47 protein-coding genes (2 of these 47 running past the window's edge) are annotated in these 57,671 nt (G+C 71.1%); 20 read left to right on the forward strand and 27 right to left on the reverse strand.

The annotated features are described in order from the left end of the window. The 4 genes in view from der to AB0K67_RS07585 are tightly spaced (at most 53 nt apart) and all read right to left on the reverse strand, a layout consistent with a single transcriptional unit that may run on beyond the window. Nucleotides 1–427, reverse strand: the start of a protein-coding gene (der, locus tag AB0K67_RS07570) for a ribosome biogenesis GTPase Der (protein WP_364054490.1). 962 nt of this gene lie to the left of the window's left edge; 427 of the gene's 1,389 nt are visible here — the first part of the coding sequence; the start codon lies at nucleotides 425–427; its stop codon lies beyond the left edge, outside the window. A gap of 39 nt (nucleotides 428–466) precedes the next feature. Next, the gene (cmk, locus tag AB0K67_RS07575; RefSeq protein ID WP_364054493.1) at nucleotides 467–1,123 is read right to left on the reverse strand and encodes a (d)CMP kinase; all 657 of its coding nucleotides are present in this window, start codon (nucleotides 1,121–1,123) and stop codon (nucleotides 467–469) included. A 53-nt stretch (nucleotides 1,124–1,176) separates the two neighbouring features. Next, nucleotides 1,177–2,550, reverse strand: coding sequence for a carotenoid oxygenase family protein (locus AB0K67_RS07580; protein ID WP_364054496.1), 1,374 nt, complete (start codon nucleotides 2,548–2,550; stop codon nucleotides 1,177–1,179). 21 nt (nucleotides 2,551–2,571) lie between these two features. Next, nucleotides 2,572–3,192 carry a WHG domain-containing protein gene (locus tag AB0K67_RS07585; protein ID WP_364054499.1) on the reverse strand — a complete coding sequence of 207 codons (621 nt, stop codon included), beginning with the start codon at nucleotides 3,190–3,192 and terminating at the stop codon, nucleotides 2,572–2,574. Nucleotides 3,193–3,385: 193 nt separating this feature from the next. On the opposite strand from AB0K67_RS07585, the gene AB0K67_RS07590 reads away from it, so the two are divergent. Next, complete coding sequence (locus AB0K67_RS07590; protein ID WP_364054502.1) at nucleotides 3,386–3,580, forward strand: DUF2795 domain-containing protein; 195 nt, start codon at nucleotides 3,386–3,388, stop codon at nucleotides 3,578–3,580. Nucleotides 3,581–3,883: 303 nt separating this feature from the next. Here AB0K67_RS07590 and AB0K67_RS07595 read toward each other — a convergent pair whose 3' ends face one another. From AB0K67_RS07595 to AB0K67_RS07635, 9 genes are all read right to left on the reverse strand, one after another. Further along, nucleotides 3,884–4,972 (reverse strand): prephenate dehydrogenase, encoded by a 1,089-nt coding sequence (locus tag AB0K67_RS07595; protein ID WP_364054505.1) that lies wholly within the window; start codon nucleotides 4,970–4,972, stop codon nucleotides 3,884–3,886. A gap of 126 nt (nucleotides 4,973–5,098) precedes the next feature. Beyond that, complete coding sequence (gene aroH, locus AB0K67_RS07600; RefSeq protein WP_364054508.1) at nucleotides 5,099–5,458, reverse strand: chorismate mutase; 360 nt, start codon at nucleotides 5,456–5,458, stop codon at nucleotides 5,099–5,101. Nucleotides 5,459–5,528: 70 nt separating this feature from the next. Further along, nucleotides 5,529–7,130, reverse strand: coding sequence for a pseudouridine synthase (locus AB0K67_RS07605; RefSeq protein WP_364054511.1), 1,602 nt, complete (start codon nucleotides 7,128–7,130; stop codon nucleotides 5,529–5,531). Beyond that, the gene (gene scpB / locus AB0K67_RS07610; RefSeq protein WP_364057479.1) at nucleotides 7,127–7,633 is read right to left on the reverse strand and encodes an SMC-Scp complex subunit ScpB; all 507 of its coding nucleotides are present in this window, start codon (nucleotides 7,631–7,633) and stop codon (nucleotides 7,127–7,129) included. Before scpB ends, AB0K67_RS07605 begins: the two co-directional genes overlap by 4 nt. Before the next feature lie 1,126 nt (nucleotides 7,634–8,759). Beyond that, the gene (locus tag AB0K67_RS07615) at nucleotides 8,760–9,578 is read right to left on the reverse strand and encodes a segregation/condensation protein A (protein ID WP_364054514.1); all 819 of its coding nucleotides are present in this window, start codon (nucleotides 9,576–9,578) and stop codon (nucleotides 8,760–8,762) included. Continuing rightward, on the reverse strand, nucleotides 9,575–10,516 hold the full coding sequence (locus AB0K67_RS07620) for a ParA family protein (RefSeq protein WP_364054517.1): 942 nt from the start codon (nucleotides 10,514–10,516) through the stop codon (nucleotides 9,575–9,577). The genes AB0K67_RS07615 and AB0K67_RS07620 overlap by 4 nt, the downstream gene beginning before the upstream one ends. A 117-nt stretch (nucleotides 10,517–10,633) precedes the next feature. Continuing rightward, the gene (gene xerD, locus AB0K67_RS07625) at nucleotides 10,634–11,539 is read right to left on the reverse strand and encodes a site-specific tyrosine recombinase XerD (protein ID WP_364054520.1); all 906 of its coding nucleotides are present in this window, start codon (nucleotides 11,537–11,539) and stop codon (nucleotides 10,634–10,636) included. 15 nt (nucleotides 11,540–11,554) lie between these two features. Beyond that, a complete protein-coding gene (locus AB0K67_RS07630) occupies nucleotides 11,555–12,187 on the reverse strand; it encodes an NUDIX hydrolase (RefSeq protein ID WP_364054523.1) in 633 nt (210 codons plus the stop codon). Then, the gene (locus AB0K67_RS07635) at nucleotides 12,184–13,851 is read right to left on the reverse strand and encodes a CTP synthase (protein WP_364054526.1); all 1,668 of its coding nucleotides are present in this window, start codon (nucleotides 13,849–13,851) and stop codon (nucleotides 12,184–12,186) included. The genes AB0K67_RS07630 and AB0K67_RS07635 overlap by 4 nt, the downstream gene beginning before the upstream one ends. A gap of 110 nt (nucleotides 13,852–13,961) precedes the next feature. On the opposite strand from AB0K67_RS07635, the gene AB0K67_RS07640 reads away from it, so the two are divergent. The 3 genes from AB0K67_RS07640 to AB0K67_RS07650 all read left to right on the forward strand — a co-directional run bounded on the left by AB0K67_RS07640 (nucleotide 13,962) and on the right by AB0K67_RS07650 (nucleotide 16,717). Next, nucleotides 13,962–14,609, forward strand: a complete 648-nt coding sequence (locus AB0K67_RS07640) for an acyltransferase (protein WP_364054529.1) — start codon at nucleotides 13,962–13,964, stop codon at nucleotides 14,607–14,609. A gap of 163 nt (nucleotides 14,610–14,772) precedes the next feature. Then, nucleotides 14,773–15,900 carry a nitronate monooxygenase family protein gene (locus tag AB0K67_RS07645; protein WP_364054532.1) on the forward strand — a complete coding sequence of 376 codons (1,128 nt, stop codon included), beginning with the start codon at nucleotides 14,773–14,775 and terminating at the stop codon, nucleotides 15,898–15,900. Between the two features lie 211 nt (nucleotides 15,901–16,111). Then, nucleotides 16,112–16,717, forward strand: coding sequence for a DUF4126 domain-containing protein (locus tag AB0K67_RS07650; RefSeq protein WP_364054535.1), 606 nt, complete (start codon nucleotides 16,112–16,114; stop codon nucleotides 16,715–16,717). A gap of 72 nt (nucleotides 16,718–16,789) precedes the next feature. On the opposite strand, the gene AB0K67_RS07655 is transcribed toward AB0K67_RS07650, so the two are convergent. Beyond that, nucleotides 16,790–17,590 carry an alpha/beta hydrolase gene (locus tag AB0K67_RS07655; protein WP_364054538.1) on the reverse strand — a complete coding sequence of 267 codons (801 nt, stop codon included), beginning with the start codon at nucleotides 17,588–17,590 and terminating at the stop codon, nucleotides 16,790–16,792. 195 nt (nucleotides 17,591–17,785) lie between these two features. Here AB0K67_RS07655 and AB0K67_RS07660 point away from each other — a divergent pair, with 195 nt between their 5' ends. Continuing rightward, nucleotides 17,786–18,391 carry a hypothetical protein gene (locus AB0K67_RS07660; protein ID WP_364054541.1) on the forward strand — a complete coding sequence of 202 codons (606 nt, stop codon included), beginning with the start codon at nucleotides 17,786–17,788 and terminating at the stop codon, nucleotides 18,389–18,391. A gap of 89 nt (nucleotides 18,392–18,480) precedes the next feature. Here AB0K67_RS07660 and AB0K67_RS07665 read toward each other — a convergent pair whose 3' ends face one another. After that, on the reverse strand, nucleotides 18,481–19,248 hold the full coding sequence (locus AB0K67_RS07665; protein WP_364054544.1) for an alpha/beta hydrolase: 768 nt from the start codon (nucleotides 19,246–19,248) through the stop codon (nucleotides 18,481–18,483). Between the two features lie 58 nt (nucleotides 19,249–19,306). Here AB0K67_RS07665 and AB0K67_RS07670 point away from each other — a divergent pair, with 58 nt between their 5' ends. Next, nucleotides 19,307–19,852: a PadR family transcriptional regulator gene (locus AB0K67_RS07670; protein WP_364054547.1), complete on the forward strand. Its 546-nt coding sequence runs from the start codon at nucleotides 19,307–19,309 to the stop codon at nucleotides 19,850–19,852. Between the two features lie 750 nt (nucleotides 19,853–20,602). Here AB0K67_RS07670 and AB0K67_RS07675 read toward each other — a convergent pair. Together AB0K67_RS07675 and uvrB are read right to left on the reverse strand one after the other, a co-directional pair. Beyond that, nucleotides 20,603–21,238, reverse strand: coding sequence for a PepSY domain-containing protein (locus AB0K67_RS07675; protein WP_364054549.1), 636 nt, complete (start codon nucleotides 21,236–21,238; stop codon nucleotides 20,603–20,605). Between the two features lie 812 nt (nucleotides 21,239–22,050). After that, entirely contained in the window at nucleotides 22,051–24,159 is a 2,109-nt protein-coding gene (gene uvrB / locus AB0K67_RS07680; protein ID WP_364054552.1) for an excinuclease ABC subunit UvrB, read from the reverse strand. 245 nt (nucleotides 24,160–24,404) lie between these two features. Here uvrB and AB0K67_RS07685 point away from each other — a divergent pair, with 245 nt between their 5' ends. Genes AB0K67_RS07685 through AB0K67_RS07695 form a run of 3 tightly spaced genes read left to right on the forward strand, consistent with a single transcriptional unit; the run spans nucleotide 24,405 to nucleotide 28,088 of the window. Then, nucleotides 24,405–26,057 carry an SPFH domain-containing protein gene (locus tag AB0K67_RS07685; protein WP_364054555.1) on the forward strand — a complete coding sequence of 551 codons (1,653 nt, stop codon included), beginning with the start codon at nucleotides 24,405–24,407 and terminating at the stop codon, nucleotides 26,055–26,057. Continuing rightward, the gene (locus tag AB0K67_RS07690) at nucleotides 26,057–27,304 is read left to right on the forward strand and encodes an SPFH domain-containing protein (RefSeq protein WP_364054557.1); all 1,248 of its coding nucleotides are present in this window, start codon (nucleotides 26,057–26,059) and stop codon (nucleotides 27,302–27,304) included. Before AB0K67_RS07685 ends, AB0K67_RS07690 begins: the two co-directional genes overlap by 1 nt. A gap of 10 nt (nucleotides 27,305–27,314) precedes the next feature. Next, nucleotides 27,315–28,088 (forward strand): sporulation protein, encoded by a 774-nt coding sequence (locus AB0K67_RS07695; protein WP_364054560.1) that lies wholly within the window; start codon nucleotides 27,315–27,317, stop codon nucleotides 28,086–28,088. A 6-nt stretch (nucleotides 28,089–28,094) separates the two neighbouring features. On the opposite strand, the gene AB0K67_RS07700 is transcribed toward AB0K67_RS07695, so the two are convergent. Further along, nucleotides 28,095–28,877 carry a methyltransferase domain-containing protein gene (locus AB0K67_RS07700; RefSeq protein WP_364054563.1) on the reverse strand — a complete coding sequence of 261 codons (783 nt, stop codon included), beginning with the start codon at nucleotides 28,875–28,877 and terminating at the stop codon, nucleotides 28,095–28,097. Between the two features lie 199 nt (nucleotides 28,878–29,076). Between AB0K67_RS07700 and AB0K67_RS07705 the strand changes: the two genes are divergently transcribed. Genes AB0K67_RS07705 through AB0K67_RS07715 form a run of 3 tightly spaced genes read left to right on the forward strand, consistent with a single transcriptional unit; the run spans nucleotide 29,077 to nucleotide 31,542 of the window. Beyond that, nucleotides 29,077–30,114, forward strand: a complete 1,038-nt coding sequence (locus AB0K67_RS07705; protein WP_364054566.1) for a hypothetical protein — start codon at nucleotides 29,077–29,079, stop codon at nucleotides 30,112–30,114. Then, nucleotides 30,111–30,728, forward strand: a complete 618-nt coding sequence (locus AB0K67_RS07710; RefSeq protein WP_364054569.1) for a hypothetical protein — start codon at nucleotides 30,111–30,113, stop codon at nucleotides 30,726–30,728. Before AB0K67_RS07705 ends, AB0K67_RS07710 begins: the two co-directional genes overlap by 4 nt. Before the next feature lie 13 nt (nucleotides 30,729–30,741). After that, on the forward strand, nucleotides 30,742–31,542 hold the full coding sequence (locus AB0K67_RS07715) for an inositol monophosphatase family protein (RefSeq protein ID WP_364054572.1): 801 nt from the start codon (nucleotides 30,742–30,744) through the stop codon (nucleotides 31,540–31,542). A 12-nt stretch (nucleotides 31,543–31,554) separates the two neighbouring features. Here AB0K67_RS07715 and AB0K67_RS07720 read toward each other — a convergent pair whose 3' ends face one another. After that, nucleotides 31,555–32,727 carry an SLC13 family permease gene (locus AB0K67_RS07720; RefSeq protein WP_364054575.1) on the reverse strand — a complete coding sequence of 391 codons (1,173 nt, stop codon included), beginning with the start codon at nucleotides 32,725–32,727 and terminating at the stop codon, nucleotides 31,555–31,557. 57 nt (nucleotides 32,728–32,784) lie between these two features. On the opposite strand from AB0K67_RS07720, the gene AB0K67_RS07725 reads away from it, so the two are divergent. Continuing rightward, nucleotides 32,785–38,373 carry a TIR domain-containing protein gene (locus AB0K67_RS07725; protein ID WP_364054578.1) on the forward strand — a complete coding sequence of 1,863 codons (5,589 nt, stop codon included), beginning with the start codon at nucleotides 32,785–32,787 and terminating at the stop codon, nucleotides 38,371–38,373. Here the strand turns inward: AB0K67_RS07725 and AB0K67_RS07730 are convergent. The 4 genes from AB0K67_RS07730 to AB0K67_RS07745 all read right to left on the reverse strand — a co-directional run bounded on the left by AB0K67_RS07730 (nucleotide 38,370) and on the right by AB0K67_RS07745 (nucleotide 44,216). Next, entirely contained in the window at nucleotides 38,370–39,959 is a 1,590-nt protein-coding gene (locus AB0K67_RS07730) for a glycoside hydrolase family 43 protein (RefSeq protein ID WP_364054581.1), read from the reverse strand. The genes AB0K67_RS07725 and AB0K67_RS07730 overlap by 4 nt on opposite strands. 241 nt (nucleotides 39,960–40,200) lie before the next feature. Then, complete coding sequence (gene coaE / locus AB0K67_RS07735) at nucleotides 40,201–40,803, reverse strand: dephospho-CoA kinase (RefSeq protein ID WP_364054584.1); 603 nt, start codon at nucleotides 40,801–40,803, stop codon at nucleotides 40,201–40,203. Between the two features lie 37 nt (nucleotides 40,804–40,840). After that, a complete protein-coding gene (locus AB0K67_RS07740; RefSeq protein ID WP_364057482.1) occupies nucleotides 40,841–41,302 on the reverse strand; it encodes a GNAT family N-acetyltransferase in 462 nt (153 codons plus the stop codon). Nucleotides 41,303–41,321: 19 nt separating this feature from the next. Next, a complete protein-coding gene (locus tag AB0K67_RS07745; RefSeq protein ID WP_364057485.1) occupies nucleotides 41,322–44,216 on the reverse strand; it encodes an alpha/beta hydrolase in 2,895 nt (964 codons plus the stop codon). On the opposite strand from AB0K67_RS07745, the gene AB0K67_RS07750 reads away from it, so the two are divergent. After that, nucleotides 44,215–44,661: a hypothetical protein gene (locus AB0K67_RS07750; protein ID WP_364057593.1), complete on the forward strand. Its 447-nt coding sequence runs from the start codon at nucleotides 44,215–44,217 to the stop codon at nucleotides 44,659–44,661. The genes AB0K67_RS07745 and AB0K67_RS07750 overlap by 2 nt on opposite strands. A 514-nt stretch (nucleotides 44,662–45,175) precedes the next feature. On the opposite strand, the gene rpsA is transcribed toward AB0K67_RS07750, so the two are convergent. From rpsA to polA, 3 genes are all read right to left on the reverse strand, one after another. Next, nucleotides 45,176–46,654: a 30S ribosomal protein S1 gene (gene rpsA, locus AB0K67_RS07755; protein ID WP_364054587.1), complete on the reverse strand. Its 1,479-nt coding sequence runs from the start codon at nucleotides 46,652–46,654 to the stop codon at nucleotides 45,176–45,178. Between the two features lie 192 nt (nucleotides 46,655–46,846). Then, complete coding sequence (locus AB0K67_RS07760; RefSeq protein ID WP_364054590.1) at nucleotides 46,847–47,941, reverse strand: polysaccharide deacetylase family protein; 1,095 nt, start codon at nucleotides 47,939–47,941, stop codon at nucleotides 46,847–46,849. Between the two features lie 105 nt (nucleotides 47,942–48,046). After that, a complete protein-coding gene (polA, locus tag AB0K67_RS07765; protein WP_364054593.1) occupies nucleotides 48,047–50,737 on the reverse strand; it encodes a DNA polymerase I in 2,691 nt (896 codons plus the stop codon). 104 nt (nucleotides 50,738–50,841) lie between these two features. Between polA and AB0K67_RS07770 the strand changes: the two genes are divergently transcribed. The 6 genes from AB0K67_RS07770 to AB0K67_RS07795 all read left to right on the forward strand — a co-directional run bounded on the left by AB0K67_RS07770 (nucleotide 50,842) and on the right by AB0K67_RS07795 (nucleotide 56,211). Next, nucleotides 50,842–51,213, forward strand: a complete 372-nt coding sequence (locus tag AB0K67_RS07770; protein WP_364054596.1) for a hotdog fold thioesterase — start codon at nucleotides 50,842–50,844, stop codon at nucleotides 51,211–51,213. Between the two features lie 568 nt (nucleotides 51,214–51,781). After that, nucleotides 51,782–52,951 (forward strand): branched-chain amino acid ABC transporter permease, encoded by a 1,170-nt coding sequence (locus AB0K67_RS07775; protein ID WP_364054599.1) that lies wholly within the window; start codon nucleotides 51,782–51,784, stop codon nucleotides 52,949–52,951. Nucleotides 52,952–52,967: 16 nt separating this feature from the next. Continuing rightward, nucleotides 52,968–53,966 (forward strand): branched-chain amino acid ABC transporter permease, encoded by a 999-nt coding sequence (locus tag AB0K67_RS07780; protein WP_364054602.1) that lies wholly within the window; start codon nucleotides 52,968–52,970, stop codon nucleotides 53,964–53,966. After that, entirely contained in the window at nucleotides 53,956–54,900 is a 945-nt protein-coding gene (locus tag AB0K67_RS07785) for an ABC transporter ATP-binding protein (protein ID WP_364054605.1), read from the forward strand. Before AB0K67_RS07780 ends, AB0K67_RS07785 begins: the two co-directional genes overlap by 11 nt. Then, nucleotides 54,897–55,739, forward strand: a complete 843-nt coding sequence (locus AB0K67_RS07790) for an ABC transporter ATP-binding protein (protein WP_364054608.1) — start codon at nucleotides 54,897–54,899, stop codon at nucleotides 55,737–55,739. Before AB0K67_RS07785 ends, AB0K67_RS07790 begins: the two co-directional genes overlap by 4 nt. Before the next feature lie 70 nt (nucleotides 55,740–55,809). Next, entirely contained in the window at nucleotides 55,810–56,211 is a 402-nt protein-coding gene (locus tag AB0K67_RS07795; protein WP_364054611.1) for a hypothetical protein, read from the forward strand. Between the two features lie 192 nt (nucleotides 56,212–56,403). Here AB0K67_RS07795 and AB0K67_RS07800 read toward each other — a convergent pair whose 3' ends face one another. Then, nucleotides 56,404–57,671, reverse strand: partial view of an ABC transporter substrate-binding protein gene (locus AB0K67_RS07800; protein WP_364054614.1) — the 3' portion only. Its footprint extends 25 nt past the window's final position; only the last 1,268 of its 1,293 coding nucleotides appear in the window; its start codon lies beyond the right edge, outside the window — the gene reads right to left on this strand; the stop codon is at nucleotides 56,404–56,406.

Below are 57,671 nucleotides of genomic sequence, written 5' to 3' on the forward strand. Positions count from 1 at the left end.
CCTTGTTGGCGGCCAGCACGACCGGCTTGCCCGACTGGCGCAGCACCGAGCCGACGATCTCGTCGGCGTCGGTGGCGCCCACGGTGGCGTCGACCACGAACACGATCACGTCGGCCAGCTCGACGGCCACCTGCGCCTGCTCGGCGATGCGCGCGTTCATGCCCGTGGCGTCGGGGTCCCAGCCGCCGGTGTCGACCACGGTGAAGCGGCGGCCACGCCAGTTGGCGTCGTACGTGACCCGGTCGCGGGTGACGCCCGGCACGTCTTCGACGACCGCCTCACGGCGGCCGATGATGCGGTTGACCAGCGTGGACTTGCCGACGTTCGGCCGGCCCACGATGGCCACGACGGGCAGCGGCGTGCTGTCCTCGTGCTCGCCTATCTCAAGGTCTTCGAGGTCGGCCTCGACCCAATCCCCCGTTGTCACTATTCATCGTCCTTTGTGAGTCCCGCACCGGACTTCGGGTCAGGTGCGCTCTTTGACCAGTCTCAACACTTCCGCGATGACCTCGTCCAAGGTCAGGTCGGTGGTGTCGAGCTCGACGGCGCCCTCCGCCATCGAGAGCGGGTCTGTCTTCCGTGTCGAGTCAAGGGTGTCACGCCTGGCCATGGCCTCGCGCTGCGCCTCCACCGTCGAGCCGGCCACCTCGGCGCTGCGCCGCAGAGCGCGGGCCTCGGGGCTGGCCGTCAGGTAGACCTTCACGGCGGCGTCGGGGCAGACGACCGTGCCGATGTCGCGGCCCTCCACCACGATGTCGCCGTCGCCGACGATCTCGCGCTGGAGCGCCACCAGGCGGGCGCGTACCTCGGGGACCGCCGCCACCAGCGAGACCGCGCCGGTCACGTCGGCCTCCCTGATCGGCCCCGCCACATCGACGCCGTCGACGTGGATGGTGGGGCCGTCAGGGTCGGTGCCGGAGACGACCTCGGGCTCGCCGCAGCGGGCCGCGATGGCGGCGGGATCGGTCAGATCGACGCCCTCGCGCAGCATCCACCAGGTCATCGCGCGGTACATCGCCCCGGTGTCCAGGTAACGCAGGCCCAGCGCGCGGGCGACCCCGCGCGACACGCTCGACTTACCCGACCCCGAAGGGCCGTCCATCGCGACGACCAGACCGGCCACGGTCTCTCCCTCTTCACGTTTCGGCTTGCCGGAAAGAGGCTACCGCCTCCGGGTCAGTCGGCGATCCAGCTCGCGTGGAAGCCGAGCGGCACGCGTACGGGAAGATGCACGGTGGCGACGGGCTCGCCGGTGAAGTCCTGCGCGGACAGGATCACCAGATCGGCCGCTCCCCTGCCGGGGTTGTTGACGTAGGCGAGCACGTAGCCGTCGTCCTCGGCCGCGCCTGAGCCGTCGCCCGCCGGGACGAAGACCGGCTCCCCCGCGTACGCGTCGCGCCCCATCCGCCGCGTCTCCCGCGTGCCGGTCGTCAGGTCGTGCTTGATCAAAGTGTTGTCGAACGCCGAGTCCGGCATGTCCTCAAGATCGGTGGCGCCAGGGTAGAAGCGCTCCTCCACGTCGAAAGTGGCGACGGTGTAGCCGTAGCGGTACGGCCGGCCGGTGCGGCGCTCGTCCATGCGCGGGAACTCCTGCGGCCGGTCGTCGAGCCGCGTCTCGGTCACCGTTCCCGTACACAGGTCGATGCGCCAGCGGTCGAGCGTGGGCGCGCCCCCGAGATCCAATCGGCCGTCCACGAACCGCCTGGGGTAGCGCACGGCGTCCACGACCACCTCATCGCCCTCCTCGTAGGCGTTGAGCGTGTGGAACACCCAGCACGGCGCCACCTCGAACCAGCGCACCTCGCCGGTCGCCCGCGACAGCAGGCCGAGCCGCGGCGCGTGGTCCTCGTTCCACGCGACGGGCAGCGTCGTCCCCTTCTCGGCCTGCTCCATGCTGAACGTCACCGGCAGGTCGTAGATCACCACGTAGTGCTCGGTAAGCGCGAAGTCGTGCATCATCGGCGCGTCGGGGACCGGGATCTTCGTCACCTGCGTCACCTCGCCCTTGGCGTCGATGACGATGTGCTGGTGGTGGTCCCAGCCGAAGAAGTACGCCATCGCGTGCAGCTCGCCGGTGACCGGGTCGAGGTGGGCGTGGCCGGTGTAGCCGCCGGGCAGCTTCCCGCCGAAATCGCACGGGCCGATCGTGTCGAGCTCGTACGTCAGCTCGTACGGCCGCGCTCCCCCTTCCTGCGTCGCGAACGTGCGGCCGGCCACCCCGATCACGTACGTGTTGGGCGCGAGGTCCAGGCCGGCGTGCACCGGCCCGGAGCGCGGCTCCTCGCCGAGCCGCTCGGCGACGGAGGCGCTGCGCACCCACCGGTTGCGGTACCACTCGGCGCGGCCGTCGCGCAGCCTGATGCCGTGCACCATGCCCTCGGGCAGGAGCATGTGGGCGGCGGCCGGGTCGTCGAGGCCGATCGGGTTGGGGCCGTTGCGCAAGTAGCGGCCGTTCAGCTCGGCCGGGATGCGGCCGGTGACCTCCAGGTCGAAGGCCGTGATCTCCTCGGTGGCGGGGGCGAAGCCTCCGGTGAACGGTGTGGTGCTCATGATCTCCCTCTCCTGTCGTGATCAGGTACGGCGTCCGTCCCGGGTCATGAACGGGGTGAGCACCGAGGTGCACAGCAGCCGGTAGCGGGCCGAGGTGTCGGCCTCCTCGAAGTAGCTGGAGATCTCCAGGCTGACCGCCCCGTGAACGGCCATCCCGAGCAGGTCGGCGATCTCCGGCGCCTCGGCCCCGGCCAGCTCCCCCGCCTCCAGGCATGCGGCCACGCCCGCCACGAGCATGCCGAACGTGCGCTTGGCCGTCCGGATGGCCTCCTCCCCCGCCTTGAACCCCGGCAGGGCGCCGAGGAACATCACGCGGTAGTAGTCGGGCTCGGCCAGTGCGTGGTCGCGGTAGGCGGCCAGCATGGCCATCAGCCGGTCGAGCGGGCCGCCGTCGCTCGGCACGTCCAGCAGCCGCCGCTCCAGCCGGGCGAAGCCCTCCAGCCAGAGGGCCTCGCTGAGGCCGTCCTTGCCGCCGAAGAGCGTGTAGATGACCTTCGTGGAGCAGCCGACCTCGGACGCGATGCGCCGGACGGTCAGCGCCGCCGGCCCTTCGTTGATGAGCAGGTTCTTGGCCGCTTCGAGGATGGTCGCCCTGACGACGTCCTGCCCTTCGCGCTGGGCCTGCTGGTACGGGGTGCTCACGGTAACGCCGTTTCTTGTCGGTAACACTGTTACCGATCTTTGTACGCGAAGCCGCCCGGCCCGTCAACCCGGAGACCGGGGCGCTCAGCCCGGGACGCGTCCTGTAGAGCCGGACCTAACACGCGAAAACGTGATCTACCAACTCACTGCGAGCAAGTCGTTACGTAACGTGATTGAGGGGCATCAGGCAGGTATGACAACCGCACCTAACCCGATCGACCTGCAGAAGCACCTGAGCGGGGTCGACTACCCGGCCAGCAAGCAGGATCTGATCAAGGCGGCTCGCGAGCAGAACGCGAGCAAGGACATTCTCAAGGCACTCGAATCCATGCCGGACCGCGAATACGACGGCCCGAACGCCGTCAGCCAGGCGATCACCAAACGCTGATTCGCCCGGCAGGACATCGGGCGGGGCCCCACAGGGCTCCGCCCGATCCGTGTCCCGGCACGGGGTGCGGCCCGTCGCCGCCGACGGCTCCACGCAGGCGTTGCCTCCAAGGACGCGGACAACCGCACGTCAGAAGCCGCCTGAACGCGGACAACCGCGCGCCAGGGGCCGCTTGGACGCGGACAACCGCGCATCAGAAACCGCCTGAATGCGGACAACCGCGCATCAGGGCCGCCTGAACGCGGACATCGGGGCGTCAGAGGCGGCTTGGACGCGGTCGTCGGCAGTGGTGCGTCAGGGGAGTCAGGGGACCTGCCAGCCGCGCTCGTGCAGCGCCTCGGTGAGCGTGGCGGCCGCGCCGGGCTCGACCGACAGCTCGGCGATGCCCAGCGGCAGGCCGGGGGCGTGCTCCAGCCGGACGTCCTCGACGTTGACCCCGACCTCGTCGCACACCTGGAACAGCCGGGCGAGCTGGCCGGGACGGTCGCCGATGACCACCTGAACGACGGCGTACGCGGAGGCGGGCCCGCCGTGCTTGCCGGGGATGCGGTCGTGCCCCGCCACGCCCCGCTTGAGCAACTGGGTGATCTCGTCGGTGGCGGTGCCGTCGCCCTCGGCCAGGGCGCGCAGCGCGCTGGCCGCGTCGGCGAGGTCGTTGGCCACGGCCTCCAGCACCTCGGCCACCGGCCCCGCGTTGCCGGACAGGATGCCGAGCCACAGCCCGGGGTCGCTGCCCGCGATCCGCGTGACGTCGCGGATGCCCTGGCCGGCCAGCCCGAGCGCGACGTCGGTGGCGTCGGCGAGCCGGGCCGCCACCGCCGATGCGGCCACGTGGGGTGCGTGCGAAACGACCGCGACCGCGCGGTCATGGTCGATGGCGCTCACCTCGACGGCGTTGGCCCCGCACAGCTCGATCAGCCGCAGCACCGCCGCCTTCGCCTCAGGATCGGCCTCCTCGGTCGGGCACAGCGCCCACGGACGCCCCAGGAACAGATCCTCCCTGGCCGCGCCGGGCCCCGACTTCTCCCGCCCGGCGAGGGGGTGCGAGGCGACGTAGGACGCCAGGTCGCAGCCGAGCTGCCTGGCCCGGTGGATGGGCTCGCCCTTGACGCTGGCCACGTCGGTGTAGAAGCGGGCGGCGCCGATGCGCTGCAGCTCGTGCAGCTCGGTCGCCACGGCCGCGGGCGGCACCGCGATGACCGCGAGGTCCACACCCTCGGCCTGGGGCGTGCCCGGCCGCCACTCCTCGCCTGCGCCGAGCTCCCGTGCCAGCCGTACGGCTCCCTCGTCGCGGTCGGCGAGCAGCACCCGGACGCCCCGCTTGCGCAGCGCCAGCGCCGTGGAGGTGCCGATGAGACCGGTGCCGACGACGAGCACGGTACGAAGATCCATCTCGATGTCCTGATTGGTCGGGCTGAACGGTTGAGAGGTGCCGCGCGGCCGGCCTGCCTGCCGCGTCCTGTGCCTGGTCCTGGGCTGGGTGGTCCTGGGCTGGGTGGTCCTGGGCTTGGAGCGAATCTACTGGGCGATGTCCTGCCGCAGCGCCACCGCGCCCCGCAGATAGACGTGGTGGATCTCGGAACGCGGCCGGTCGGTCTCGATGTGGGCGAGCAGGCGCACCACGCGCGGCAGCGCCCCGGGGACGTCGATCTCGGTGGCGCAGATCAGCGGCACTTCGTGAAAACCCAGCTTACGCGCGGCGAGCGCGGGGAACTCGGCCGTCAGGTCGGGCGTCGCGGTGAACAGCACGCTGATCACGTCGTCCGGAGTCAGGCTGTTACGCTCCATGATCACGCTGACCAGCTCGGTCGTGCCCGAAATGATGGAGTCGCGGTCGTTGGCGTCCACCTGGATCGCACCACGGATCGCCCGCACCATGTGCTTCGTCCCCTTCCAGAGCCGTAGAGCCCGTGCGGAGTTCGCGCACGGGCTCCTGCGTCCGGCCAGATTACAGCTTCACCGCCGCGTACAGGTCGCCGACTTCCTTCAGCGTCAGCGCCCTGACCGTGCCAGGCTTCGTCCGGCCCAGCTTCACCGGGCCGAACTCGATCCTGGCCAGATCGATCACCCGGTGGCCGACCGCTTCGAGCAGCCGCCTGACCACGTGCTTGCGGCCCTCGTGCAGCACCACCTCGACCAGCGCCTGCTGGCCGTGCTCCTGCACCACCGAGAACGAGTCGACCCTGACGATGCCGTCCTCCAGCTCGACGCCCTCCTTGAGCCTGCGGGCGAGGCTGCGCGGGATCGGGCCCGGCACCTTGGCCCAGTACTTCTTCGGCACGCCGTAGCTGGGGTGCGTCAGCCGGTTGGCCAGCTCGCCGTCGTTGGTGAGCAGCAGCAGGCCCTCGGTCTCGGTGTCGAGCCGCCCCACGTGGAACAGCCGAGGCGCCAGGTCCTCGACGTAGTCGGCCAGGCACGGCCGGCCCTGCGGGTCGTTCATGGTGGACACGACGCCGATGGGCTTGTTCAGCGCGTAGTAGACGAGGTCGGGCGCGGTCGGGATGCGCCTGCCGTCGACGTGGATGACCTGCTTGGCCGGGTCGACCTTGGCGCCGAACCTGCGCACCACCTGGCCGTCCACGGTGACGCGGCCCTCGCCGATCATCTCCTCGCAGGCCCTGCGGCTGGCCACGCCCGCCTGGGCGAGCACCTTCTGCAGGCGTACGCCGTCGGGGACCTCGGTGGTGTCGCGCTCGTCGGTGTAGCCCTCGGGGTAGAAGTCGCGGTCGCGGATCGGCTGGCGGGCCGCCTTGACGCGGTCGCGCTGCGGGCTGCCGGAGCCGCCGCGCCGGCTGCTGCCGCCGATGGTCTGCACGACGTCCCTGCGCCCGGTGTCCCTGCGCCCGGTGTCCCTGCGCCCGGTACGCGTCGCGGGACGGCCGCCGCGGCCGCTGCGCACGCTCTCGGACCGGTCGCGCCTGCCGGAGCGCTCCTGGCGGCCGCCGTACTCGTCGCGGTCGCGCTCGGGGCGGTCGGCCCAGTCGCGCCGGCCCGGCCTGTCATCGTCGTCACGCCGGCCGTAGCGGGCGCGGGTGGAGGTCACGGGCTTGGGGGCGACGTCCTCGCGCCGTCCGCCGCGTCCGGCCCTGAACGCGCTCGGGCCGCGCTCGTCGCGCCGGTCGTCACGGCGGTCGTCACGGTCGTCGCCGCGCCAGTCGTCATAGCGGTCGTCATAACGGTCGTCGCGCCGGCCGGACCGGTGACCGTCCCGGCCCTCGTCGCGGAACCGCTCGCCGCGCTCGTAACGCTCGCCCGTGTCGAACCTGTCGAACCTGTCGGTCCTGTCGCTGCGGCCGTACCGGGCGCGGGTGCCGCTACGGTCGGCGCGCAGGGAGTCGCGCGACGGACGGCCACGGGAGTCGTCCTGGCCGCGGAAGTCGTCGTCACGGAAGTCGCCCCGGCCGCCGCGGGCACCGCGGGAATCCCCTCCACGCGTGCCGCCGCCGCGGGTGTCACCGGAGCGGAAGGCGGGACGCCCGCCACGGCCGGAGCCGCCGGCACGTCCACGACCGCGTCCATCACCGGACGGGGTGCTACGCCTGTTGATCACTTTGTCGTCTCCTCGAGATTTTCCACGTCGTCGGGGAGGAAGGGCGCGAGCTCGGGGAGCTCGCTCAGGTCCCGCAGTCCCAGACGTTCAAGGAAGTATGAGCTTGTCCGGTAGAGCACTGCCTGGCTCTCCGGGTCGGTGCCGGCCTCCTCGACCAGCCCCCTGGCGACGAGCGTCCGCATGACGCCGTCGCTGTTGACGCCGCGCACCGCGGCGACGCGGGCACGGCTCACCGGTTGCCGGTAGGCAACGACCGCGAGTGTCTCCAGAGCGGCCTGGGTGAGCCGCGTCTGCTGGCCGTCGCGTACGAACCGCTCGACCATAGGCGCGCACTCGGCGCGCGTGTAGAAACGCCAGCCGCCCGCGACTTCTCGCAAATCAAAACCCCGCCCTGCGGCGGTGTATTCCGCCGCGAGCGCGCGCAACGCAGCGGCCACCTCGTGCGTCGGCCGCTCCAGCACTTGAGCCAGCGTCACTTCGGCGACCGGCTCGTCGACCACCATCAGGATAGCCTCAAGCGCCGCCTCCAACGACGGCCCCTCCTCAGAGCCCCCGCCGACGCCCTCGTCCTCACGCCCCTCAGCGTCGCCTTCCCCCGCGCCTGCCGCCGCCGAAGCGCCGTCTCCCCGGGCCCCATTCCGCCGCTCGGAGCCCGAAGCGCTGGTGGCGGCCCCATCAGCCTCACCCCTGGCACTCGTCTCAAGGAAGGCCTCACCGGCGGCCGAAGGCACCGGCACCGCGCCGGAAGGCTCACCGTCACCGGAGGGCAGCGCCACCGCGCCAAAGGGCTCGTCGCCGGAGCCCGCCAGCAGCGCGGCACCGACCGTGCCGCCGCCCGAAGCCTCCGGCGCCGCGCCGGAAAGCTCGCCGCTTCCGGAAACCGCCGACGCTGCGGCACGAACCTCGCCGTCACCCCCGACCGCCGTTGCGTCGGTGCCGAGCCCTCCGTCAGCGGAGCCCTCCGGCGCTTCGGTGGACAATCCAGCCACCGGGGCGGACGATCCGGCCCCGCTAGCGGGCGATCCAGCCCCCGTGGCAGGTGATCCAGCCGCCGTGGCAGGTGCTGACGCCGTTGTTGCAGGCTCCGGCGTCGCAGGGACCGTCGGCTCCTCGGGCGCCTTCACGGCGTCGCCCAGCGCCTCCCGGCCTCCGAGGACGGCACTTCCTGCGGCCTCCCGGCCCCCGACGTCGGCGCTTCCTGCGGCCTCATGCGCGCCCTGCCGCGACGCGCCCAGGCCAGGCGCGGGCGGCTCGGCCCCTTGCGTGTCCTCAGCGGGTCGCGGCGCATCCTCCGCCACGGCGGCACCCGCCGCGCGGGTGCCCGCGTCGGCGGCCTCGCCGCGCGCGTCCACGCCGCCAGACCCCGCGTCGCGGGCGTCCGTGTCGGCGGTCTGCCGCGTGTCAGTCTCGCGCGCGCCCGCCTCGCGTGCCTCCGTCTCGTCGGTCTCCGCGACGGCGGGATCCGGGCCCGCCGACGCCGTGTTCTCCGCACCCGTGATGGGCGGGAGGAGGTCGGGGTCCTCGAGGCGGGGGGCGCCCGGCTGGGCCAGGGAGCCCGGGAGGGTCATCCAGGCGGGCAGCGGCGGCTCGGAGTCGGGCGAGCGGCGCGGGCCGGGCAGCCGGTTGTCGTCAGTCATGGGTCGCTTTCTCCGCCGATTCCTCGTAGTCGTCCCCCACCGCGACCTCGCCGTCGTCGGTGCCCGTCCAGGTCACGTGCAGCTCGCCGAGCGGCTCGACCTGCTCGAACGTCACCGCCGACTCGCGGAACAGCTCGAGCACGGCGAGGAAGCGCGCGATGACCTCGAACGTGCCCTGGCAGTCGGCGGTCAGCGCGCGGAACGTGGCCCGCCGCAGCCGGCGCAGGTGGCTCACCAGGATGGCGGCCTGCTCCTTGACGCTGGCGAGCGGCTGGTAGATGTGGCCGGTGCTCACGGTGGGCGGCAGCTTGGGGGTGAACGCCTTGGCCGCGATCTTCGCGAGCTGCTCGGGCCCGATGCCGAGCACCAGCTCGGGCAGCAGGTTGGCGAACTGCGGCTCCATCGGCACCGTACGCGGGTAGCGCAGGGACTCCTCGGCCATCCGCGCGGCGAAGATCTTCGCGACTTCCTTGTACGCCTTGTACTGCAGGAGCCGCGCGAACAGCAGGTCTCTGGCCTCCAGCAGCGCCAGGTCCTCTTCGTCCTCGACCTCGCCGGACGGCAGCAGCCTGGCCGCCTTGAGGTCGAGGAGGGTCGCCGCGACCAGCAGGAAGTGGCTGGTCTGGTCGAGGTCCCACTCCGGCCCACGCGAGCGGATGTAGGCGATGAACTCGTCGGTGACCTTGGAGAGCGAGACCTCGGTGATGTCGAGCTTGTGCTTGGCGATGAGGCCGAGGAGCAGGTCGAAGGGTCCTTCGAAGACGTCCAGGTGGACCTGGAAGCCTTGGGGCTCGGTCTGCTCTTCGGTCACCTGGCCATTGTGGCAGGCGCGCGCCAGCGCGAGAGCACCTCTCGGGCCAGCTCACGGTAGGCGTTTGCGCCGAGCGAGGACGGGTCGAACGTCGTGATCGGCTCGCCTGCCACGGTGGCGTCGGGGAAGCGCACCGTACGGTTGATCACGGTGTGGAACACCTTGTCGCCGAACGCCTCCACGACGCGGGCCAGCACCTCGCGGCCGTGCAGGGTACGGGCGTCGTACATGGTGGCGAGCAGGCCCTCGAGCTCCAGGCCCTCGTTGAGCCGCTCCTGCACCTTGGAGATGGTGTCCATGAGCAGGGCGACACCGCGCAGCGCGAAGAACTCGCACTCCAGCGGCACCATGACGCCGTGGGCGGCGGTGAGGGCGTTGATGGTGAGCAGGCCGAGCGACGGCTGGCAGTCGATGAGGCAGACGTCGTAGTGGGGCAGCAGCGGCTTGATGACCCGGCTCAGCACCTGCTCGCGGGCGACCTCGGTGACGAGCTGCACCTCGGCCGCGGACAGGTCGATGTTGCTCGGCAGCAGGTCGAGGCCCTCGACGCCGGTCTGCAGCAGGACGTCTTCCGCGGTGACCCCGCGCTCCATGAGCAGGTTGTAGACCGTGAGGTCGAGCTGCAGCGGATTGATGCCGAGCCCGACGGAGAGCGCGCCCTGCGGGTCGAAGTCGACCAGCAGGACCTTGAGGCCGTATTCGACGAGCGCGGCGCCGAGGTTGATGGTCGTGGTGGTCTTGCCCACGCCGCCCTTCTGGTTGACCATCGCAACCACGCGCGCCGGGCCGTGCACCGTGGGAGGCACCGGCTCGGGGAACACGGGTCTGGGCCGCTGCGTCGGGCCCAAATTGACGCCGTTGGAGGGCGCGTTGGTCTTGGTGTCGCCCCAGGGGTTGTCGGGGGTCCCCGGGGTCGAACCGTTGGTCGTCACAGTCACCAGCTCGAACCTCCCTGACGATCCCGAACCGGACCGTCCGGACGGACACTATGGCGTCGCCACTTAACGCGGCAAGGCGGCACGCCGTGGGCGGCGCACGTCCCAAAAGACTATAGATCACTGCCGGGCACGCGGATGCGCGGCGGCGTAGACCTCGCGGAGCTTGTCGACCGTGACCAGGGTGTAGACCTGGGTGGTCGTCACCGAGGCGTGGCCGAGCAGCTCCTGCACAACCCTAACGTCCGCCCCGCCGTCCAAAAGGTGAGTTGCAAAGGAATGCCGGAGTACGTGGGGACTTATCCCGTCGAGTCCGGCTCGTTCGGCGGCGGCCTGCAGCACCTCCCAGGCGCCCTGCCGGGTCAGACGGCCGCCGCGGGCGTTGAGGAAGACGGCGGAGGTGCCGCGCCCGTGGGCGAGCAGCCCGGGCCTGGCCCGCACCAGGTACGCGTCCAGCGCGGCGCGCGCGTAGCGGCCGAGCGGCACGATCCGCGTGCGGCCGCCCTTGCCGCGCAGGCGCACCTGGTCGTCCTCGAGGTCGTCCACGGCCAGCCCGACGGCCTCGGAGATGCGCGCGCCGGTGCCGTAGAGCACTTCGAGCAGGGCGCGGTTGCGCAGCGTCAGAGGGGCCCCGTCGGGGCCTGAGGCGGCGATGAGCCGCTCGACCTCGTCCACGCCGATCGCCTTGGGCAGGCGGCGCAGCCGGCGCGGCGGGCGCACCTCATGGGCGGGGTCGTGCGCCGTGACGCCTTCGCGCAGGGCGAAGCGGTGCAGCCCGCGCACGGCGGAGACGGCGCGGGCGGCGGAGCTGGCCACGAGGGCGGGATGCTCGCCGTCGCCCTCGCGCAGCGCGGCGAGGAAGGCCTGGACGTCGGCCTCCCCCACCTCGTCGAGCGCCAGGCGGCCGCGCGCCCGGAGATGCTCGACGTAGCGCTGCAGGTCACGGCGGTAGGACGCGAGCGTGTTGGCAGCCAGACCACGTTCTACCGCGAGATGGGCGAGGTAGCTGGAGAGCACCGCCTCCACGAACAGGTCCTTCCGTCACGCCTCCGGGGCGTCGGCGGGGCGCAACCGGGCGAACCCCTCAGCCGAAGCCGCGTACGCGGCGAGGATACCGGCCACGGCCGTGGAATTGTGGATCATTCCCTGGAGGACCTTCTCGACCGCGTCGGCCAGCGGCACCCATTCGACCGGCATGCCGATCTCCTCGTGCCGCTGGACGAAGTCGTTCTCCTCGTCAGGGATCTTGGTCAGGCCGCGCGCCAGGAACACCCTGACCCGCTCGTCGGTCATGCCGGGCGACGAGCGCAGGTCGGCCAGGGTGTGCCAGGTCTCGGCGCGGTAGCCGGCCTCCTCGGCGAGCTCGCGCGCGGCGGTCTCGACCAGCGGCTCGCCCTCCACGTCGCGGATCCCCGCGGGCAGCTCCCACATCAGGTGGCGGGTGGGGTGGCGGTACTGCCTGATGAGCAGGACGCGGTCGTGCTCATCGAGTGCGAGCGCGGCCACGGCACCCGGGTGGACGACGTAGTCGCGCTCGGCGACCTCGTCGCGGGGCATCCTGACGGTGTCGGTGACGACGTCGATGATGTGGCCCTTGAAGCGATGACGCGTTTCGACGACGTCCCACGACTCGGGCGTGTCGGCGATCAGCGGGCCGTCGGGGCGCCCGCTCACGGGTGCACCTTGGCGCTGCCGACGCGGCTGTCGGCGTAGACGAGCGCGGCGGCGATCAGGCCCTTGAACATCGGGTTGGCCCGGGTCGGCCGCGACTTGAACTCGGGGTGCGCCTGGGTGCCGATGAAGAACGGGTGGACGTCGGTGGGCAGCTCGGTGTACTCGACCAGCCGGCCGTCGGGCGACAGGCCGGAGAAGACCAGGCCGACCTGCTCGAGCCGCTCGCGGTAGGCGTTGTTGACCTCGTAGCGGTGGCGGTGGCGCTCGTCGGCCTTGGCCTTGCCGCCGTACAGCTCCCGGGCCAGCGTGCCCTCGCCGAGCTTGGCGGTGTAGCTGCCGAGCCGCATGGTGCCGCCCATGTCGCGCTCGCCGGCGATGACGTCTTCCTGGTCGGCCATGGTGGAGATGACCGGGTGCTTGGTGTCGGGGTCGAACTCGGAGGAGTTGGCGTTCTCGAGCCCGGCCAGGTTGCGCGCGGCCTCGATGACCATGCCCTGCATGCCGAGGCAGATGCCGAGCAGCGGGATCTTGTTCTCGCGGGCGTGGCGGATGGCGCCGATCTTGCCCTCGATGCCGCGCACGCCGAAGCCTCCGGGGATCAGCACGCCGTCGACGCCGTCGAGCTCGCGCTCTGCGCCCTCGGGGGTCTCGCAGTCGTCGCTCTTGACCCAGCGGATGTTGACGCGGGCGTCGTTGGCGAAGCCGCCGGCGCGCAGCGCCTCGGTGACCGACAGGTACGCGTCCGGCAGGTCGATGTACTTGCCGACCAGCGCGATCGTGACCTCCTTGGCCGGGCGGTGCACCCGGCGCAGGAGCTGCTCCCACTCCGTCCAGTCGACGTCGCGGAAGGGCAGGCCGAGCCGGCGCACGACGTACGCGTCGAGGCCCTCGGCGTGGAGCACCTTCGGGATGTCGTAGATGGAGGCCGCGTCGACGGCGGAGACGACCGCGTCCTCGTCGACGTCGCACATCAGGCTGATCTTGCGCTTGATCGCGGTCTGCACCGGACGGTCGGAGCGCAGCACGATCGCGTCGGGCTGGATGCCGATGCTGCGCAGCGCTGCCACGCTGTGCTGGGTCGGCTTGGTCTTGAGCTCGCCCGACGGCCCGATGTACGGCAGCAGCGACACGTGCAGGAAGAACACGTTGTCGCGGCCCACCTCGTGCCGGATCTGGCGCACGGCCTCGAGGAACGGCTGGGACTCGATGTCGCCGACCGTGCCGCCCACCTCGGTGATGACCACGTCCACGTCAGGACCGGCCATGCCCCGGATGCGGTCCTTGATCTCGTTGGTGATGTGGGGGATGACCTGCACGGTGTCGCCCAGGTATTCGCCCCGCCGCTCCTTGGCGATCACGTTGGAGTAGACCTGGCCGGTGGTGACGTTGGCCGAGCCGTGGAGATCGGTGTCGAGGAAGCGCTCGTAGTGACCGATGTCGAGGTCGGTCTCCGCGCCGTCCTCGGTGACGAACACCTCACCGTGCTGGAACGGGTTCATGGTCCCGGGGTCGACGTTGAGATAAGGGTCGAGCTTCTGCATGGTGACCCTGAGACCGCGCCCCTTGAGAAGGCGACCGAGGCTGGATGCCGTGAGCCCCTTGCCGAGACTGGAGGCGACACCGCCGGTGACGAACAGATGCTTGGTTTGCGATGCGCTGCGCAAAGGGGCTCCCGTGGCTCGAGGTGTGGTCGGAATGTCCACGGGCTCTCAGGATATCAAACAACGCCCTTCACATGCCCGAACGGCTTGACCTAGCGGTAACTTTGGTCCCTATGTCACTCGTTCGGCGGGCTTTGGGGGCGTTGATTCACCGTACGTACGCGGCGATCCGCCATGCCGGAGCGATCACCCCGTCCACGCCATCGGGCTACCGATTCCGGCGTATCGGTGACGGCGTCAGCATCGCCTTCCCCCCTGGCGCGATCTTCGGCGAGGAGTGGATCGAGATCGGCGATCACACGCTCGTCGGTGAGCGGGTGTCGCTGTCGTGCGGCATGGTGCCCGGTCACGACCTCGGCCCCGACTCCATCCTGCGCATCGGCGGCGGCTGCTCGATCGGCCGGGGCTCGCACATCGTCGCGCACCAGTCCATCGACATCGGCGACCACGTCTTCACCGGCCCGTACGTCTACATCACCGACCAGAACCACGTCTACGACGACCCCGACGTGCCGATCGGGCGGCAGTGGCCGCGCAACAGCCCGGTCTCGATCGGCTCGGGCTCCTGGCTGGGCGCGGGCGCGATCATCCTGCCCGGCACCACGCTGGGCCGCCAGTGCGTGGTCGCGGGCGGCGCGGTGGTGCGCGGTGAGTTCCCCGATCACAGCGTGGTCGCCGGGGTGCCGGCCAGGCGGGTCCGCGGCTATTCGCCCGAGCTGGGCTGGCACACGCCCGTCACGCAGGACGCCACCATGCGCTGAGCACCGCAGCGATTCCGGCCTTACGCGCTGAGGCCCGGTCCGCCGTCGCGCCCGTCACTCGCGGTCCCGCACGCCGAACCCCCTGCCCACCGCACCCCAGCCCCGCACGCGACGGCGGTTCCGGGGATGGACCGAACAAGCTTCTGACGGTTAGCGTCGGTGCATGCGGACCGCGATATGTGAGCGTTTAGGGATCGAGTTCCCGTTGTTCGCCTTCAGCCACTGCCGTGACGTGGTGGCGGCCGTCACGAACGCGGGCGGGTTCGGGGTGCTGGGCGCGGTCGCGTACTCTCCCGAGCAGCTCGACACCGAGCTGACGTGGCTGGACGAGCAGGTGGGCGGCCGGCCGTACGGGGTGGACGTGCTCGTCCCCGGCACGATCGACGCCTCGGCCCACGACCGGCGCGCGCACCTCATGGACGCCGTGCCCGACCGGCACCGCGACTTCATCACGCACTTGATGACCAAGTACGGCGTCAGCACGCCCGTCAGGCCGATGGGCGCGACCGCCGACGAGATGGGCAGGCGGGTGACCGCGGCCGGCGCGACGGGACTGATCGACGTGGCGCTCAAGCACCGCATCGGCCTCATCGCCAGCGCCCTGGGGCCGCCGCCGCCCGAGATGGTGACCAGAGCCAGGGAGGCGGGCGTGCCGGTGGCGGCCCTGGTGGGCACCGTCGAGCACGCGCGCAGGCAGATCGCCGCCGGGGCCGACATCATCGTGGCGCAGGGCACGGAGGCGGGCGGCCACACCGGCGACGTCTCCACGATGGTGCTGGTGCCGCAGGTCGTGGACGCGGTCGCGCCCGTTCCCGTGCTGGCCGCGGGCGGCATCGCGTCCGGGCGGCAGATGGCGGCGGCCATGGCGCTCGGCGCGGAGGGCGTGTGGTGCGGCTCGGTCTGGCTGACGACCGAGGAGGCCGAGACGTCGCCCGCGGTCAAGCGGAAGCTGCTCGCGGCCTCGTCGCTGGACACGGTGCGCTCGCGCTCCCGTACGGGAAAGCCCGCCCGCCAGCTCAAGTCCGCCTGGACCGAGGAGTGGGACGGCGCCGAGGAGAGCCCGGGACCGCTGGGCATGCCGCTGCAGCTGCTGCTCGCCGAGGGCGCGATGGCGCGGATCGGCGCGGCGGCGGAGAAGGGCGAGCCCGGCGCGATCGAGCTGGTCAACTACTTCGTCGGGCAGGTCGTCGGCCAGCTCGACCAGGTACGCCCGGCCAGGGACGTGGTGTACGACATGATCAGCGAGTTCGGCGAGGCGGTCGAGCGCCTGGGCAGGCTCACAGCGGAGTGACCGGCTGCCGCCCCGCCACCTCGGCTCCATCCCCGTCGCGGACCGCATCAGGGCGTGCCTGGCCGTCAGGGACGAGGGCACCGTCCCGTGCGACAACGACGCCTGCGCCACAAGATCGCCCGCGCCCGGCCGCTCGACCGGGCGCTGACCGAAGTCACCGACCCCGGTCTTCGGGACCTCATGGACGAGGCCGCCAGGGCAGACTAGGGGGATGCTCGCCGCTCTGACCGGTTTGGGGCTGTCCACGGCGGCCGGCCTCAACGCCTACATCCCCCTCCTCATCGTGGGTGTGCTCGCCAACTTCACCGACGCCGTACGCCTGCCGGACGGCTACTCCTGGCTGTCGAACTGGGGCGTGCTCGCGATCATCGCCGTGCTGCTGATCGCCGAGCTGGTGCTGGACAAGGTGCCCGCGATCGACAGCGTCAACGACACCATCCAGACCGTGATCCGCCCTGCGTCCGGCGGCGTGGTCTTCTCCGCCACCAACGCCGCCGCCGAGTTCGAACGCTCGGCCTGGATGAGCGAGCACCCCTGGGCCGGGTGGCTGATCGGCATCGTGGCGGCGCTGGCCGTACACGCGGTCAAGGCGCTCGTCCGTCCGGTGGTCAACGCGGGCACGGCCGGGTTCGGCGCGCCGGTGCTGAGCACCGCCGAGGACGCGGGCTCCATCGGGATGAGCCTGGTCGCGGTGTTCGCGCCCGTGCTGGTGCTGGTCGCGCTGCTGGTGCTCGCCGTGCTCGCCTTCCTGCTGATCCGGCGGGTACGGCGGGCGCGCGCCCGCAAGAGGGAGGCGCGTACCGGCCCGCCCCTGTGACCCCGCCCGGCCGCGGCTCTCCACCCCGCCCGGCCGCGGCTCTCCACCCCGCCCGGCCCGGCGCGTGGGCGGTCAGAGGCGGCGCAGCCAGCCCTCCACCGCGTGCACGAACGCCTCGGGCCGCTCCTCGTGCAGCCGGTGGCTCGCGCCCTCCCAGCACAGCACCGCCGAGGCCGGGTCCTTGAGCAGCCCGCTCTCCCACTGCGCGCGCCCGGGGTCCGCCCAGATCGACAGCACCGGGCAGCGCCTGCGTGCGAGATAGTCGTCGCTGGCCGGGCGCACCCCGATCGCGTCCCCGCTGACGAACATGGCCTCGAACGCCTGCGCCAGCACGTGCGGCGGCATGCCGTACAGGCGGCGCTTGTGCCAGCGCCGGATGAGGGCGGGGGTGCCGGCGTTCGTGCACCACTCGTCGATGCGCTCGGCGGCCTCGTGCGGGCGCTCGCCGCGCAGGGCCGCGATCATCCCGGGGAAGCCGGCGGCGATCTCGGCGCTCATGCCGTAGCCGGGGTCGAGGGCGACGAGTGCCCGTACGCGCTGGGGATGCTCGACGGCCAGGATCGAGACCACCTGCGCCCCCATGGAGTGGCCGACCGCCACCACCTGCGGGATGCCGAGGCGGCCGAGCATGACCTCAAGGTCCTCGGCCATCGCACGCGGCGTGTTCCCGGTCTCGGGGACCGACGAGTAGCCGTGGCCGCGCAGATCCACCGCGATGACGCGGTGCCCGGCGGACAGCGCGTCGATGTGCCACGACCACTGGTGGGAGTCGGCGCCCCAGCCGTGCACGAGCAGCAGCGGCGGCTCGCCGCCCGCCTCGCCGTCGTCGGTGTAGAAGAGCCGGACGCCCGGCTCGACCTGCGCGTACGGCACCTAGCCTCCGACCCTCCGCAGCAGCGGCGTCTCGCCCGCCGCCCATGCCGGCCCGCCCTTCGCGAGCGTGATCCCTGCCGCCATGTCAGCACAGCGTCCGGGCCCGATCAAGAGCTTGCTCGGGTACGCCGTCACGCGCCCCGCCCCTGAACCGCCCGCGCGCACTATCCTTCAAAGCAGCAGCGCCAACAGGAGGTGGCAACGATCAGCGAGTTCCTCATCGTCGTACTGGTGATCCTGGCGTTCCTCCTGTTCCTCGGCGGCCTCGGCATCTTCCTGATCGTCAAGCTGGCCAAGAAGGCCGCGGTCAAGGCCAAGGAGGCCACCGCCCGCATCACGACCCACGTCAACGCCATGGGCACGGGCGACGCCGCCGAGGTGGAGCGTCTCCGGCTCGACCTGCGCCGCGAGGTCTCGCTCACCCGCCAGGCCGTCGAACAGGCCCAGCGCCAGGGCTGGGGGCTCGGCGAGCTGCCCCGGCTGCTGGCCGACCTCACCGCGCAGGCCGACGTCCACGACCAGCAGCTCGGCATGTACGCGCAGCAGCGCCGCATGTCCCCGTACGTCGATCACGCCACGCTCGACCGCCTGCGCCGGCACCAGGCCACGCTGACCGCCATGTGCGCCCGCATCCGCGCCGACCTGCTGAGCAACCAGGTCCAGCACACCGGGGCCGGCATCGCCGACCTCACCCAGCGCACCGACCTGGAGATCGAGGCCCGCCGCCCCGCCCCCGACCCGCTCGACGAGATCGACGATCTGTATCGCCGCACGATGCAGGAGCGCAAAGACCTCCCCTGACGGGCCGCACCCGAGACCTGCGCACAGGTCCTTGGGCGAGCGCCCGAGACCTGCGCAGAGGCCCCTGGGCGAGCGCCCGAAAAGGATCGTCAGGAGGGCAGCAGGGTCGCGAGAGTACGCGCGAACGCCTCCGGATTGTCGAGCATGATGTTGTGCCCGGACTCCGGGATGCCCAGCACCCGCACCCCGGCCGCCCGCAGCTCCCCGGCCCCGTCCGGCTCGTCACCCTCGGGAAAGAGGAAGGCACGCGGAATGGCGGTCAGCCCGATCAGCAGCTCGCGCATGGTCGGCGTGGTGCCCTGGGCCAGGCTGACCGCCGTACGGTGCAGGCCGCGCAGGTCGGCCAGGCGCATCGTGGACCACCAGTGCGGCCCCACCCGGTCGCGCACCTCCTTCCAGCCGCCCGACACGAACTCCTCCTCGCCGTAGGCGGCGATGCCGCTGGTGCCCGGGCGCGGGGGCGTCACCGGATAGGGGTCGAGGTTGGCGTCCACCAGGATCAGGTCGGCCACCAGGCCGGGATGCCGCGCCGCCGCCACGATGGCGACGGCCCCGCCCATGCTGTGCGCGATCACCGCCGCGCCCGCCACACCCGCCTTGCGCAGCGCCTCGGCGAGCGCGTCGGCGTGGGCCTCCAGCGTGTACGAGAAGTCCTGCGGGCGGTCGCTGATGCCGAACCCGAGCAGGTCGATGAGGAGGGAACGGCGGCGCGGCAGCGCCGGGTGCGCCGCGACCTCCGCGTAGTAGGGGGCCGACGTGGCGCCGAGGCCGTGGACGTACACGCGGGCCGGCTCCCCGCCCGGCAGCTCGACCCAGCGCATGCGGGCGCCGCTGGGATGAACGATGGCATCGTGCATGACAGCCCTCCTCATGTATCGAAGCCAATATATATCGAACCCGATATATAATCGGGGCATGCTGGAGCTGGCCATCCTGGGATTCCTGAGGGATCAGCCGTTGCACGGATACGACCTGCGTACGCGTGTGGCCGCCCTGATGGGCCACGTACGCCCGATCGCCGACGGCACCCTCTACCCCGCGATCAAGCGCCTGGCCGACGCCGGCTGGGTGCTCAGGAAGGACGAGCCCGGCGTGGCCGCGGCGCCCCGCCGCATGCTCTACCTGACGCCGGAGGGGCAGGCCGAGCTCGAACGCCGGCTGCGCGAGCCCGCCGACCTCGACATCAGCGACGAGAACCGGTGGTTCACGCTGCTGGCGTTCCTGAGGCACCTCGGGGAGCCGAAGGAGCAGGCGGCGGTGCTGCGGCGGCGGCTCGCCTTCCTGGAGGAGCCGACCAGCTTCTTCTACGACGGCGACCGGCCGATGGCCGCCGAGGAGTTCCCCGACCCGTTCCGCCAGGGCCTGCTCACCATCGCCCACGCCACCAGCCAAGCCGAACTGGCCTGGCTCCACACCACCCTCGCCGCCCTGGAAACGCCCGGCGAAACCCCGCCCAGCTGAACACGCCAGGACGCCGCGGCCCGCCCGCAGCGGGGACACAGCACAGCCGGTCCCCCGGTCAGCCAGACACGGCGCATCGGCACACGCGTGTTATTCGGCGCACCCGCCGCGAAGCAAGGGGACGGCCTACCGCCGATCGCGCTCCCCAGCCCCAGCCGAACCCCCCGCAAACCGCAGGGCGGGCAGCTACAAGCCGCACAAGCGCGGGGCGCGCCACCGCAAGCCACAACCACAGAGCGACCGGCAACCGCGCGCGACCGCAAGCCGCAGGGTGGGCTACTGCAAGCCGCACAAGGGGCGGGGCGCGCCATCACAGGCAGTACGAGGCGTGGGCCGCACCACCGCAGGCTGCGCAAGGTGCGAGCTGCACCACCGCAGGCCGTGCGGACGCGGGGACGGTCCCCTGCCGACCGCGCGAGGTGCGCCGGACGAGCCGGCGCAAGCCGCGACGGCCGGGCGATCACAAGCCGCGCGAGACGCTAAGGGCGCGCCACCACAAGCCACGACAACGGAGCGACCGCGAGCCGTGCGAGGCACGAAGCCGGCGCTACAAACCGCCTGAAGAGCAGGACAGGCCGCCGCAAGCCGGGAGAGACGGCGGGCGGGCGTATGGCGTGCGAGCACTGAGCCGGCCGTTGCGAGCCAAGTAAGCGGACGGCCACTGGTTGTGCGAGGTGCGGGGGGTGGGCCGCCACCACGCTCGGGGTGGTCGGTGCGCGGCGGCCCGGGAGGGGTTCTCGAAGTGAAGGGTCAGGACGGGGAGGGGCTGGTGCGGATGACGTCGCCGGTGGCGGCGTCGATGGTGACCTCGTGCTTGGCGCCGTCAGTCGTGACGACGTCGGACTCCCATACGGTCTTGTCCCGCTCGTCGTCCAGCGCCAGCTCCGTGATGCGCCCCTCGGGCACCGCGGCGGTGATCTTGTCGGCGGCCTGGGCGTAGTCGAGCTTGGCCGCGGCCACCCGGTCGCGGAGCTCGGCCTTGTCGTCGGCGTCGTCCTGTTCGCTGGTCGGGCCGGTCACGACCTTGCCGCCCTCCACGTCGAGCTGGTACTCCGTGCCGTCTTCGCCGACGACCTGGACCTCCCAGCGGCTGCCGTTCTCCTCGGCCTCCATGGAGATCACCTTGGAGCCGGGTACGGCCGCCAGCGCCGCCTGCCCGGCCTGCTTCAACTCCTCCAGGCTCTGCTGGGCGGAGCCCGGCGTGCCGGGGCTGCCGTCCGGCGTGGCGGTGCCAGGGCTGATCGGCATGTCGGTGCTTTCGGCCGTGGGCGTGCCGAGGGTCGGCGACGACCGTACGGCCAGCCGCTCGGCCTCGCTCGTCACCGCCCCGCAGCCCCCTGCGAGCACCGTGGCGCCGACCAGGGCACCGATGATCGACTTGTTCATACCCTGGACGCTGCCCGCCAGAAGGTAAAGCATTCGCCCAGGTCAGGCCACCGGAACGCGTCTGCCGCTGCGCCCACCCCGCCGCCGGACACGCCCCCGTCGCCGGGAACACCACCCTCACCAGGCACGCCGTCCTCGCCAGCAGCCCTTCGCCAGACACCCCGCTGTCACCGGGCCCGCCGCCATCGCGGGCCCAAGGCCCTCAGGGGCACAGCGCCTTCGCCGGGCACGCCGCCATCCGTCACCAGGCGCACCACCGCCGCCGGATACGCACGTCATCACAGACACGCCCCGTCGCCGGACACAGCGCCCTCATCAGACCGCCCCATCGCGGGTCCAAACCCTGAGGGGCACGGCGCCTTCGCTGGGTACAGCACCTTCGCCGGGCGGGTACCGGCTGCGGCGGGTGCCGAGCGCGGCGTGTGCCGAGCGCGGCCGGCGTTCAGCGCGGTGGGCGCGGTGTACGGCGGGCGCGCACACGCCCGGCGATGAGCGTGGCAGCCACAAGCACGCCCGGCGATGAGCGTGGCGAGCACGAGCACACCAGGCGATGAGCGCGGCGAGCACCGGCACACCAGGCCGTGAGCGCGGCGAGCACAAGCACACCAGGCCGTGAGCGCGGCGGAAGCCGACTACAGCGGGAGCCGGGTGCGGCGGGTGCTGAAGCGGAGGCGTCGCGCAGGGTTGTGCCCGGCGACGATGCCAGGCCCGGCAACGGTGCCAGGCCCGGCAACGGTGCCAGGCCCGGCGACGGTGCCAGGCCCGGCAACGGCGGCATGCCCGTGCCCGTCGCCCCCGGAGCGGCGCGCCCCCTACTCGACCCCCGCCTCGCGCATGTCGCGCAGCTCGCGCTTGAGCTCCTTGATCTCGTCGCGCAGCCGCGCCGCCACCTCGAACTGCAGGTCGGCCGCCGCCTGGTGCATCTGCTCGGTCAGCGACTCGATGAGGGACTCCATCTGCGCGCGCGGCATCTCGCCCGCGATGGCCTTGGCGTGCTGGCCGGCCTGGCGGGCGCTGAGGCCGGGCACCGGGGCCTTGCCGCGGGACTGCTGGCGACCGCCGCCCATGAGCTGCTGGGTGTCGGCGTCTTCGCGCTGCAGCGAGTCGAGGATGTCGGCGATCTTCTTCCGCAGCGGCTGCGGGTCGATGCCGTGGGCCTCGTTGTAGGCGATCTGCTTGGCCCGGCGCCGGTTGGTCTCGTCGATCGCCCGCTCCATGGACGGGGTGATCTTGTCGGCGTACATGTGGACCTGGCCCGACACGTTTCGGGCGGCGCGGCCGATGGTCTGGATCAGCGACGTCTCCGACCGCAGGAAGCCCTCCTTGTCGGCGTCGAGGATGGCCACCAGCGACACCTCGGGCAGGTCGAGGCCCTCGCGCAGGAGGTTGATGCCGACCAGCACGTCGAACTCGCCGGTGCGCAGCTCGCGCAGCAGCTCGATGCGGCGCAGCGTGTCGACCTCGCTGTGGAGGTAGCGGACCCGGATGCCGAGCTCCAGCAGGTAGTCGGTGAGGTCTTCGGCCATCTTCTTCGTCAGCGTGGTGACCAGCACGCGCTCGTCGCGCTCGGCGCGCTCGCGGATCTCGTGGACCAGGTCGTCGATCTGGCCCTTGGTGGGCTTGACCACGATCTCCGGATCGACCAGGCCGGTCGGGCGGATGACCTGCTCGACGACCTCGCCCTTGACCCGCCCCAGCTCGTACGGCCCCGGCGTCGCCGACAGGTAGACGGTCTGGCCGATGCGCTCCAGGAACTCCTCCCACTTCAGCGGCCGGTTGTCGAGCGCCGACGGAAGCCGGAAGCCGTGCTCGACCAGCGTGCGCTTGCGGGAGGCGTCGCCTTCGTACATGGCGCCGATCTGCGGGACGGTCTGGTGGGACTCGTCGAGGACCAGCAGGAAGTCTTCTGGGAAGTAGTCGAGCAGCGTGTTGGGCGCGCTGCCCGGCTCGCGGCCGTCCATGTGGCGCGAGTAGTTCTCGATGCCGTTGCAGGTGCCGATCTGGCGCATCATCTCGATGTCGTACGTGGTGCGCATGCGCAGCCGCTGGGCCTCCAGCAGCTTGCCCTGCCGCTCCAGCTCGGCCAGCCGCTCGGCCAGCTCGGCCTCGATGCCCGCGATGGCGGCCGCCATGCGCTCCTCGCCCGCGACGTAGTGGGAGGCGGGGAAGATGTAGAGCTCTTCGTCCTCGGTGATGACCTCGCCGGTGAGCGGGTGCATGGTCGAGAGCTTCTCGATCTCGTCGCCGAACATCTCGATGCGGACGGCGAGCTCTTCGTACTTCGGGATGATCTCGATGGTGTCGCCGCGCACCCGGAACGTGCCGCGGGTGAAGGCCATGTCGTTGCGGGTGTACTGCATGTCGACCAGGCGGCGCAGGAGCTGGTCGCGGTCGATGTCCATGCCGACGCGCAGGCGGGTCATGCGGTCGACGTATTCCTGCGGCGTGCCGAGGCCGTAGATGCACGACACCGATGCGACCACGACGGTGTCGCGGCGGGTGAGCAGCGAGTTGGTGGCCGAGTGGCGCAGCCGCTCGACCTCGTCGTTGATCGACGAGTCCTTCTCGATGTAGGTGTCGCTCTGCGGGACGTACGCCTCCGGCTGGTAGTAGTCGTAGTAGGAGACGAAGTATTCGACCGCGTTGTTGGGCAGCATCTCGCGCAGCTCGTTGGCGAACTGCGCGGCGAGCGTCTTGTTGGGCTGCATGACCAGGGTGGGCCGCTGCAGCCGCTCGATCAGCCACGCGATGGTGGCGGTCTTGCCCGTGCCGGTGGCGCCGAGCAGGACGCTGTCCTTCTCCCCGGCCTTGATGCGGCGCTCCAGCTCGGCGATGGCCGTCGGCTGGTCGCCTGATGGAGTCATCTCGGTGACGACCTTGAACGGCGCCACCTTCCGCTGCAAATCAGTGACCGGTCGCATGTTGCCACTGTAGGCGGCCCGACTGACAGAAAAAGTCAGGCCGGAAGCCCACCCGGGCGCCGGCGGCGATGGCGCGCCGCGATCCCTTGACGGGCAGGGGATGCGGCGCCGCGATCGGTGTCCATGATCGCCGTCGGTCGCCCCTCCGCTACAGCCAGCAATACCCATATGGCATCACATTGCAAGCGAACCGTAAGCCATACCCGATACGGTCGAATCCGCCTGTAGCGGAAAAGGAAGGTTCGATGTCACGACCCAGAGAGGCACTGATCCAGGCAGGACGGGGCGTAGCCCAGGCGGTGGCCCAAGGGGGTGACGTCCGCCAGGCCGTCGGACAGGCCGTGGGACAGATGGCCGGTCAGGCCGGAGCGATGCCGAACCAAGGCGGTCAGCCCGGCCAGGGCTTCGCGCTGAATCCGCACGACTTCGCCGCGGCCCGCGACGGCGGTCAGTCGCTGGGGACCTCGATCGAGGCGAGGACCGCCTCGCTGAACGAGGCCGGCGAGATCGTCAACCGCAGCTGGACCGAGAACGGGATGCACGTCATCTCCCCGGTGGTGATCCCCAAGGGCAGCACCGCCAAGGTGGTCGTGCCGCTGAGCGTCCTGGTGGTGCTCGGCCTCATCGGCGCGCTCGGCAACATCATCCCCAACGCCGAGGTGCTCTTCGGCCTCCACTACTGGATCGTGCTGGTGCTCGCCGCCGCGTTCCTGTGGTGGCGGCGCAGCGTGGTGATGGTGCCCGAGGGCTGCAAGGCGCTCATCACGCAGTTCGGCAAGCTCGTGCACATCGCCGACCCCGGGCGGGTGACGCTGTTCAACCCGTGGAAGCGGGTCAGCTACATCGTCAACACCACGCGCGAGTACCCGTTCAACGCCCCGATCAGCGAGGCGCCCACGCAGCAGGGCGTCAAGGCGAGCGTGGACCTGTTCCTGCAGTTCAGGATCGAGAACCCGGCCGAGTTCATCTTCGTGCTCGGCTCGGTCAGCGGCTTTCAGTCCAAGCTGCAGAACGCCATCAGCGAGGTCACCCGCTCCCTGATCTACGCCCAGCGGGCCGAGGAGATCTACGACCTCGTCGGCGAGAGCACGGTCGGCATGCTGGAGAGCCTCAACCAGCAGTTCCTGCCCGCCGTACGGCTCACCGACGTCAACATCACGCACGCCGAGCCGTCCAGCCAGGAGTACCGCATGGACCTGGCCGCGCCCGAGATGGTGCGCGTCGCCAAGGAGGCCTACACCTACGAGTACGAGCTCCAGCTGCGCAAGGAGCAGAACGAGGGTGACCTGGTCAAGGAGCTGGCCGGGCTGCAGGAGACGCTGAGCGCCATCCAGGCGGAGATCGCGAGCTACCAGGCCCGTATGGACACCGCGCTCGAACGCGCCACCCACCAGGCGACCGCGCAGGCCAGGCAGCGCCTCATCGAGGCGGAGTCCAAGGCGAACGCCAACGCCGCGCTCCTGGAGGCGCAGGCGCTGGACATCAGGGCGCTGTCGGCCGCCGAGGCGCCCGAGATCCTCGACTACCGCTTCCAGCAGGACCTGTTGAACAAGCTGGAGTCCGTCGCCGCCAGGCTGCCCCAGGTGGTGCAGGTGGGCGACGAGACCGAGATCGACTTCCTGGCCCTGGCCCAGCAGCTCGTGGGCGGCAAGGACGCGGCGCTGTTCTCCGAGGAGGACATGGCCGCCATCCGCGGCAGGCTCGACGAGATCGCGGCGCGCGTCCGCGCCCGTGAGGCCGAGATCGCCGGTCTGCTGCAGAAGGCCGCGGCCGACGTGGAGGAGCCGCCACCGCACACGCCGCCGCAGGCGCAGGTGTCCGACGCCGACCTCGAACGCACGGTGGAGCGGCTGCTGCCGAACGGCCCGCACCACGGAGAGCCTGGGAGTGCCATCTGATGAGCAGGGAATTCTCGAAGATCAAGGAGTCGCTGGCCTCCTGGAGTGAGATCCGCCAGCTCCTGCGCGGCGGCGAGCAGGGCCAGCTCGTGCCGGTCGTCATCCCCAAGGACCGGCGCGGCTTCGCGTGGATGACGCTGGTGTTCCTGGCGATCTACTTCGCCGGCATGGCCGTGCTCACCGACCTGACGCTCATCGCGGCGCTCGCCGCGCTGGTGTTCCTGCTGCTCGCGCTGCTCACGGTGTGGCGCAAGGCGATCATCGAGATCGAGGAGGGCACGACCGGCGTGCGCAGCCGCTGGGGCGCCATCACCGGCACCCTCCCGCCGGGCCGCCACTACCTGTGGCTGACGTGGGACCGGGTGGACGCGGTGGTGGACACCTCGACGGAGATCCCGTACTCGGCGCCGATCGTGGCCTGCCCCACGGCCGAGAACGTGCCGCTGAAGTCGATCGAGTTCTTCCTGAAGTTCCGGATCGTGGACCCGGTCGCGTTCGTCCGCACCATCGGGGCGAGCAACTTCGACCTGGTGCTCTCCAGCGCCGTGCAGGACGCCATCAGGCAGCGCAGCCGCAAGGTCCACACCGAGCGGGCGTACGACCTGCGCGGCTCCGACGTCGGCGACATGCAGGACGCGCTCAACCGCCAGCTCGGCCGCTATGGCGTGCGCATCACCGGCGCCAACATCCCCGACGTGCAGCTTCCCGACCAGTACCAGCAGCACCTGGCCACCCGCGAGAAGGTCGCCAAGGAGATGTCGGCCTACGAGCGCGAGTGGGAGCTGACCCGCAAGCGCCGCATCGACACGCTGCTGATGGAGATCGAGCGCTCGAAGAAGACGCGTGACGCCCGCGTGGTCGAGGTCAAGGCCGCCTACAACACCGCGCGCAAGGACGTGGCGCGCATGCTGGAGGAGCAGGAGACCGAGGCGCAGCGGGTGACGTGGGAGATCGAGGCGCGCGGCAGGGCCGAGCTGACCGCCGCCGAGAACGAGGCCAAGGCGCTGCGGCGGCTGGCCGAGTCGTACCGGGACAACCGGGCCGTGCTGCAGTACGAGCTGGCCCGCAGGCGCCTCGACGTGGGCGCCAAGCTCGCGGAGAACGCGCCGCAGCCGCTGGTCGTGCGCACCCAGCAGGGCCAGTCGGACTCCGCGCTCAGCACCCTCCTGCTCGCCCAGCTCCTCCCCCGCATCTCGGGAGCCGGGTCGGCAAACGTGAACGGCCACACACCTTCCGCTTCCGCTTAGGAGAACCTCCATGGTGTTCCGCAAACTGATGGCCGCTTTCGGCGCGGGCGTCGAGGTCGACACGGTGCTGACCGGCAGGGACGTACGGCCGGGCGAGCTGCTGCGCGGCGTCGTCCACTTCCGTGGCGGCAAGTCCGACTACAAGGTCGAGGGCATCTACATCGACCTCACGGCCGTGGTCGAGGTCGAGTCGGGCGACAGCGAGTACAAGACGAGCTACAGCTTCCAGCGCACGCAGGTCGCCGGGACGTTCCAGCTCGCGGCGGGCGCGCAGCACCAGCACCCGTTCGAGGTCCCGATCCCGTGGGAGACCCCGATCAGCGCGGTGGGCGGGCATCCGCTGCACGGCATGAAGCTGGGCGTGCACACGGAGCTGGCGCTGGCGGGCGCGCTCGACAAGGGCGACCTCGACCCGCTGTACGTCAGCCCGCTGCCGGCCCAGAACCACGTGCTCGCGGCGCTGGACCGGATGGGCTTCCGGTTCAAGGGCGCCGACCTGGAGCGCGGCACGCTGTACGGCTCGACGATGCCGTTCTTCCAGGAGATCGAGTACTACGCGGGAGGCGAGTGGCGGCGCCGCTTCAACGAGCTGGAGCTGACGTTCATCGCCGGGCCGCACCAGATGGACGTCATCCTGGAGGCCGACAAGAAGGGCGGCTTCCTGACCTCCGGCCACGATGCGTACAACCGCTTCACCGTGCGCTATGACGACCCGCCGCAGGCGGCGGACGCGGCGTTGCAGCGCGGGCTGGAGGCGATGGCCCGGCGCAGGGGCTGGTTCTAGCGCGTCCTAGAGCCGTGCCACCGCGAGCAGGTGGCCGCTGACCCCCAGCAGCGACGGCACGGACTCCACCCGACGGGCGGCGTCGAGCAGCAGCTCGCGCCGCCCTTCGTCGTCCAGCCAGTCGTTGACGTCGCCGTAGAGCCAGAAGGCGCCCTCCAGGCCGTAACGCCGCGGCTCGGGCAGCCCGGCGTCGGCGAACTCGCCGGGGATGTCGTCGGGGTCGTGCAGGTAGGCGCGGAACCCGCTCCCCGCGCCCTCCCCGGTGATCAGGAGGCCGGTCTCGAGCGAGGTGTGCACGGCGAAGCGCCACGCGCCCTGCGGGTAGATGCCGAGGTGCACGGTGTCGTGGAGTGCGGCGTACCGGCTGATGAAGGCGGCGGCGATCACCCCGCCCGGCTTGGCGGCGCGGCGGGCCTCGCGCAGCCGGTCGTCGCGCTCGGGCAGGTGGTAGAGCGGGCCGAGCAGCAGCACCGCGTCGGCCTCGCCGTCGGGGACCGGCAGGTCGCGGGCGTCGCCGAGGCGCGCCGTCACGCCGGGCAGCTCGCGCGCCTCGGCCACGTGCAGCGGCACCGGGTCGATCACCTCGACCTCGTAGCCCTCTTCGGCCGGCCACTCGGCGTGCACGCCGGTGCCGCCGCCCACGTCGAGCACGCGGGCCGGGGCCGGGGGCAGGGTGCGGTGCAGGACGTCGCGCGTGCGCCCGTACTCCAGCCGGCCGCGTCCCTCGCGCAGCCGGGTACGCTCGCCGCCGCGCTCGTAGTAGGCCATGAGGACGGGATCGGTGATCATGGCGCGATCCTCAGCGCCGCCCCGCGGGCGAGGCGAGCGATTATCCCCGGCGCGAAGCCCCGGCCCGAGGCCAGAACCCCGGCGCGGAATCCCCGGCGCAGTAGGGGTTTCGCGCCTTTGCGCGAGCTGGCAGTGCCATGGTGCGATCGTTACCATGACGACAGGCACTGACTGATCATGAGACGGCGGGGCGGGGCGCATGGGACGGTTCAAGGCGGCGATGCGCAGGACCGCCCTGTGGGGGGCGCGCAACGCCGACGGCGCCATCGCGCTCGGGCTTGCCTTCGTGGTGGGCGTGCTCGGCATCCTGCCGCCGGAGCTCTTCGGCGAAGACGGCAACGAGATCCAGACGCAGCTCGTGAACGCGTCGGCCCTGGTGATCATGGCGCTGGTGGCCACCGCGCTGCTGCGCGACCGCGCCCGCCAGGCCCCCGTGGAGAAGACGATCACCTCGGGCGCGCTGGCCGAGCTGCCGATCAGGCTGGCCCGCCTGGAGGAGATCGAGACGCTGGCCCACAGCACCCGGCACGCCCTCGACGCGCTGCAGCTCGTCCGCGTGCTGGGCAGCAGGCAGGAGATCGCGCAGTGCCACGCCGAGGCCAGGCGCGACACCACCCGGTGGATCTTCAAGGGCGGCACCGGCACCTACCTGCGGGCCGTCACGCTGCCGCAGTGCGTGGCCGCCGCCCGCAAGGACAAGCGCCACCTCACCGTGCGCATCGAGGTCATCGACCCCTCCGACCTGGAGGTGTGTGAGACGTACGCCCACTACCGCCGCTCGCTGTCCGACGCCCCCGACGGCACCGGCGAGACGTGGACGACCGACCGGGTCAGGAAGGAGTCGTACGCGACCGTGCTGGCCGCCTTCTGGCACCGCCAGCGTTACGGCCTGCTCGACATCGGGGTGGCCCTGTCGTCCACGATGACCACTTTCCGCTGGGACCTGTCGTCGAGCCGCGTCATCATGACGGTCGAAGACCCCAACAAGGCCATGACGGCGCTCAGGGACACCTTCTACTACGAGAACTGCGACACCGAGCTGCGGCTCAGCTTCGAGCAGGCGCGGCGGGTGCCGCTGGAGATGTACCGGAAGGTGCCGCTGAGCGACGAGCCCACGATCGAGGAGGTGCAGGAGCTGTTCGAGCGCGTGGGGCTGCCCTTGCCCAAGTCCTACAACGGGCGCGACGTCGTCGACATCGCGCGTAAGGCGCTGCGTGCCGTGGACCCGTACGGATGAGCATCGAAGGGGTGCGGCGGCTGGTCGACGAGGGGCGCGCCAGGGCGTGGGCCTTGGAGGAGCTGTCGCGGCCGGGCCTGACCGCGGTGCGTCATCCGCTCGGGTTCGTCTGCCTGCCGATCGAGCGCGACGGCGGCGACGGCGTGTGCCTGCACGTGTGGTCCGGTTCGCTCGCCCACGCCGAGGTGACCACCTCGCAGATCCACTGCCACAGCTGGGACCTGGTCAGTCACGTGCTCTACGGCCAGGTGCGCAACGTGCACGTGGTCGTCACCGACGCGGGAGCCGACGCCACCCACCGCGTCTACGAGGTGGTCAGCGGCGCCGACGGCGACCGCATCTCTCCCACCGGGCGCACCGTGCGCCATGCGACGGGGCTGGTGGAGGTCTTCGGCCCCGGCGACACGTACACGCTGGCCGCCGACCGCTTCCACAGCAGCGTCGTGCCCGAAGATGGTGAGGCGGCCACCATCGCGCTCGGCCGTGGCAGGCCGGGCGCCCGCGACCTGTCGCTGGGCCCGCTTGACGGCGGCGCCCACCACGTGGCGAGGCAGCCGCTGGACGCCGAGGAGACGGCGCTGGCCGTCCGCCTGATCACCGCGCATCTGACCTGAGAGGGCAACGCCGATGGACCTGGACCACGCTCGCACGGTCGCCGTCGAAGCCGCCGAGGCCGCGGGGGCGCTGATCCGGGAGGGCACGCGGCGCAGCCTGCGGGTGCACGCCAAGGGCGACGCCGGAGACGTGGTGACCGACCTCGACCTCGCGTCGGAGAAGCTGCTGCTTGAGCGGATCCTGACGGCGTTCCCGTCGCACGCGGTGATCGCCGAGGAGTCGGGGCTGAACGGCGCGGCGGGCTGCGAGTGGACGTGGCTGGTCGATCCGCTCGACGGCACCAACAACATCGCCATCGGGCTGCCCGCGTACGTGGTGGGGGTGGCGCTGTGCCGGGCCGGCCGGCCGCAGCTCGGCGTGGTGCACGACCCGGTCTCGGCGCAGACGTGGTCGGCCATCAAAGGCAGGGGCGCGCTGGCGTCGTCAGGCCGGCGGCTGTCCGCGCCGTACGCGCCGAGCCCGCACGGGCCGCTGCTGGCCTGGATCCAGGGCTACGGCATCGCCAGGGACGACGCGACCGTGCTCAGGCTGAAGTCGGCGCTCGACCTCCACGCCCGCCGGGTGCTGCAGCTGTGGACGCCGCTGCTGTCGTGGGCGATGCTGGCCCGCGGCGACATCGACGGCATCGTGGGCTACCGCACCGGGGTGGTGGACCTGCCGGCGGGCGCGCTGCTCGCGCAGGAGGCGGGCATCGAGATCAGGGCGCTGGACGGCGGCCCGTACGACGAGCGCATCCAGGGCGCGGCCGATGAGCGCAGCTACGTGGCCGCGCATCCGCGCGCCCTGCCCGGCCTGCTCGCGCTGCTCCAGTGACGGCCTGAACGATCAGCCGAACGCGACCAGCGCCCACACCGTCGCCGCCGTGCCCACGACGGCGAGGCCGGCGCCGGTGAGCAGGAAGCGCGGCATCGGCACGGTCACGTCGTGGCGGCGGCACGACTCGAACCACAGCAGCGTGGCGAGCGACGCCCACGGCGTGATGACCGGGCCGACGTTGGTGCCGGCCAGCAGCGCCAGCAGGTGGTCCTGCTGGACGGCCGGGATGACGATCTCGACCGCCTTGTACGCCGGCAGATTGTTGATCAGGTTGGCCAGCCCGGCCCCCACGGCGGCGATGCGCAGCGGATCGTCGTCGGTGCCGATCAGCCAGGTCATCAGTGCCGACAGGCCGTTGCCGCTGAGCGTGGGCACCACCAGGAACAGCCCGGTCACGAAGATGATGAGCTGCCACGGGATCAGGCTCCACCTCAGCCGCTCGCGGGCGCGCACCAGGAACGCGGCCACGACGATGACCGCCGCCGCCACGGCCGCCACCGCGACGTGCGCGCCGAGCAGCAGCAGCACGATGAACAGCAGGCAGCCGGCCGCCGCCGTCGCGAACAGCACCCGGTCGGCCACCGGCTCCAGCACCGGTGGGACGTAGCGCAGATCGCGCCGCTCGCCCCTGCGCCAGAAGAACACCCACAGGAACGCCATCGTCACCGCGATCGCGGCGAGCTGGGGCGCCCACATGCGGGCGGCGAACTCCTGCGTGGTAAGACCGATCTTGGTCATGCCGAGGAGGTTCGTCAGGTTGGAGACCGGCAGCAGCAGGCTCGCGGTGTTGGCCAGCCAGATCGTTGTCATGGCTAAAGGCAGCGCGGCGATGCGCGCGCGGGGCGCCAGGGCCAGCATCACGGGGGTGAGCAGGACGGCCGTCGTGTCCAGGTTCAGGAAGATCGTGACGAGGGACGCGAAGGCCGTGCAGAGGAGGAAGAGCGCGGCATAGTTGCCGCGGCCGAGCACCGCCATCCTCGCCGCGATCGCGTCGAAGACCTGCGCCTCCTTGGTCAGCTCGGCCACCACGATGATCGCCACCAGGAAGACCAGCAGCGGCCCGATCTCGCTCAGGCTCTCGACGGCCGCCTCCCACGGCAGCAACCCGGTCGCCACGAAGACCAGCCCCAGAATCAGCAGCCCGATCCTGATCCAGTCGAGTACGCCAAGACGCCGCAACACCTGACGATGATCGCACACACGCTGCAAAACGCCGATCCCACAGGAGATACTGAGCAGATGGCACGTGACGGCAGGCCGATCGACATCTTCGTCAGCTACTCCCCGGCCGACACGGCCTGGGCGACCTGGATCGCGTGGGAGCTCGAGGCGGCGGGCTACAAGACCATGATCCAGGCGTGGGACTTCGTGCCCGGCACCAACTTCATCGACTTCATGGACCGCGGCGTCAGCGAGGCGAAGCTCGTCGTGGCCGTGCTCTCGCGCAACTACCTCGGCTCGCGCTACGGCCGCATGGAGTGGCAGGCCGCGCTGCGCGCCGACCCCGACAACCCGTCCAACAAGCTCGTCACCATCCGCCTGGAGGACGTGCCGCTCGAAGGGCTGCTGTCCACCATCACCTGGGTGGACCTGCTGGGCGTCACCGACCCGGGCCAGGCCAGGGCGCTGCTGCTCGGCCGGGTCAGGGAGGCGCTGGCGGGCCGGGCCAAGCCCGAGGTCCCGCCCGCGTTCCCGGACGGCTCCTCGGTGCCGGCGTCCGTGCCCGCCCCGCCGCCGGCCCTGCCCGCCCTGCCCGAGTCCGCCGAGCCGGCCAGGGCCAGGCGCAGGCCGGTGACCGCGCCGACGTTCCCGCCCGCCGCGGCCACCGGGCGCGGGCGCGAGACGATCAGCGTGCTGCACATCGGCGGGCCCCGCTTCGGCCGGGCGCTGCCCGACCCGGGCGACCCGTTCACGCCCGAGGACATGCAGGCCCGCATCTGGGCCGACCTGACCGCCATGTACGACCGCGGCATGCCGCGCCCCGACCTCATGGTCATCGCGGGCGACCTCACCGAGTCGGGCACGCTCGGCCAGTTCGGGCAGGCCACCCGGTTCGTCACCGACCTGCGGCTGCTGCTCGGCCTGGAGCCGCACCGGCTCATCCTGCTGCCCGGCCCGCGCGACGTCACCAAGGCCGCCGCCAGCGCCTACTTCCTGACCTGCGAGGCCGACGACGTCGCGCCGCAGCCGCCCTACTGGCCCAAGTGGCGGCACTTCGCCTCCCTGTTCGGGGAGGTCTACCAGGGGCTGGACGACCGGGTGTTCGACGGCGGGCAGCCGTGGACCATGTTCGAGGTGCCCGACCTGCAGGTGGTCGTGGCCGGGCTCAACTCCACGATGGCGATGAGCCACCTGGAGCGCGACGCGTACGCGATGATCGGGGAGGCGCAGGCGGCCTGGTTCGCCGAACGGCTGCGCCCCTACGAGGAGCGAGCGTGGCTGCGCCTGGGCGCGATGGGCCACCCGCCGGCCGAGCTGCGCGACGCCGCCACCTACGAGCGGCTCCTCGGCCACCGCCTCAACCTGCTCTTCCACGGCGGCACGGGCCCGGCGGGCGAGGGCCATATCGCCGCGCCGCGCGCCGGGCGGCACCAGGTGATCGAGATCGGCCCCGACGGCCTGCGCACATGGCTGCCCGACGCGGGCCGGCCCGAGCGGGTGCGCGCCAGGTGGCGGTCCGCGCAGACCACGTTCACCGGGCAGACCCCGCCTGCGCCGCCGCCCGCGCCCGAGCCGGAGCGGCGCGCGCCCAGCCCCGTCGAGCTGCTGCTCGACCGCATCGCCGAGGTGTGCGAGGCGCGGCACGAGCGGGCCAGGATCCGCAGGTTCGACACCCACCTCGTGGTCACGCACCCCGAGGACGGGTTCGTCCGGCAGACCATGATCGGCGCGTACGTCGGCGAGGTCACCGCGGAGAGCGCCGCCGCGTTCGTGCGCACCGCCCACGCCGCCGGGCTGTCGGCCGAGCTGGTCTATCAGGGACCGCCCGCGCCGCGCGCGGTCCGCGACGACCTCATGCGCAAGGGCGTGCGGCTGCGCAGCTTCACCGAGTTCCAGGGCCTGCTCGACCTGAGCGGCTACGTCGCCGAGCAGACCGCGCGGCTCACCTCCGACCGCCGCTACCCGCCCAGCCTGTACGTCCCCCAGCGCTACCGCGAGCTCGACCGCCCCGGCAGCCAGGTCAAGGCCGGGCTGACCGACGAGCTGATGCGGCTGCTGTCGGCCGACCACGGCCGTTTCGTGCTGCTGCTCGGCGACTTCGGCCACGGCAAGACGTTCGCGCTGCGCGAGCTGGCCCGCCGCATCCCCACCGAGCTGCCCCACCTGACGCCGATCCTCATCGAGCTGCGCGCGCTCGACAAGGCGCACTCGGTGGACGCGCTGGTGGCGGCCCACCTGGCGAGCCACGGCGAGGAGGTCATCGACCTCAAGGCGTTCCGCTACCTGCTCAGGCAGGGCCGCATCGTGCTGCTGTTCGACGGGTTCGACGAGCTGGTGACCCGGCTCACCTACGACCGCGCGGCCGACCACCTGGCGACGCTGCTCGCCGCGGCCGAGGACAAGGCGAAGATCGTGGTGGCCAGCCGTACGCAGCACTTCAAGTCGCACAGCCAGGTGCTGACCTCGCTGGGCGAGATGGTGGGCGTGCTGCCGCAGCGGCGGGTGCTCGGCGTCGAGAACTTCGCGCCCGACCAGATCAGCTCCTACCTGGCCAACAGGTTCGGCGACGACGCCGAGGCGGGCGCCCGCATGGCGCTGATGCGGGAGATGGAGGACCTGCTCGCGCTGGCCCAGAACCCGCGCATGCTGAGTTTCATCGCCGACCTCGACGCCGACCGCCTCCGTACGGTCGCCCAGGCCCGCCACACGATCAGCCCGGCCCTGCTGTACGAGGAGATCCTCACCTCCTGGCTGACCTTCGAGGAGCGGCGGGCCAAGGTTCCCGGCTCCACCGGCGGGCTCAGCGTGGACGAGCTGTGGCAGGCGGTGACGGCGCTGGCGGTGCGGCTGTGGGAGTCGGGCGAGTCGCTGCTCGGCATGGACGAGCTGACCGAGATCGGCGAGACGCTGACCGACCTGGCCGACGGGCAGCTCACGGCCGCGCACGCGGCGTTCCGCATGGGTTCGGGCAGCCTGCTGGTGCGCACCGAGGAGGGCATGTTCGGGTTCATCCACACCTCGGTGATGGAGTGGCTGATCGCCCGCCACATCGCCGCCACCATGGACGGCCCCGAGCTGCTGTCGCGCCGGCCGCTGTCGGCGCTGACCGTGGAGTTCCTGTGCGACCTGGCCGACGTGCGGGCGCTGCGCGCCTGGGTGAACGACCCGCCGCAGGACGACGTCTCCCGCGCCAACGCCGTCAAGATCGCCGCCAGGCTGCGCACGCCCGCCCGTACGGACCTGCGCGGCGCCAACCTCAAGGGCGAGGACCTGTCGGCCCGTGACCTGCGCGAGGTCGATCTGACCGGCGCCGACCTGTCCGAGGCGACGCTCGTCGGCACGAACCTGTCCAGGGCCGTGCTGCGCGAGGCCCGCCTGACCGGGGCCAGGCTCGACGGCGCCCAGCTCACCGGGGCCGACCTGCGCGGCGCCGACCTGTCGGGGGCCCGGCTGGCGCGCGTCGACCTGAGCGACGCGGCCGTCGAGGGCGCCCGCTGGCACCGCGCCACGCTCATCGACGTGACCGGCACGCTGCCGCGCCTGCCCGGCGCCGCCGTGGTGCCGGGGCAGCCGGTCGAGGTGGAGTTCGCCCCGGCCGGCATCGGCGTCCCGTACGGCTACCACTTCCAGAACAGCCGCCTGCCCGAGCCGATCGCCTACAGCCCCGACGGCGCGACCATCGCGGTCGGCAACGAGGACGGCGGCGTGCTGCTGTGCGTCGGCGGCGCGCCCGTGCGCACGCTCCAGGGTCACCGGGGCCGCGTCTACGCCGTGACGTTCGCCGGCGACTTGATGGCGACCGGCGCGAGCGACGGCGTGGTGCTGCTGTGGGACGCGCTGACCGGCGAGCCGGTACGCCGCCTGGACGGCCACCCGGGCGGCGTCTGGCCGCTGCGGCTCAGCCCTTCGGGCGACCTGGTGGCGGCGGGCGGCGGCGACGGCATCGTCCGGGTGTGGGAGAGCGCCACCGGCCGGCTGCTGCACGAGCTGGCCGGGCACCAGGCGCCGATCTACACCGCGTCGTTCGGCCGCTCGGCCCTGGTGACCGGCGACGCCGCGGGCGTCGTGCGCGTGTGGGACATCGGATCCGGGCAGATGAAGGAGACGCTGGGCGAGCACCGCGGCAGCGTCTACCGCGCCGTGCACAGCCCCGACGGCAAGCTGCTCGCCACCGGCGACGAGGCGGGCACCGTACGCCTGTGGGACACCGCCACCTGGACCCGCCTGCACGAGCTGACCGGCCACTTCGGCAGCGTCTACTCGCTGGCGTTCTCGCCCGACGGCACGCTGCTGGCCAGCGGCGACACGGCCGGGTCGGTGCGCCTGTGGACCTCGTCAGGCGAGACGCGCGGCGTGCACACCACCCACGCCACCAGCGTCTACCAGGTCGCCTTCAGCCCCGGCGGGCAGATCCTGGCCAGCGGCGACGCCAACGGCGTGGTGCGCCTGCAGCGCGTCGGCGACTCCGGCAAGGTCGAGCTGACCGGGCACCGCAGCTCGGTGTGGCCGTTCGTGTTCAGCCCCGACGGGCAGCAGCTCGCCACCAGCAGCAACGACGGCACCGTACGCCTGTGGGACCCGCAGACCGGCCAGTGCCAGCGGGTGCTGCGCGGCCACGGCCGCCGCATCTCCTCCGTCGCCTTCAGCGCCGACGGCTCGATGCTGGCCACCAGCGGCAACGACGGCATCGTGCGGCTGTGGGAGCCGCGTACCGGCCGCCGGCTGCGCGAGTTCACCGGCAGCTCCGACCGGCTGATCTCGGCGTCCTTCTCCCCCGCGGGCCCGGTGCTCGCCACCGCCAGCAACGACGGCGGCGTGCACTTCTGGAACGCCGCGACCGGCGACTACGAGCGCGAGCTCAACGCCGAGACCGAGCACGTGTGGGCCGAGGCGTTCAGCCCCGACGGCGACCTGCTCGCCACGGCCAACGACGACGACACGGTACGCCTGTGGTACCGGCCGACCGGGCGGCTCTCCGGCAACCTGGCCGAGCATCGCGGCAGGGTGCGCTCGATCGCGTTCAGCCCCGACGGCGCCTACGTGGCCACCGGCTGCGACGACACGCTCGTCCGCGTCTGGCACATCCGCACAGGACGCCGGGTCGCCGTCCTGGAAGGGCACACCGACCGGGTCTACTCCGTCTCCTACTCCCCCGACGGGCGCCACCTCGTCAGCGCCGGCAACGACGGCCGGGCCATGGTGTGGGAGCTGCCGCCCGGCCTGGCGCCGCGCCTGGTCCACACGCTGCGGCACGAGGGGCGGCTGTGGAGCGCGGCGTTCAACGGGACGGGCTCACTGCTGGCCACCGGGGGCGACGACGCGCTCATCCGTATCTACGACGCCGCCACCGGCGACCTGCGGCGCATCCTGGCCGGGCACAACCGCCGCATCTGGTCGGTCGCCTTCAGCCCCGCACCCGACTCCGAGCTGCTGGCCAGCGCCGGCGACGACGGCGTGGTCATCCTCTGGGAGGGCGACCGGCGGCTGGCGACGCTGCTGGGGCTGCCCGAGGGGTGGGCGGCCATCGCGCCCGACGGCCGCTACAAGGTGCAGGGCGAGCCGGGCGGGCAGTTCTGGCACGTGGTCGGCATGGCGCGGTTCGAGCTGGGCGAGCTGGACGCGTACCTGCCGGAGGTGCGTCAGGTGCCGCTCGACGAGCCGTTCTAGTAGACCTCGATGCGGTCCATGCTGATCACGGTGCTGCCCGAGGCCGGGTTGCGCTCGCCGGTCACCCGGACGCGCAGCGTGTGCGTGCCGTACGGCAGCACCGGGCTCAGGTAGTTGAGCTGCTCGCCCACCCGGATCCCGCTGTAGTAGTCGACCCGCTGCTCGGGGCCGCCGTCGATGGAGATGGCGGCGATGCCGTTGCCGCGGTCGCGCACGCTCAGCAGCGCAACCCGGCTGCCGGTGAACGTGACCGTCGCCGTCGCGCCCGCCTGGCCGCTCCAGTGATCGTTGCCCCAGAAGCACTGGTTGCCGCAGCCCGAGCCGGACTGCCAGGTGCCCGCGTACGTGACCTGCGGGTCGAAGTCGTTGATCACCGAGGTGGCGGCGCCGGGGTCGCCGGACGGCAGCCGCTGGGTGGCGCCGGCCGCGAGCGGGCGGCCGAAGTTCGGGGTGCCGTCGGCGTTCCAGGTGAAGCGCTGCACCCTGGTGGTGCGGAAGTCGTAGGTGTAGGTGCTGGTGTTCTTGGCGTGGTAGGCGATCCAGTCCTCGGTGCCGTCGGGCGAGCGGAAGAACGAGTGGTGCCCGGGGCCCCACACGCCCGTCTCGTCGTTCCTCGAGAACACCGGCCCCGGGTGCTGCCGCCAGTTCGACGCCACCATCGGGTCGGCGCCGTCGGCGATGCTCAGCATCCAGAGCTGGTAGTCCGGCTTGCCGGTGTCGCACGTCGAGTAGGTGAGGAACGTCCGGCCGTTGCGGTAGAGCGGTGTCGGTCCCTCGCGCACCTCGGGGCAGCCGCCGTCCGCCGGGATCGCCACCCGGCCGCCGGTGACCGTCCACGGGTTGCTCATGCGGGCGATGTACAGCTGCGCGGGCCCGCCCATGCCGCGGCCGGGGCCCGCCCAGACGAAGTACATCTGCCCGTTGTGGGTGATCGGCTCGCCGTCGATCGCGTACTCGCCGAAGTCGGCGATCTTGGCCTTGAACGCGTACGGGCCCATGGGGTCGTCGCCCGCCGACTCCAGGACGTACATACGGTGGTTGGCGTCCACCCCGTCCGACGCCGTGTAGTAGATGTACCAGCGGGAGCCGACGTGCCGGAAGGCCGGCGCCCACATCTGCTTGTCACGGCTCGCGTCGCCGTCCCGCCACACCACCTGCTCCGGCTCGGCCAGCAGCGTCGCCAGGCTGCGCGACCGCCAGATGCCGATCCGGTCGCCCCTGGTCGTGGCCACGTAGTAGGAGCCGTCGTGGTAGATCAGGCTGGGGTCGGCGGAGGGGTTGACCGGGTTGCGGAACGAGTCGGCCGCGCGCGCTGTGCCGGGCTTCGGCTCGTACGAGGCCGCGTGGGCCGAAGTCGCTACGGCCTGGTCCCGTGGCGCTACGGCCTGGTCCGGTGCCGCTATGGTCTGGGCCGGTGGCGCTGCGGTCTGGGCCTGTGCCGCCGCAGGCTGGGCCGGTGCGGCCGCGGGCTGGGCCTGGGCTGATGCCGTTTCCGCCTGGGCGGGTGCATGGATCGACGGGCTCAGGGCGACGATGAGTGCGGCGAGCACCACGTGAGCGGCCCGCCACGGCGACGTGCGCGGCATCGGCGATCCTTCCACGATCTTGCCGGTCGATCTTTCTGATCGTCAGGGAAGGATGTCATGCCGTCAAGGCATCTTGGGGACAGACCCTTGCGAACAGGGCATGCACGGTTCTCAGTCGAGGACCGCCTTCAAAGGGCTCAGGCTTTGAAAAGCTCAGGCTTTTAAAGGGCTCAGGCTTTTGAAGGGCTCAGGCTTTTGAAGGGCTCAGGCGCAGAGGGCGACCGCAGAAAGGCGCGCAGGCTCAGGCGTGGGCCGCACGGCGCAGCAGCTCGTCCCAGACCTCGTTCACACGGGCGTCCAGATCTTCCAGCGAGCCGTCGTTGGGGATCACGATGTCGGCGGCGGCCAGCCGCTCGTCCCGGCTCGCCTGGGCGGCGATGCGGGCCTTGGCGTCGGCCTCCGCCATGCCGCGGTATGCGGCCAGGCGGCGGATGCGCAGCTCGTCGGGGGCGTCGACGACGATCACCACGTCGTACATGGAGGCCAGGTTGTTCTCCACGAGCAGCGGCACGTCGTACACCATGATCGTGTCGTCGGGGGCCGTACGCTGCAGCTCCGCCACCCGCTCCCCCACCAGCGGATGCACGATCGCGTTGAGCGCCGCCAGCTTCTCCGAGTCGTTGAAGACGATCGAGCCGAGCTTCTCCCGGTTGAGCGAGCCGTCGGGACGCAGCACATCCTCGCCGAACGTCTCCACCACCCGCGCCAGCCCCGGCGTGCCGGGCTCGACCACCTCGCGGGCGATCACGTCGGCGTCTATCACCATCGCGCCCTTGGCCGCGAGCCGCTTGGACACCTCGCTCTTGCCGGAACCGATCCCGCCGGTGAGCCCGATCTTCAACACGCGGGAAAGCCTATCGCCCGCCATCCCCGCCGGTGCCTCAGGCCGCCGGCTCCGGCGTCATGCGCAGGTGGATCAGGGTCAGGTGGTCGTCCATGCGCTCGCGGTGGGTCTCGCGGTAGCCCAGCCTCCGGTAGAACCGCAGGTTGGCCTCCGACAGGTGACCGGTGAACAGGTCGAACGCCTGCGCCTGCGGCACCCGCTCGTGCAGGGCGCGCAGCAGGGCCGTACCGATGCCTCTGCCCTGAAGGTCGGGGGCCACGATCAGCCGGCCGACCAGGCAGGTGGTGCCGGCCAGGCGGCCGCGTACGGCGCCGACGATGCGGCCCGCCTCGACCGCCTTGAGCACCACCGCGTCCTCGATGACCTTGCGCACCTGTTCGAGCGACTCGACCAGCGGCGGGATGTAGGGGTCGCCGTACAGCTGGGCCTCGCTGACGTAGGCCGCCCGCTGCAAGGTCAGGACCTCGCCCGCGTCGTCGGGCACCGCCTGCTCGATCACCACCCGTCGCAGCCTACCCTCAGCGGCCCTCCCCCGCCGTGAGCTCGCCGGGGCACACCGTACGCGGCTTGGGCACCACGCCGTTGACCAGGAAGTCGTGCACGCGTGCCCGCAGGCAGGCGGCCCGCAGCTTGGCGGCCCCTTGCAGGAGGTACGCGTCGTGCCCGTCCCCGTGCCACAGCACCACCGCGCCGGGGATCTGCCTGGCCAGCCGAGCCGCCGCCGCAGGCGGGCTCACCACGTCGAGCCGCCCGATCCCGACCAGTACAACCGCCCCTGACCCTCTCTCAGCGGGTCGCGCAGCACGACCGCTTCGTGACGCACCACGATCGGCACCCGCCGACCCGCCGCCACCGATGACCGCCGACCCACCGCCATCGCCATCCGCCGACCCGCCACCACCGATGACCGCCGATTCGCCACCACGGGTCCGGCCCACCTCACCATCCACTTCGCGGCCGGCACCCGCGTCCGGGGTTGCCGCCGAGCCGGTGGCACTGCCCTGCGGCCCGCGACCACCTCTGAGCAAGGGGTCACCACCACCGGCCTCCGGTTCGCCGCCACTCCGGCCCACGGAGCCGGCATCATCACCGGCACCACCTCGGGGCGAGGAACCGACGGCGCCGACCTCCGACCCAGCACCATAGCGGGGCGAGGCGCCGAGGCCGCTGGGCTCAGAAGCGTCACCGCCTCGGGGCGTGGGGACGGTGGCACCGGGCTCCCATGCGCCGCGGCCGTGGGGCGAAGGGCTGGTGGCGCCGGTCCGCGCCGACCGGCTTCCGGCCGCTCCCGAAGAGGGCCGGCCCTCGCCGCTTCCGGCTGACGCGGGCTGCCCGCCACCTCCGGCCGGCGCGGACTCGTCACCACCTCCGGCCGGCGCGGACTCCTCAGCACCGGTCAGCCGGGACCGGTCGATCCGCAGGGGGTGAGGCCGCCAGCTCGGGCGGGTGTCCAAGCCGAGGCACTTGCCGACCTCGTAGCGAGCGGTCAGCCACCCCACCCGAGGTGCCACCTCACGCAGCCGGGACTCCATGCGCAGGAAGCTCCGGTAACCGGGCACGACGGGCATGAAGTCGTGGCAGTGCATCGCACGGGAGACGGTGGCAGGCGCGTCAGGCCGCCGCACGGCGGCGAGCGCCGCCAGCGCCCGGACATCGCCCTCCTCTGCAGCGGCGAGCGCCCTGGCCAGCTCCGGCCACCGCCGCGCTTCAAGCCCGGCAAGCACGGCGGCGGTGATCCTCCGCTCGTCGATCACCCGCCCGGCCCGGACGCCCTCCCCCGCCCGCCCACGCAGCGCATCACGCCCACCCGGCAGCCGCTCATGCTCCTCGTCGCGTGCCGCACGGTGCTCCGAAGGCGATCTCTTCACCGCGCCACCACGCCCAGGAGCGACGGCCGACGGCTCCCCACTCAGCAAGCCGCCATCGACCAAGGGCGCCGCACCCAGCAGCCGACCGAGCCGAGACCCCCCTACCAGAGGTTCTTCGCCGAGCAGCCCATCGACCCGAGGCTCCACCTCCGAAGAGGCACCGCCACGCGACCCCCGGCCCCCAGAACCCGCAGCCGAAGCCGCCTCACCGATCAGACCACTCACCTCAGGACCCGCCACCAGAGGCGCCGCGCCCAGCAACCCTTCAAACCCGCGAGCCGCCGCCGAAGGCGCTTCCCCAAGCAGCACATCCACCCCAGGACCCGCCTCCCCAGGACCCGCCGCCCCAGAACCCGCCGCCGCAGGCACCCTGCCGGCCGGCCCACCGGCTCCGCCGCCCGGCACCGAAGGCTCCTCGCCGGGCAGCCCACCGTCACCAGTGCCCGCCGTCGAGGACTTCCCACCGAGCAGGGCATCGCCACCGGGGCGCACCGCCTCTGGAGGAACGAGGCCGACCAGCCCGCCGACCCCAGAAACGGCTACGCCAGGCGCACCGCCCAGCAACCCGCCTAGCCCGACGCCCGCGACCAGCGGAGCCTTGCCGAGCAGGGAGCCGAGATCAGGGCCGGAAGCGGAACGGGGCTCGCCAAGAGAACCCGCACGCACATGCCCGCGTGCCGCCGGTGTTCCGGCGGGCGCGCGCTCCTGCCCGGAACCCTCCGGCAGAGGCACGCGCTCGTGCCCGGAACCGACCGACAGAGATTCCTGCCCGGAACCGACCGACAGAGACGCGCGCTCCTGCCCGGAACCGACCGACAGAGATTCCTGCCCGGAACCGACCGACAGAGACGCACGCTCCTGCCCGGAACCGGCCGACAGAGACGGGCGTTCGCGTCCAGGCTCAGCGGGCGAAGGGGCGGGATCACGTCCAGGCCCAGCGGGCGAAGGAGCGAGTGTTTGGCGCCCGGGACCAACGGACGAAGGAGCGAGTGTTGTGCGCCCCGGATCGACGGACGGAGAGGCGAGGTCGCGTCCCGGACCAGTAGGCAGCGGGGCGCGTCCGTGCTCAGGCTGGACCGGCAAGGGGGCGCGTTCGAGGAGGTCGTCCAAGACCGCGATCGCATCGCCGTCGAGCGGACACCCCAGCCGACCGGCGCACCAGTCGCGGAAGGAACGCAGCCGCCGCTCGGCCGCACGGGCGCGGGCGATGAGCCGCCTGCCCAGGCTGGGCTCGGAGTGATCGGGTACGCCCTCCAGGTACATCCGCCCGACCTTGCCGGGGAACAACTCCAGGTACGCCTGCCCGTAGACGGCCCCGTACCCGTTGCCGAAGTACCGCAGGCGACGCTCGCCGAGCGCGTCCCGCAGGGCGTCGAGGTCGTGTGCCACCTGCCAGGCCGTGAGGCCGTCGTAGGCGGGCCCGGAGGCGATCCGGCAGCTTCTGTCATAGGCGGCGTTGTGACCGGCGTAGGAGCGCCATGCGGCCTCTGTGGAGGCCAGCTGGAGCCTCCGGGGGTCGGGCGGCGGCACGGAGCAGCGCACCATGGCGGTGCTCCCCCGGTCACCGATGCCGCGCGGCTCGAAGAGCACCACGTCGAACCACCGGGCAAGCTCGCTCACCGTGTCGGGCCGGGCGCGCACGCCCTGGATGGTGGAGCCCTCGCCGGTGTTCACGATCAGCGGGCCCAGGCTGCGGCGCGGGTCGCGGGCGGGCAGCCAGACCAGGTCGATCTCCGTACGCGTCCCGCCGGGCCGCTTCCAGTCGACGGGCACCGAAAGTCTCCCGCACCTGAGCCCGTCGCCGCACTCCCGCCATCGCACCCGCCCGAGCCGGCCGTTCGCCGCGCCGGGCGGCTCCGCCCACAGCCCGCCATCGTCACGCCCTCTCGGCGCGTCCGCCGGGTCCGCCACGCCCGACGCGGCCGGTACGGCGGCAGCGAGGACGGCGATGACCGCCGTGAGACCCGCCGCCGCCCGGATGACCGGCTGAACCATGCCCACGTACGTCGCTCCTGACAGTCGCAGCCACCAAGCGCCGCCCAGTTTGGCAGCGCCCATCACCACAGGTCACAGGTTTGCAAAGACCCTCAAGTAAAATCTCGGCGCGCCAGCCGACGAATCCGGAAAAGTTCGCTCATGTCGTGTGCGAGTCAAGCGGGCTGACGACTCGCAACACGCCGCCGGGGTTCCAACGCGCCCGGTGAGCGAGGAGAAGCACGCCCCAGGGCGGCAAAAGCAGCCCGCGTCTGCGACCGCCGGGGCCTGGGGGCGGTGCAGGGCACGCGGCTGGTGGGGCGGTCGTCGGCGCGAGAACACCCGGCCTCCGATCCAGCACGGCAGCGGCCCCAGGAGCGCGGCGCCGGCGTAACAAAAGCAGCGGAAAACCTCCCCGGCATGCGGAAGGCCCCGCACGGTGATCCGTGCGGGGCCTTCCGCCACTTCTTTCCGGCTGCGAACCCGAGGCGGCTAAGCCTCAGGCGGCGGCCGATGCCCGGTGCGGGGCGTCAGCTCTGGCCGCCCGCGAGCTTCTCGCGCAGCGCGGCGAGCGCCTCGTCAGAGGCGAGCGCGCCGCTGGCCGGAGCGGACGAGCCGCCCTGCTGGCCCTGGCTCTCGCCGCTGTAGGACGAGGGAGCGGCCTCGCCGGCCTCCGCCTCGGCCTTGCGGGCCTCCTCGATCTGCCGCCTGTGGGCCTCGTAGCGCTGCTGGGCCTCGGCGTACTGCCGCTCCCACTCCTCGCGCTGCTTGTCGAAGCCCTCGAGCCACTCCCCGGTCTCCGGGTCGAAGCCCTCGGGGTAGATGTAGTTGCCGTGCTCGTCGTAGGTGGCGGCCATGCCGTAGAGCGTCGGGTCGAACTCGACCTCGGCACCCACGCCCTCGTTCGCCTGCTTCAGCGAGAGGCTGATGCGGCGACGGTCGAGGTCGATGTCGATGATCTTGACGAAGATCTCGTCGCCGACCTGGACGACCTGCTCCGGGATCTCCACGTGGCGCTCGGCCAGCTCGGAGATGTGGACCAGGCCCTCGATGCCCTCCTCGACCCGGACGAACGCGCCGAACGGCACCAGCTTGGTGACGCGGCCCGGCACGACCTGGCCGATCTGGTGGGTGCGGGCGAACTGCTGCCAGGGGTCTTCCTGGGTGGCCTTGAGCGACAGGGAGACGCGCTCGCGCTCCATGTCGACGTCGAGGACCTCGACCGTGACCTCCTGGCCGACCTCGACGACCTCGGACGGGTGGTCGATGTGCTTCCAGGACAGCTCGGACACGTGGACCAGACCGTCGACGCCGCCGAGGTCCACGAAGGCACCGAAGTTGACGATCGAGGAGACGACGCCCTTGCGGACCTGACCCTTCTGCAGGGTGTTGAGGAAGGTCTGGCGAACCTCGGACTGCGTCTGCTCGAGCCAGGCGCGGCGCGACAGGACGACGTTGTTGCGGTTCTTGTCAAGCTCGATGATCTTGGCCTCGAGCTCACGACCCACGTACGGCTGCAGATCGCGAACACGGCGCATCTCGACCAGGGAGGCGGGGAGGAAGCCCCGCAGGCCGATGTCGAGGATGAGACCACCCTTGACGACCTCGATGACGGTGCCGGTGACGATGCCGTCCTCGTCCTTGATCTTCTCGATCGTGCCCCAGGCGCGCTCGTACTGAGCACGCTTCTTGGACAGGATCAGGCGGCCCTCCTTGTCCTCCTTCTGGAGAACGAGAGCCTCGACGTGTTCGCCGACCTCCACGACGTCAGCGGGATCGACATCGTGCTTGATCGAAAGCTCGCGCGAGGGGATGACACCCTCGGTCTTGTAGCCGATATCGAGAAGAACCTCGTCTCGATCGACCTTGACGACGGTGCCCTCGACGATGTCGCCGTCGTTGAAGTACTTGATGGTCTCGTCGATCGCCGCGAGGAAGGCTTCCTCGGACCCGATGTCGTTGACCGCTACCTGCGGGGTGCTCGAGGTGGCCTCAGTGCTGGACGTCATGTGTGGAATTGCTCCGAACGCGGACAGGATGTCGATGTGGCGGATGCGCGGCAGGCCCTCTTCCGCATCAAGCCGAGGAATTACGACATCGACGTGACCGAGCGCGAGCCCGCTCCGTCTGAGGCGCGCGCGAGCCCACAGCGCAGCGATCAGCATATGAGACCAACGCCACGGGGTCAATCCGGGGAGGTCTCAGTAGGTGATGACCTGGAGCCCATGCTTGGCGACGATATTACCCCGAGCTTTCTTCGGAATGGAGATTCTTTCCGGGTCGCCGTCGCTCACGAAGCGCTTGCGGGGATGGCGGTCCAGCCACTCGAGCCAGTATTGGGAGCACCACTTGCGGCACTCCCCCTTCTTGCCGTTGCTCTGGATGCGCTGGATCGCCCCGCGGTCGAACTTTTTCGCGTACGGCGAAACGGACGGCTCGGCCCCGGCGAGGAACACGCCGGCGAAGTCGTAGCGCGTGCCCTTCCACGAGCCCTTCCTGGCCGTCTTCTTCCCCCGGGGCATCGACCCGTACGGCAAAGCCATGGTCTGGGACGGCGGCGCGCCGAGCTTCTTCAGCAGCCGCTCGAGCCGGGCGATCTGCTCCCTGACCTTCTCGCTCTTGAGCGTGCGCAGGTCGGGGTGGCTCCAGGTGTGGTTGGCCACCTCGTAGCCGTGGTCGACCAGCCACCGCACAGCCGCCGCCTGCGCGTCGTGCTCGCGCAGCCCGAACGGCTCTTTACTCACCCAGAACGTGGCCACCGGCCGGAAGCCCGGATATCGGGCGGCCACCTCCTGGATGATGCCCACGGCGGTGTCGGGCCGCGGCCGGCCCTTGGCGTCCAGCGCGAAGTGGCTGGGGTGGCCGTCGTCGAACGTCAGCACGACGGGGAACTTGCCGGCCGGCACCCTGATGTCGCCCTTGACGAACTCGGCCGCCGTGATGGGCACGTAGCCGCGCTTGGCCAGCTTCTCCAGCTCCTTGCGGAGCTGGGCGGGCGTACGGTCGAGCGAGGCGCGCCGCTTGGCGAGGATGCGGTGGTACATCAGCACCGGCACCAGCCCCGCCTCGTTGGCGCGCACCTGCCGGGCGAACTCGGGCGTGGACACCACCCCCGGCGGCTCTCCGACCGGGGTGGGCGCGGGCGGCTCCGCGCTGCCCTGGACGGTGGTGGCGGCCTCGGGTCTGGCGTGCGGTCTCGGCTCGCCTGGCATGAGGACGAGCCCGATGACGGCGACCGTGATCACCGCTACGTTCGCGACGACGATGATCCGCGTGAGTGACGCTGGTAACCGCACGAAACTCCCGGCCGTTCGGTGATGACGGCTCCACACATTAGTGCAGAACCGCCCACGGCGCGGCTTTCGCGGCTACCGCCCCAAGCCCTCCCCGGCCCCGCCCGGTCAGTGTCCGGCGTCCTCCCAGGTGCGGCCGACGCCCACCGAGACCTCCAGCGGGACGCGCAGGTGGTAGGCGGCGTTCATCTGCTCGCGTACGAGCTGGGTGAGCCGCTCCAGCTCGCCCGGCGCGACCTCGAACACCAGCTCGTCGTGGACCTGCAGCAGCATCCGCGAGGCCAGCCCCTCCTCGGCGATCGCCCGGTGCACGTTGAGCATGGCGACCTTGATGATGTCGGCCGCCGAGCCCTGGATGGGGGCGTTGAGCGCCATCCGCTCGGCCATCTCGCGGCGCTGGCGGTTGTCGCTGGTGAGGTCGGGCAGGTAGCGGCGGCGGCCCATGATCGTCTCGGTGTAGCCGTCCTTGCGCGCCTGGGCGACGATGGCCTGCAGGAAGTCGCGGACACCGCCGAACTCCTCGAAGTACTCCTCCTTCAGCGCCCGCGCCTCGGCCACCGGGATGTTGAGCTGCCCGGCGAGCCCGAAGTCGGACAGGCCGTAGGCCAGGCCGTAGTTCATCGCCTTGATGCGGGCCCGCAGCTCGCCGTCGATCTGCTCGGGCGGCAGGTCGAACACGCGGGCGGCGGTGGCCTGGTGGAAGTCGTGGCCCGACTCGAACGCCTCGATCAGGGACTCGTCGCCCGACAGGTGGGCCATGATGCGCAGCTCGATCTGGCTGTAGTCGGCGGTCAGCAGCGTCTCGTAGCCCTCGCCGACCACGAAGCCCTGCCGGATGCGGCGGCCCTCGGCGGTGCGAATCGGGATGTTCTGCAGGTTGGGCTTCTCCGACGACAGCCGGCCGGTGGCGGCGATGATCTGGTTGAACGTGGTGTGGATGCGCCCGTCGTCGCCGATCTCCTTGATGAGGCCCTCGACCGTGGTGCGCAGCTTCTGCTGGTCGCGGTGGCGCAGCATGATCGTGGGCAGCTCGTGGTCGGTCTGGGTGGCCAGCCAGGCGAGCTGGTCGGCGTCGGTGCTGTAGCCGGTCTTGATCTTCTTCGTCTTGGGGAGGTTGAGCCGGACGAAGAGGATCTCCTGCAGCTGCTTGGGCGAGCCGAGGTTGAACTGCTCGCCGACCGAGCGGTGCGCCTCCTCCACCGCCTGCTTGACCGCGGCGCCGAACTCGGCCTCGAGGGCGGCGAAGTAGTCTCGGTCGACCGCGATGCCGGTCCGCTCCATCTCGGCGAGCACCGACAGCAGCGGCAGCTCGACGTCGGCCAGGAGCTGGGTGCCGCCCCGGCCGGCCAGGAACTTCTCCAGGGCTTCGGCCAGCTCGAGCACGACGTGGGCGCGCAGCGCGAGGTCCTTGGCCGGGGCGTCCTCGTCGTCGCCGAAGAGCGCGGCCTGCCCGTTGTCCTCGTGCTCGGCGCGCAGGTCGCGGTGGAGGTAGCGGCGGGCGAGGTCTTCGAGCGCGAACGTGCGCTGGCCCGGCATCGCGAGGTAGGCGGCGAGCGCGGTGTCGCAGCTCAGCCCGCGCAGCTCCATGCCCTGCGCCCACAGCGCCAGGATGGGCCCCTTGGCGTCGTGGACGGCCTTGGGCTTGGTGTCGTCGCCCAGCCAGGCACGCAGGGCCGCCTCGTCCTCCTCGGTCAGCTTGACCGGGTCGATGTGGGCGGCGGTGCCGTCGGGCGAGGCGATGGCGATGGCGTCGATGCGGCCGGTGCCGCTGCCGTAGACGCCCTTGAACGCGAGCCCGGCCCGGCCCTCGGGCAGCGCCGCGAGCCAGCCGGCCACCCGGCCGGGGCCGAGCAGCACGGTCTCGACCTCGAAGCCCTGCTCGGGCTCCTGCTCGCCGGTGCCGAGCACCTTGAAGACCCGATCGCGCAGCTCGCCGCGGATCTGCAGGGTGTCGAACAGCTTGTCGATCTCTTCGCGCTCCCAGGCGCCCTGCTTCAGCTCGGCGGGCTCGGCCTCGATCGGGACGTCGCGCAGCAGCTCGGTCAGCCGGCGGTTCATCAGCACCTGGGCGACGTGTTCGCGCAGCTTGTCGCCGACCTTGCCCTTGACCTCGTCGACCCGGTCGACGAGCGCGGCGAGCGAGCCGTATTCGCGCACCCACTTGGCCGCGGTCTTCTCCCCCACGCCGGGGATGCTCAGGAGGTTGTCGCTGGGGTCGCCGCGCAGGGCGGCGAAGTCGGGGTACTGCGCCGGGGTCAGACCGTATTTCTCCTGGACCGCCTCGGGGGTGAAGCGGGTCATGTCGCTGATGCCGCGCCGCGTCATCAGGACCGTGACGTGCTCGTCGACGAGCTGCAGCGCGTCGCGGTCACCGGTGACGATCAGAACGTCCATGCCCTGCTCGCGCGCACGGGTGGCCAGGGTGGCGATGAGGTCGTCGGCCTCGAAGCCGGCCTTGGACAGGCGCGGGATGCGCAGCACGTCGAGCAGCTCGAAGATGAGCTGCATCTGGCCGCGGAAGTCCTCGGGCGTCTCGGCCCTGTTGGCCTTGTAGTCGGCGTATTCCTCATGGCGGAACGTCGGCTCCGACCGGTCGAAGGCCACCGCGACATGCGTGGGGCGCTCGTCGCGCAGGACGTTGGTCAGCATCGAGGTGAACCCGTAGACCGCCTCGGTGTGCTGACCGTCGGTGGTCATGAGGTTGGCGTCTTTGAGCGCGTAGAACGCGCGATAGGCCAGCGAATGCCCGTCGAGCAGCAGCAGGCACGGGCGGCTGGGGGTCACTTCACTCTTCGGCACACCCGCAGCCTAGTCTGCGTCTCCGACAGAAAACCCGAGCTCGGAAGAGTGGAGGCGTCACTTTGACGCAGACCGACCCTATGGACGTCTCGATACTCCGCGACATGCACAAGAACACGCTCGCCGACCGGATGGGCATCGAGTTCCTCGAGGTCTCGGCGGAGCGGGTGGTGGGCCGGATGCCGGTCGAGGGGAACACGCAGCCGTACGGGCTGCTGCACGGCGGGGCCTCGGCGGTGCTGGCCGAGACGCTGGGCTCGGTGGGCGCGGCCGTGCACGCCGGCGCCGGCCGGATCGCCGTGGGTATCGAGATCAACGCCACCCATCACCGCTCGGCCCGCGAGGGCTGGGTCACGGGGGTGGCGACCCGGCTGCACGGCGGCAGGACGCTGGCGACGTACGACATCGAGATCACCGACGAGCAGGGCAGGCGCGTGTGCACCTCACGCCTCACCTGCATGCTTCGTGACGCTTGACCAGAAGCGTCCCATACGTCACTCTCTTCGACCCTTTGCGCATGCCCCCCGCGGGTCGCTACGGTGGTTTCACCAGAGCCCGCGGGGAGGCCAAGTAGAAAACGTGTCCGGCCCCGCGTATGCGGGGTGCTCCCGTGTACGGCCGACGGCGCCTGACATGGCCCCAACGGCCGCCCCCGCGGGCTCGTCCACCCTTATCTTCCGATCGTTACGAGATCGTTTCCTCCGCGCGCCAGGTGTCTACCCCGATTTAGCCCCTGACCTGCCAGGTTGTTTGCTCACATCAGTGACACACGCATGTCACTAATTGGTGACGAACGATACTGAAACGGGCGTAGCCGCAATAAGCTCCCGCCATTGCATCCCAGTTGTGCCTGCGATGCGCGCGTGTCGAGATGGAGGGGCACAACCCCGCCTTGACCTACTTGAGGGAGCACCATTGCGCAGAGCCGTGATCGCGTTCACGGCCTTTCTGAGTGGACTCATCTTCCTGCTTGCCGGCCCCGCGCACGCGGATCCAGCCGATTGCCAGGGGTTGAGGGGAACGCTCAAACTCCAAGGCCAGCCAGTGAACGGCGCCAAAATCGCCGTGACCACCGAAAGCGGGCAACCCGTCGAGGAGGTCACCACCAATCCCCAGGGCACGTGGGAAGTACAGGTCGACAAACCGGGTAAGTACAAGGTCACGCTCGATGTCAGCACCCTTCCGCAGAACGCGGAGGTGCGCGGCGGCAACAACACCCGTACGCCGACCGTTTACGAAGGCAACTGCTCGACCGTCCTCTTCGCGCTCCAGCCCAAGGGCGCGGCCGGCGAGCAGCAGCAGGAGGAGGGCGGCACCAGCGGCGGCAGCACGTTCTGGGCGCAGGCCGCCCAGCTCACCTTCGAAGGCCTCAACCTCGGCCTCATCATCGCGCTGGCCGCGCTCGGCCTGTCGCTGATCTACGGCACCACCGGCCTGACCAACTTCGCCCACGGCGAGCTGGTCACCCTGGGCGCCCTGCTGGCCTACGGCTTCAACGTCGGCCTGGGCCTGCACCTGATCCCGGCCGCCATCATCGCCGTCCTCGTCGCAGCGGTGCTCGGCTACTTTCAGGATCGCCTGTTCTGGGGCAAGCTCCGTAAGCGGGGCACCGGCATCATCGCCATGATGATCATCTCGATCGGTGTGGCGCTCTTCATGCGCTACATGTTCCTGATCTTCTTCGGCGGCCAGACCGAAGCGTACGCCCAGTACAACGCGCAACCGGGCATCGAGATCGGCCCCATCTCGGCCGCTCCCAAGAACCTGGTCGCCATGGGCATCGAGCTCGTCGTGCTGATCATCGTCGGGTTCGCGCTGCTGCGGACGAGGACCGGCAAGGCGGCCCGTGCGGTGGCCGACAACCCGGCGCTCGCGGCCTCCTCCGGCATCAACGTCGACCGCGTCATCAGGATCATCTGGACCGGCGGCGGCGCCATCGCCGCGCTGGCCGGCATCATGCTGGCGCTCTCCCAGAACCTGAAGTACACGATGGGCCAGGAGATCCTCCTGCTCATCTTCGCCGGCGTGACGCTCGGCGGCCTGGGCACCGCGTTCGGCGCCCTGGTCGGCTCGCTCGTGGTCGGCCTGTTCATCCAGGTCTCCACGCTGTGGGTGCCGCCGGAGCTGAAGAACGTCGGTGCGCTGGCCGTGCTCATCATCGTGCTCCTCGTTCGGCCGCAGGGCATCCTGGGCCGCCGCGAGCGGATCGGCTGATCGGGGGAGGATCAGAATGGACTGGATCACGATTCTCAGCACCACCATCAAGTCCGCGATCAACGTGGAGACGGTGCTGTACGGCCTGGCCGCGATCGGCCTGAACATCCACTTCGGCTACACCGGCCTGCTCAACTTCGGCCAGGCCGCGTTCATGGGCGTGGCCGGCTACGGCATGGCGGTCATGGTGACCGTCATGGGCCTGCCGTTCTGGGTCGGCATCGCGGTCGGCATCGCAGGCGCGGTCGTCCTCGCGTTCCTGCTCGGCATCCCGACCCTGCAGCTGCGCGCCGACTACCTCGCCATCGTCACCATCGCCGCGGCCGAGATCGTCCGGCTCATCTTCCGCTCGGTGACGTTCAAGGACATCTTCGGCGGCTCCGACGGACAGCGCGGCTTCAGCGACGGCTTCTACGCGCTGAACCCGTACCCCGAGGGCGACTACGGCTTCAACCTCGGCCCGATCCCGCTGTTCTTCAACAACCGCTCGATGTGGGTGCTGACCGTCGGCTGGGTGCTCATCGCGCTGTGCTGCCTCATCGTCTTCATGCTCATGAAGAGCCCGTGGGGCCGCGTGCTCAAGGCCATCCGCGAGGACGAGGACGCGGTGCGCAGCCTGGGCAAGAGCGTGTTCTCGTACAAGATGCAGGCGCTCATCCTCGGTGGCGTCATCGGCTGCCTGGGCGGCTTCATCTACGGCCTGGCGTACGGCTCCGTGCAGCCCGACGTCTTCGGCACCGAGACCACGTTCTACCTCTACACGATGATCATTCTGGGCGGCGCGGCCCGCGTGCTCGGCCCGGTCGTCGGCGCGATGCTGTTCTGGGTGCTGCTGGTCCTGCTCAACGGCGTGCTCAGCGAGGCCGTCGCGGCCGGCTACATCACCTTCATCGACGTCAACCAGGTCGGCGCGCTGCGGTACGTCCTGGTCGGTCTCGGCCTCATCCTGTTGCTCGTCTTCCGGCCACAGGGCATCTTCGGTGACAAGAGGGAGATAGCGATCGATGCACGCTGAGACCCAGAACACGACCAGCGAGCGCAAGGCCGCCGCACTGGCCGCGTTCGCCGACCTGCCCCGCGACCCGGGCGTGCCCAAGCCGGATCCCATCCTCGTGGTCGACAAGGTGGTGCGCCGCTTCGGCGGTCTCACCGCCGTCAACGTCGATCACGTCGAGATCCAGCGCGGCTCCATCACCGCGCTGATCGGGCCCAACGGCGCCGGCAAGACGACGTTCTTCAACCAGCTCACCGGCTTCGACACGGCCGACTCCGGCACGTGGACCTTCAACGGCAAGCCCATGAACGGCGTGCCCGCGCACAAGGTCGCCCGCGCCGGCATGGTGCGCACGTTCCAGCTCACCAAGGCGCTGTCCCGGCTGACCGTGCTGGAGAACATGCGCCTGGGCGCCCAGCAGCAGAAAGGCGAGAGCTTCTGGCGCGCCATGTTCCCCGCCTTCTGGCGCGACCAGGAGGCGGAGATCACCGAGCGGGCCGAGGAGCTACTGGCCCGGTTCAAGCTCGACGCCAAGCGCGACGACTTCGCCGGTTCGCTGTCCGGCGGCCAGCGCAAGCTGCTGGAGATGGCCCGCGCGCTCATGGTCAAGCCGGAGCTGGTCATGCTCGACGAGCCGATGGCCGGTGTGAACCCGGCGCTGACGCAGTCGCTGCTCGGCCACGTCAAGGACCTGCGCGAGCAGGGCATGACGGTGCTGTTCGTCGAGCACGACATGGACATGGTCCGCGACATCAGCGACTGGGTGATCGTCATGGCTCAGGGCGCGGTCATCGCCGAGGGCCCGCCCTCGACGATCATGTCGGACGAGCGCGTCGTCGACGCCTACCTGGGCGCCCACCACGACGCGCCGCTTACCGACACCGAGCTTGAGTCCCAGCTCCACGAGGCCGAGGAGGCCCTCGAAGCCGAGATCGAAGAGGAGGCCCAGAAGTGAGCGCCGACGAATCGCCGACCCCGGCGAACGGGCAGGCCGAAGAGCCCACCCCGGAGGCCGCCCCGGCGAAGTCGGCGCGCGCCGTCACCGACCGCAGCGCCCACCTGGAGGGCGCCAAGGACGCGGTGCTGCGCTGCGACGAGCTCATCGCGGGCTACCTGCCGGGCGTCAACATCCTCAACGGCACCGACCTGTACGTGAAGCCGGGCGAGCTGATCGGCATCATCGGTCCCAACGGCGCCGGCAAGTCGACGCTGCTGAAGGCCATGTTCGGGCTGGTCACCATCCGCAGCGGCACCGTCCTGCTCAAGGGCGAGGACATCACGAACATGAAGGCGCACGACCTGGTCTCGCGGGGCGTCGGCTACGTCCCGCAGACCAACAACGTCTTCCCCAGCCTCACCATCGAGGAGAACCTCGAGATGGGCGCCTTCCAGGTGCCGGGGAAGTTCAAGGAGCGCTTCGAGTTCGTGGCCGAGCTGTTCCCCGCGCTCAAGGAGCGGCGCAAGCAGCGCGCCGGCTCCCTGTCGGGCGGTGAGCGGCAGATGGTGGCGATGGCGCGGGCGCTCATGACCGAACCGTCCGTGCTGCTGCTGGACGAGCCGTCCGCGGGCCTGTCGCCGAAGCTGCAGGACCTGGTCTTCATCCAGGCCCAGCAGATCAACAAGGCGGGCGTGACCGTGATCATGGTGGAGCAGAACGCACGCCGCTGCCTGCAGATCTGCCACCGCGGCTACGTCCTCGACCAGGGCCGCAACGCCTACACCGGCACCGGGCGGCAGCTCGCCGACGACCCCAAGGTCATCGAGCTGTACCTCGGCACGCTCGCGAAGGCGTAACGTAACGGATCAACCGCAAGACGGGGAAGGGCCTCCCTCGGGAGCCCTTCCCCGTTCTTGAATGTGCGCTGTGAAACGATTCGCGGCAGTCGCACTCATCGTCCCCGCCCTCCTCGTCGGCTGCCAGGAGGCCGCGTCCTCCTCGGCCAAGTACAGCACCGGCGGCGACCCCGCCGACGACCCGTGCGCGCGCGTGGTCTCCGCCATCGGGTACGCCGACCTGCTGCTGGAGCCCCAGGGCCAGGAGGAGCGTCAGAACTTCGAGGACGCCGTCATCGGCCGCCTGGCCGAGGCGTACGGCATCACGACCGAGTTCGCCGACCGGCTGCCCGGCTCGCTGAAGCCGGCCGCCGAGACCGTCAAGGCCACCACGGCCCGCCTGTCGAAGAGCGACGTCCCCCGGGAGCGGCAGGTGGCGCTGCTCAAGCAGTACCGCGCGGCCGCCGACCGGATCGTGGCCGGCTGCAAGTGACCTCGGGCCCTTCGCCGGTGGGCACGGGCCTGTTCGCCCTTGAGCGACCCCTTCGCCCTTCAGCGCAAGAACCTCCGCCCTTGAGCGGGCTCCTTCGCCGGTGGGCACGGGCTTGGCACGAGGAAGGGCCCCTGACACGGGAAAGGGCCCGGCCGTGATGGCCGGGCCCTCAACTCGAGTGCCGGGTGCTGCTCAGCCCTCGATGTTGCCGGTACGGTACTCCAGCGCCTTGGCCGGGTACTTGTTGTCGTCGCCGTACTGGTAGATGCCGATGGTGGCGACGGCCGGGTCACCGGCGTCGTTGAACTCGACCGGACCGCTGACGCCCTCGTAGTCGATGTCCTTACCGGCCTTCAGCAGGTCGACGCACTCCTTGAAGTTCGTGCACTTCTCGCCGCCCTTGCTGACCTCGCCCAGCTTCGCCGCGATGTCCGGGCCCGCGTCGCTCTTGGCGGCCTCGGCGGCCAGCGCGATCAGGTTCGCCGCGTCGTACGACTCGGGGGCGTAGGTGAAGTCCTCGAGCTTGGGGTCGACGGCGAGCAGCTTGTCGCGGAACTCGTCGGGAGCGGCGGCGCCGGGGAAGGTGCCCTTGACGCCCTTCAGCGTGCCCTTCGGCATCTTCACGTAGTTGGTGTTCGACATGTTGCCGTCCACCATGTACCACTTGTGCTTGCTGGCCGGCAGACCCTGCTTGACCAGCTCCTGGATGACCTTGGAGGTCTCCTCGAAGCCGATGAGCACGATGCCCTTGGGGTTCTTGGCCTTGATCTTGGCGACGTCCGCCGAGAAGTCGGCCGCCTTCGGGTCGTAGTCGACGCGCTCGACGACCTCGCCGCCGGCGTCGGTGACGGTCTTCTGGACCTGGTCGGCCAGGCCGGTGCCGTACGAGTCCTGCATCGCCAGGATGCCGACGGTGTCGTTGCCGTCGGAGATGACGAGGTCACCGAGGACGCGGCCCTGCAGCTTGTCCGGCGGAGCCGTACGGAAGTACAGGCCGTTGTCCTTGATCGTGGTGAACTTGTCGGAGGTGTTGGCCGGCGAGAAGTGCACCACGCCCGCACCCGTGATCTTGTCGATGACCGACTCCGACACCGACGAGGACGCCGCACCGATGATGGCGTCCGCGTTCTGGGCGAGCAGCTTGTCAACCGACTGCGAGGCGATGTTCGTCGTCGTGTCACCGGAGTCGGTGTCGTGCTTGACGACAGGCTTGCCGAGCACGCCGCCCGCCTCGTTGATCTCCTTCACCGCCAGGTCGACACCTGCGAACTCGGGCGGGCCGAGGAACGCCAGCGAACCGGTCTGGGGCAGCAGGGTGCCAAGGGTGAGCGTGCCATCGCCCTTCGCCGCGGGAGCGGAAGAGGCCGGAGCGGCACTCTCGGAAGTCTGCGTGGCGGTGTCACCGCCACCACCGCAGGCTGTCAGGGCGAGGCTGGTGGCAGCCACGACAGCCAGCGCCC

This window comes from Nonomuraea sp. NPDC052634 (genome assembly GCF_040678535.1).
Lineage (GTDB): Bacteria > Actinomycetota > Actinomycetes > Streptosporangiales > Streptosporangiaceae > Nonomuraea > Nonomuraea fastidiosa.

Coding starts and splice junctions, on each gene's coding strand:
- AB0K67_RS07580 (WP_364054496.1), bottom strand. CDS start 2,550: ATGAGCACCACACCGTTCACCGGAGGCTTCGCCCCCGCCACCGAGGAG.
- AB0K67_RS07590 (WP_364054502.1), top strand. CDS start 3,386: ATGACAACCGCACCTAACCCGATCGACCTGCAGAAGCACCTGAGCGGG.
- AB0K67_RS07595 (WP_364054505.1), bottom strand. CDS start 4,972: ATGGATCTTCGTACCGTGCTCGTCGTCGGCACCGGTCTCATCGGCACC.
- aroH (WP_364054508.1), bottom strand. CDS start 5,458: ATGGTGCGGGCGATCCGTGGTGCGATCCAGGTGGACGCCAACGACCGC.
- scpB (WP_364057479.1), bottom strand. CDS start 7,633: ATGGTGGTCGACGAGCCGGTCGCCGAAGTGACGCTGGCTCAAGTGCTG.
- AB0K67_RS07640 (WP_364054529.1), top strand. CDS start 13,962: ATGTCACTCGTTCGGCGGGCTTTGGGGGCGTTGATTCACCGTACGTAC.
- AB0K67_RS07645 (WP_364054532.1), top strand. CDS start 14,773: ATGCGGACCGCGATATGTGAGCGTTTAGGGATCGAGTTCCCGTTGTTC.
- AB0K67_RS07650 (WP_364054535.1), top strand. CDS start 16,112: ATGCTCGCCGCTCTGACCGGTTTGGGGCTGTCCACGGCGGCCGGCCTC.
- AB0K67_RS07665 (WP_364054544.1), bottom strand. CDS start 19,248: ATGCACGATGCCATCGTTCATCCCAGCGGCGCCCGCATGCGCTGGGTC.
- AB0K67_RS07670 (WP_364054547.1), top strand. CDS start 19,307: ATGCTGGAGCTGGCCATCCTGGGATTCCTGAGGGATCAGCCGTTGCAC.
- AB0K67_RS07675 (WP_364054549.1), bottom strand. CDS start 21,238: ATGAACAAGTCGATCATCGGTGCCCTGGTCGGCGCCACGGTGCTCGCA.
- uvrB (WP_364054552.1), bottom strand. CDS start 24,159: ATGCGACCGGTCACTGATTTGCAGCGGAAGGTGGCGCCGTTCAAGGTC.
- AB0K67_RS07685 (WP_364054555.1), top strand. CDS start 24,405: ATGTCACGACCCAGAGAGGCACTGATCCAGGCAGGACGGGGCGTAGCC.
- AB0K67_RS07690 (WP_364054557.1), top strand. CDS start 26,057: ATGAGCAGGGAATTCTCGAAGATCAAGGAGTCGCTGGCCTCCTGGAGT.
- AB0K67_RS07695 (WP_364054560.1), top strand. CDS start 27,315: ATGGTGTTCCGCAAACTGATGGCCGCTTTCGGCGCGGGCGTCGAGGTC.
- AB0K67_RS07700 (WP_364054563.1), bottom strand. CDS start 28,877: ATGATCACCGATCCCGTCCTCATGGCCTACTACGAGCGCGGCGGCGAG.
- AB0K67_RS07705 (WP_364054566.1), top strand. CDS start 29,077: ATGGGACGGTTCAAGGCGGCGATGCGCAGGACCGCCCTGTGGGGGGCG.
- AB0K67_RS07710 (WP_364054569.1), top strand. CDS start 30,111: ATGAGCATCGAAGGGGTGCGGCGGCTGGTCGACGAGGGGCGCGCCAGG.
- AB0K67_RS07715 (WP_364054572.1), top strand. CDS start 30,742: ATGGACCTGGACCACGCTCGCACGGTCGCCGTCGAAGCCGCCGAGGCC.
- AB0K67_RS07725 (WP_364054578.1), top strand. CDS start 32,785: ATGGCACGTGACGGCAGGCCGATCGACATCTTCGTCAGCTACTCCCCG.
- AB0K67_RS07730 (WP_364054581.1), bottom strand. CDS start 39,959: ATGCCGCGCACGTCGCCGTGGCGGGCCGCTCACGTGGTGCTCGCCGCA.
- AB0K67_RS07750 (WP_364057593.1), top strand. CDS start 44,215: ATGGCGGTGCTCCCCCGGTCACCGATGCCGCGCGGCTCGAAGAGCACC.
- AB0K67_RS07745 (WP_364057485.1), bottom strand. CDS start 44,216: ATGGTGCGCTGCTCCGTGCCGCCGCCCGACCCCCGGAGGCTCCAGCTG.
- rpsA (WP_364054587.1), bottom strand. CDS start 46,654: ATGACGTCCAGCACTGAGGCCACCTCGAGCACCCCGCAGGTAGCGGTC.
- AB0K67_RS07770 (WP_364054596.1), top strand. CDS start 50,842: ATGCACAAGAACACGCTCGCCGACCGGATGGGCATCGAGTTCCTCGAG.
- AB0K67_RS07780 (WP_364054602.1), top strand. CDS start 52,968: ATGGACTGGATCACGATTCTCAGCACCACCATCAAGTCCGCGATCAAC.
- AB0K67_RS07785 (WP_364054605.1), top strand. CDS start 53,956: ATGCACGCTGAGACCCAGAACACGACCAGCGAGCGCAAGGCCGCCGCA.